This is a genomic window from Microbacterium petrolearium, assembly GCF_054782875.1.
Window position 1 is genome coordinate 1 of sequence record NZ_BAAGRQ010000016.1, and the last position, 44,975, is coordinate 44,975.

A 44,975-nucleotide genomic window follows, 5' to 3' on the forward strand; every position below is an offset into this window, starting at 1 on the left:
TCGTGATGACTCCATTCGAGTGAGAAGTAGAGAGCTTTCTCGAAGGATCACACGGTGACCGCGTCTACGTCAGGAACGACGAGCCAGACCACCGCGCGCTACACCACTATGCGGGACTCCACTGGCGACGGGTCTGCCATGAGTGTTGCTCTTCGCTCATGCTCGACCGTCACCGCCTCCGCCAGTGGACATGCCGCAGCGAACTCGCGGCCCCCAGCTTCGGCCGACCGCCGCTGGCGTAAGTTGGTCATGACCTTCGCGAACCCGTGGCAGGTCGTGCGAGCTTCGTCCCGTATCGCCTCCATAGCCATGCGCTACTCCTTCCCAGGTCTCCCGCAAGATGCGGACGGCCTTGCGACCATGAGGTGCGCCGGGGAGATCAGCGGAGCGAGGACGGATGGCGGACGGTGTGCCGACCGTCAGGCTCCACAACGAACCCGACGTGTCTGGTCCGGTCTACTGGCCTGCGGCGCATCCGTCGAGATGCACATGACGAACGTGGGCCATTCGTGGAGAGTCACGGTTCATGCGGCGAGTAGCGGTAGGAGAGGCCGAGGTGACCCGTCGACAGCACTCTCCGCGAACCTGGTGGGAAAGTTCGTTGGGACAATGACGTCGAGTCACCGAGCTGAGTCGTTGACAGAGATAGCGTGGCCTTGTCGATCTTCAGGAACCGTGTGTGGTGTTCGTCGGTACTGTGTCGGCGTGATGCCGTAGCGGCGGCGGAACCAGTGGGATGCGACGCGCGGGTCACTCCACCCGACTTCGCTCGCGGCACGCATCACGGAAATGTCTGTTTCTTCGATGAGCCGCGCGAATTCGGTCAACCGGAGTTCAGTGAGTAGGCGCATTGGGGCGGCGCCGGCGTGCTGTACGAACATACGGGTCAGGTGGGTCCGTGAAAGTGAGAGTTCTCGTGAGAGTGCTCCAACGGTCCACGGCTCTGCGATACGCCCGCGAAGCAACTGGATCGCTCGACCGATATAGCCGATAGATCCGGTGTCGGTCAGTCGTCCATTGATGGGCGTCCACGGTGTTGTGGGGGTGTCGGATCCTTCATCAAGAAAAGTTGGCAGTAGCAGCCGCATCCATCGTGCGAGAAGCTCGAGAGTGTGAGTCGCGACGACTTCGGGCGAATGGGTCCCGCTACGCAGGACGCTCATCTGTCGCCATAGCGGCTCGACCTGCCGCAGCGCAGCAATACCCGGTGCAAGGATGATCGCGCGGCCGTCCCACTCGAGGGGGTGCACTCCTGCGACCACTCGCTCTGCATCGGGGAGGAACCATGCCATCTGGGTGCGCCAGAACCGTTCGTCGGAGTAGACGGCCCAGAAGCGTACTGTGGGCGATGGCCGAACTCGGCACCACTTGCCGGTGCCGAGTGCCAGCGACATGCCTGGGTGCAGGACGTGCCTGCTCTCAGCGGTTTCGAAGACGCAAGAGCCCTCGACGACGTTGATCACCTTCGCATGCCGGAAAACGGTACGGCTTGAGGGGATCGTGCGCACCATCTCGATGGCCGCGATGTCACCTGGTATCTGAATCGCTGGGTAGGAGACCGTAACCCCGAGGGGCGGAGGGAGCGGCAGGTCGTGCTTGGTCTCGAATAAGTCCTCTCGCGTAGCCGCGAAGCTGCGCACGGCGCGCCATCAGCGGTCGGCGAGCACGAGCACTGCCAGGGCAGTTACGAGCTTGGTAGTCGGGAAGGCGTCCACGATAGTCTCACGATTCCCGGGGGTGGCCCGCTCGGGATTGCGGTAGCCGCCCCAGAAACCGATAGCCCGCTGGCCGTCGATATCGAGCGCGATCGACGCGCCCAGCTCTTGGCTGCTGGTGACCTTGCTCTCGAACAGTTCTCTGATGCCGACGACTGAATCGGTCGCGCCACCTTCTCTAGTCATGGCGTGCTCACTTTCTATTGGGCGATGAAGAGTTGCCCGTTGATATGTCCGCTCAGGTGGGGTGTGTTGGGTCAGTTCAGATAGGGGCGCAGCACGGTGAGGCAGTAGTCCCAGACCGTCTTCTCGTTCCCGGGGTCATCCCAGCCGAGAAAACATGAAGGCCACCACCTGAATTGCGGCACCAGGGGGGTTCCACATTCCCGATAGTGTCTCGCATCCTGCTGGACACTGCCCTGTTTCTGCGAGATGTTGGCTTCGAGCTTGCCGACATAGGCCACGCCGCGAATGTACGAGATGGGGAGTGGCCCGGTAATGCGCTGCGGCCGCTGAGGAGGGACGCCTCGGGCGGATCATCCTTCCTCCCTACGGCCGTCGACGCGCTGTGCGACCTCAGTAGGTCGCTTTTTCAGTCCGCCTCCGGAGCCGAACTCATCTCACTCCACGTTCTCCCTGAGCCACGGCATGGGATCGATGGGTCGGCCGTTGATGTGGACCTCGAAGTGCAGGCAGGATCCGAAGACGTAGCCGGTTGAGCCGACGTCGCCGAGATACTGGCCGGGAGCAACGCAGTCCCCGACTTCCACCGCGCGGGTCCCATTGTTCAGATGTGAGTAGAGGGTGCTGACCGTCTCTCCGTTGAGCAGGCTCTCGATCTGAATGCTCACGCCGTAGCCGCTGTTGCTCTCGGTTGAGAGCGAAACACAGCCTTCGACAGCCGCATAGATGGGCGTCCCGACTGACGCCGCGAGGTCTTGACCCATGTGCGAGCGACCCGGACGTGAGGCGCCGAACCCGTCGCTGAGGGAGTAGGTGCCGGATGTCAACGGCATGAGAACCTGTTGAGCTGTTGGCAGGTTTACAGCTGTCGAGAGGGGCCGGCCGGACGCGACAGCGGCTGTGATCGCCTGGGCGCGAGACGCGGCGATCTCCTCCTCCGTCGTTGCGGAGAAGTCTCCGCGAGGGAGGACCTCGACGCGGATGTCTTCTCCTGCGGTGTAGGACTGTGCGTCAACGGTGACCGCTGCCTCGACCTGCTCTGGTTCCGCGTCGGATGTTCCCGGAAGGGCAGCGCCGGTGATCATCACGCTAACGGCGAGGGCGGCTCCGATCGCCTTCGCTTGTGCCCACGGGCTCAGGGCGTGTGGGCGGCGGGGAGGTGTCGCAGACGCTACTGGTACATGGGCTTCAGGTCCGTGCCACGGGATGACGGGGGCTTGGCGGGTCGCGGTGGCTTCTTGCGACCTCGGGCGGCCTTGGCGACGGAGATCGCGACGAAGGAGGGGGCGATCAGGGGAGCCAGGGTCTGTCGACGACGTCGACGCCTTTACGGATGCGTGCTCGGGTAGCCCTGAAATGATGGTGATCCTTCCGGCGGAGCAGAATGCTCATCTCGATCGCAGACCCCGATCGTTACTGATTTGTAACGGTAGATAGTCTGATTCGCTCAGGTCAAATCGGGATGCGTCTTCACAGCATCTGCTTATAGAGCAGGTTCCGCCGCCGTAGAGGAGACTCAAAAGGTCGGCACGGTACCCTTGCAGGGATGATGTCCTCGACTCAAGTGCAACCCTCAAAGGTGCTCAGCGAGCAGCTTCTGATAACGAGGATCATTACGGCAGTCGGTTTGGCTCTCCTCCTGCTTCTGGGGGCAGCGGGTGCATCACATTCCGAGAGCGAGGGGGCTTCGTCTTCACTGCTCATGGCGAGCACACTCCTCGATCCGCACGTTGCTCCGGGAGACTCCGGGACTTCCGTCGACGAGTATCTGACAGGCGCCGCCGATGCCGGCACAGCGGGCGTCCTTGTCGGGGTCGCTCTGTGCGCTCTCGGCGTGCTGTGCGGACTCGTCCTCGTGATCTTCGCCCGGATGCTCTCGCGCCGACGGGGAGTCGTGTATCTCGCTCCTCGATGGGCTGCCCCCTCGCTCGTCCCGGCACGCATCATCGTTGCCCCGACCGGGGCACTGTCGTTGACACAGCTGGGTCTTTCCCGAACCTGACATTCGGCATGCCGTCTTGTGCGGACGGCACCTCGCACCCGGGTATCCGCCTGGGGCCTGTTCCATGCCGTTTGATCCTGTTTGGAGTACTTGATGAACCCTTCTGGAAAGCCGCGCGCCACTGGTCGCAGCGCGCGTCCGATCCTGATTACTGCAGTACTCGTTGTCGTCCTCGTGCTGGGAGCGATCATCTATGTGATGATCAACAACCAAGGCTCGACGACTCCGTCACCCGAGGCACCGGAGAGCCAGACGGACGAGCCCCCGGCTGTCGTCGACGCCAGCTCGCACATCCTCGACGACGGCGGGGAAGGTGCGGTCGAGGTCGTGGAGTTCCTCGATTTCGAGTGCGAGGCCTGCGGGATGTTCTACCCGATCGTGGAGGATCTTCGCGAGAAGTACGCCGGGGAGATCACCTACGTGGTGCGCTACTTCCCGCTTCCGGGCCACTACAACTCGACGAACGCGGCTCTCGCCGCAGAGGCCGCCGCCCAGCAGGATCGGCTGGAGGAGATGTACAACCGGCTGTTCGAGACGCAGGCGGAGTGGGGCGAGGCTCAGGAATCCCGCGCTGATCTCTTCCGTGGTTTCGCCGAGGAGATCGGCCTGGACATGGCCGCGTACGACGCCGCCATCGCAGATCCGGCCACGCTCGAACGAGTCGAGTTCGACTTCAACGCGGGGCAGGAGCTCGGCGTCAACAGCACGCCGACGTTCTTCCTCGAGGGCGAGCAGCTCCAGTTGCAGCAGCTGGACGACCTCGAGAACGCCATCGAAGCAGCGGTGAACGGTGAAGAGTGATGCGGACAAGACTGTCGCATAGGCGAGCGATCGTCGTCGGCAGCGGGCAAGCGGGACTCGCGGTTGCTGCTGCTCTGATCGCGAGAGGGCTAAGGCCACAGCAGGACTTCGTTGTCATCGACGGGGCGTCTCCAGGTCTGCGCAGCTGGACTTCTCGGTGGCATTCGATGGTGCTTCTCAGCGACGCCCGTCACAGCGCTCTGCCGAGCCTGCCCTTCCTGGGCGACCAACGGCGTCGGCCGCGTGTCGACGAGATGATCGAGTACCTGAGCTACGTCGAAGGCGATCTCGGCGTGAAGACCGTCTGGGGTGTGCGCGCGGCAGGCGTGGAGCGGCGCGGGTCCGGCTCGGTCCTGCACTTGTCGACCACGGAAGGCGAGGTGCAGACTCGCAACGTCGTGTGTGCGACCGGCGCATCCGCGCATCCGCGCATCCCGACATGGGTAGCGGATCTTCGGGTGCCCGGAGTCGTGTTGCATAGCAGCGAGTACTTGTATCCGCGTCAGGTACTTACGAGCGATGTGCTGATCGTCGGCGGCGGAAACAGCGGTGTTCAGTTGGCTCGCGAACTCGCGCCTTCGCACGCGGTGACCCTGGCTGTGCGCACGCCTCGCCGGCACCAGCCGGCAGCGCGCTACCTGCGCAGACAGTTCCTTGCTCGAGGTCCGCGACCGGAGCCGGTGTTCGAGGATAGCTACGAGCAGCTGCGTGACGCTGGGGTGAGGATCTGCCCTGCAGTGGCAAAGGCCGGGAAGAGCAGCGTCACCTTCGTCGACGGAACAGTGACGACTCCGAGCTCCGTGATCCTCGCCACCGGATTCGATCCCGGAGACGATTGGCTGCCGGACAGCGCCCGGATCGATCCTCCCCAGCGGGCCATGACCGGGATACCGGGCTTGTTCGTCGCCGGGATCCCCCAGTACGGCGGCAGGGGCTCCGACACCATCGCGGGGGTCTGGCGGGATGCCACGGCCATCGCCCGCCGCATCATCGAACGCCCGTGAAGAAAGCAGAACTCATGACATCCATCCGCCGCCGAAGGCTCTCGGCCTCTCGAACGTCGAGCAAGCGGCGCCGTGGTTTCGCCGCGTCCGCCAGCCTGTCTGCTCTGCTGGTCATCGGCGGAGCCGTTCTCGGCACGGCGAGTCCCGCCGCTGCTCACGATGAGCTGCTCTCCACCTACCCCGAGGCATCCGCGACCGTACCTGGCGCCCCGGCGGAGATCTCCCTCACCTTCACGGGCGAGCTACAGACGCTCGAGGGTGCCACGGTGATCGAGGTCATCGCAGAAGACGGCAGCAGCCTCGTCGACGGCGCTCCCGAGGTCCTCGAGGCGACGGTCACGCAGAACCTGTCCGACCAGCTGGTCGTCGGAGAGGTCACGGTGAGGTGGCGGGTGGTGTCCAGTGACGGACACCCGATCAGCGACGAGTACACGTTCACGGTGGAGACGACGGGGACGCCGACGAGCAGCCCCACGCCGACGAGCAGCCCATCCCCATCGGAGGAGAACACGGAGACCACGGCGCCGGCCGCGACGCCGACCGCCGAGTCCGGCTACGGCGACATCCACAGCCAACCGAGCACGGATCTCGATGCGCTTCCCATCCTGGTCGTCGCCGGGGGAGCGGCGCTCCTGGGCAGCGCAGCACTCCTGATGTTCATGGCCGGTCGCGATCGGCGCCGTCGGGATCGGGCGGCACAGCAGAAGAAGGAGACGGAGAATGCCGATGAGTCCTAACCGGCCAAGACACCTCGCGGTCGCCGCCATTGTGGCGGCGGGGATCGTGGTGATCGATCAGGCCACGAAGGCGGCCGCACTCGCGACGCTGAGCGAGGAGACGCGTGTCCCGCTCCTGGGCGACCTGTTCGGTCTCCAGCTCGCGTTCAATCCGGGTGCGATCCTCTCCCTCGGGTCTGGATTCACCGGTGTGCTCACCCTGGTCGGAGCGGGTGCGGTGGTCTGGCTGATCATCGCCGCGCTCCGTGCACGCACGGCTGGGCTCGCGGTGGCGTTCGGGTTCATCCTGGGCGGGGCGCTCGGAAACCTGATCGACCGGCTGTTCTCACCGCCCGGCTTCGGGGTCGGGCACGTCACCGACTTCCTCGCCTACGGGACCCTGTTCATCGGGAACCTCGCCGACGTCGCGCTCGGCATCGGCGTCATCCTCCTTCTCGGCATCACCTGGACCCGGCGGCGCAGGGTCGAGCTGGCTCCTTCGGCACGAGTGGAAGCAGGTGCCGCATGAGCGCGAAACAACGCACGCCGTCCACCTTCCAGCGCAACGCGCTCGCACCGGGGCTGCTCGCGGGAGCGGTGCTCTTCACCGCTCCGCTGTGGACCGGGGCCGGCCTGTTCCAGGTGGTGCTGTTCGTCACAGCGATCCTCGCGGCGATCGTGGCCTGGTTCGCGGGGCAGGCGCGCCAATGGTGGTGGATCCCGGTATTCGTCGCGGTCCTCGTGCTGTGGAACCCGGTCGTGCCCTTCCCGTTCACGGGGCCGGTCTGGGCGGCGGCGCAGCCGGCCGCAGCTATCGTCTTCCTGGTCGCGGGGGCACTGATCAAGGTGCGTCGCACATGATCCGCCGGATGATCGCCGCAGTCACAGCGCTGCTCCTGGGCGTCATCGCCTTGACGGGGTGCTCCGCGAACGACTCCCTGGCGCAGCAATACCAGGAGGGGAACGAGAAGGGGTACATCGCCGGAGACTTCCGCGTCGTGGAGATCGCGGCGGGGGAGCGGGGCGACCCGGTCGTCTTCGAGGGGGTCACCGAGACCGGGGAGACGGTCTCCAGCGACGACTACCGCGGCGAGGTGCTGGTGGTGAACTTCTGGTACGCCGCCTGCGGGCCGTGCATCGTCGAAGCGCCGCTGCTCGAGGAGGTGTGGCAGGAGTACCAGGATCAGGGCGTGTCGTTCCTCGGGGTGAACACCTACGATCAGTCCGCCACGGCGCTCTCGTTCGCTCGGGACAACAACGTCACCTACCCCAGCGTGATTGACGTCAACGACGGCAAGGTCAAGCTGGCATTCGCGCAGGTCACGCCGATCCAGGCGACTCCGACGACGCTCGTGGTCGACCGGGAGGGGCGGGTTGCCGCGCGCATCATTGGGCAGCTGCAGAGCGCATCCATCCTGTCGACCCTCGTCCGCGACGCCCTCGAGGAATCGCCGTGAACCCCGGCGATCTGGTCGCAGACGGGGCGCTGTGGGTCGCGATCCCGATCGCGGCCCTTGCGGGTCTGATCTCCTTCGTCTCTCCGTGCGTGCTGCCGCTGGTGCCCGGATACCTCGGATATCTGGGCGGCGCCTCGACCGCGACCGCTGTCGGGGGCGCCTCGACCCGCACGGCGACGGCGGAGCGCACGCGGCTGCTGCTGGGGGTGACGCTGTTCATCGCCGGGTTCACCGTCGTGTTCGTCACCGTGACGATCCTGGGCGGGACGTTCGGGTTGTTGCTGCTGCAGTACGCGAACGTCCTGACCCGTGTGTTCGGCGTCGTGGTGATCATCCTCGGCCTGGTGTTCATCGGGTTCTTCGGCGTCGCGCAGCGTACCCTCCGCCCGCGCATGCAGTCCCGTGCCGGGCTGCTCGGCGCGCCGCTGCTCGGGTTCGCGCTCGGCGTCGGGTGGACCCCGTGCATCGGCCCGACGCTCGCGGCGATCCTGTCGGTCTCCTGGAACCTCGGCGACCCCGCCCGTGCGGGCCTGCTGGGCCTGGCCTACTCGCTCGGCCTCGGCCTGCCCTTCCTTGTGCTTGCTCTCGGTTGGGGGTGGGCGTCCCGGTCGGTCGCGTTCCTGCGCCGCCACATCCGCACCCTGAATATCGTCGGCGGGGGAGTGCTCGTTCTCCTCGGCATCCTGATGGTGACCGGGCTGTGGACCGCGCTGATGTCCGCCCTCCAGCAGGTGGTGATCAATGTCCCCCTCCCGCTCTGAGACCGCCACCGACGCGCCCGTCGACCCCCTCCGGCCCGACGACCACGCCGACGGCGACGGCTCCGCCATCGCCCAGCCGGCGCTGGGGATCGTGGGCTGGGCGAGATGGGCGTGGCGTCAGCTGACCAGCATGCGCACCGCTCTGCTGCTCCTCCTCCTGCTGGCAGTCGCCGCGGTGCCCGGATCGCTGTTCCCGCAGCGCAGCGCCGACCCCAACGGGGTGATCCAGTGGCAGCGTGACAACCCCGAGGCCTATCCGATCGTGGATGCCATCGGGCTGTTCGACGTGTACCAGTCGCCGTGGTTCTCGGCGATCTACCTGCTGCTGTTCGCCTCGCTGATCGGATGCGTCACCCCGCGCACGAAGCACCACTACAAGGCCCTGCGATCCCAGCCGCCCCGCACGCCGGTGCGGCTGTCCCGGCTCGATGACTACGAGGAGCGCACCGTCCCGGCCGCCGACCCTGTGAGCCAGGCGCGAGAGGCCGTCGACGTCGCCGAGCGGCAGCTGCGCCGCGCCGGCTACCGGGTGCACCGCTACGACGGCCGCGGATGGCTCTCCGTGTCCGCCGAACGCGGATACCTGCGCGAGACCGGCAACCTCGTCTTCCACACGGCGCTGATCGGCGTGCTCGTCTCGGTCGGCCTGGGAGGCGGGTTCTCCTACACGGGCCAGCGTGTCGTCGTCGAGGGCACCACCTTCGTCAACGCCCTCAGCGACTACTCCTCGTTCGACGCCGGCCGGTTCATCGACGGGACCGGTCTCGCCCCGTACTCGCTCACCCTCGACGAGTTCCAGGTCACGTATCAGCGGCCCGGCACGCCGGGGGCCGGGCAGGCAGGGGACTTCTCCGCCGACGTCACCGTCCGCATCCCCGGTGAGGAGGATCGGACTGAGAGCGTGATCGTGAACTACCCCATCTCCGTCGCCGGCGACCGCATCCACTTGCTCGGCAACGGCTACGCCCCCACGATCACCGTGCGCGACGCGACCGGCGAGCTCGTGTACACCGAGTCGCAGCCGTTCCTCCCGCAGGACTCGAACATGACCTCCCTCGGGATCATCAAGATCCCCGACGGGCTGCCCGAGCAGGTGGGGCTGGTCGGGTTCTTCTACCCCACCGCGGGCGTGCTGGACTCCGGCGCCTACACCTCCATCTACGGCGACGTCGTCAACCCGCTGCTCACCTTCAACGTGTACAGCGGCGACCTCGGCATCGACGACGGAACCCCGCGATCGGTGTACACCCTCGAGACCGACGGCCTCACCCAGCACACCGGCGGTCAGACCGGAGTCGACTCCATCGAGCTGACGCCGGGGGAGACCGCGGAGCTGCCGAACGGGTGGGGCACCGTCACCTGGGAGATCGCGTCGCCCGAGGATCCGGTCAAGCGATTCGCGTCGCTGCAGATCCAGCGCGACCCGACCGCAGGGTGGGTGCTGGCCTTCTCGATCCTCGCGATGCTCGGCCTCTTCGCCGGGCTCTTCGTGCCCCGTCGCCGCGTCTGGGTCAAAGCCCACCCGGCCGACGACAGCGTCCGCCTCGAGTACGCAGGACTGGCCCGCGGCGAAGACCCCACCCTCCGCAAAGCCGTCGTCGACATCGCCGACACCCACACGGAGGCGCTCACCGGCGTCTCCGACCCATCCCCAGAGAAGGAGAGAACCGATGAACTGCCCCGTTGACGGCACGACGCTCCTGGTCACCGACCGTTCCGGCGTCGAGATCGACTACTGCCCGCAATGCCGTGGCGTGTGGCTGGACCGCGGTGAGCTCGACAAGATCATCGACCGCTCATCCGGCTACCAGGCCCCGGACTACCCCGAAGACGAGCATCGCCGCTCCCGGCATGACCGCGGCGGCAAGAGACGACGCGAGGGCTTCCTCGGCGATCTCTTCGACTTCTGAGCCCGCCGACCGATGACACGCCATGAACGACTGGATTTCCGACACACCGCCGACGCTGGAGGCGTTCCTCACGCCGATCCTGCCGCCGGTTCCGGTGCTGCCGGTGCTCGGTCTGCTCATGGCCGTGATGTACCTGGCCGGCGCCATCCGGCTCTGGCGTCAGGGACGGCGGTGGTCGGTCGCCCGCACGGTGTGCTTCCTCCTCGGATGCATCGTCCTGGTCGCCGTGACCGGCCTGGCGGTCGAGGGATACGGGTACCTGCTGTTCTCGGTCTTCATGTTCCAGCAGCTCACCCTGATGATGGCCATCCCGCCGCTGCTCGTGCTCGGCTCCCCAGGCACACTGCTGCTGCGCGCCACCCCGCATCGCGGCCTCGGGCGAGTGATCCTCCGCCTCGCCCTGGCCGGGCTGCGCAGCCGCATCGCACGATGGGCGCTGAGCCCCTGGATCGCGATGCCGCTGTTCCTGATGTCCTTCTACGGCTTCTACCTTGGAGGTCTCGCCGACCCGATCCTGCAGACCCCTGGCGGGCATCCGCTGCTCGAGATCGCCTTCCTGGCAGCCGGCGTGCTATTCACAATCCCGATCCTGTCCAACGACCCGCTCCCGGTGCGGATGACGTACCCCGGCCGGGCGATGGACCTGTTCGCCGAAGCAGCTCTGCACGCGTTCTTCGGCGTGTTCCTGATGATGAGCCCGACGCTGTTCGTCGAGACCTTCGCCGGCCCCACGACGGCGCTGGGCATCGATCCGCTGGACGATCAGTGGCTCGCCGGCGCCCTGGCCTGGTCCTACGGAGAAGGCCCCACCGTGGTCATGCTCCTCTACGTCATGCACCGGTGGTTCCGTGATGACACCGCCCGTGCCGCCAAAGCCGACAAGTACGCCGACGCCCACGGCGATCCCGAGCTCGACGCCTACAACGCCTATCTCGATGCCCTCCGCAAGAAGGACACCTGACCGATGCACCCGACCTTGACACCAGCCGCGGCCGTCGCCACGCCCGCCGGCGGGGCGTCGTCCTCCCCGCCGAGCGGGCTTCCGCTCTGGGCAGCGGTCCCCGCCGCGATCATCGGAGGACTCGCCCTGAGCCTCGCCTCGCCGCCAGTCGGATGGTGGCCGCTGGCGCTGCTCAGCGTGACTCTGGCGCTGATCACCCTCGTCGGCCGGAGCATCGGCGGGGCACTGCTGGTCGGCGCCGCCTTCGGGGGAGTGTTCTTCTTCACCCACCTGATCTGGGTGGGGGAGTTCCTCGGCCCCCTCCCGTGGATCGCCCTCGCCGGCCTCGAGACAATCCTGTTCAGCACCGGCGCCGTCCTGATCACGCTCGCCTACCGGTGGACGGCGCGGTTCCCGCACCGGGGCACGGCGCAGCTGGTCGCGATTCCCCTCCTGGTGGCCGGCCTCTGGGCGGGCAGGGAGGTCGTTCTCGGCTCGTGGCCGTACACCGGGTTCCCCTGGGCGCGCATCGGGATGACGCTCGTCGACGGCCCGCTGTCCGAGGTCGCATCCTGGACGGGCGTGACGGGACTCTCCTTCCTCTTCGTTGCGATGTGCGCCGGCGTCGTGCAATGGGCACGCGCCGGCGGGCCGCGGTTCCTGCGTGGCGGCGTCTCCGCCCTGGCCGTGATGGTCCTCCTGCTTCTCGTCCCGCAGTTCCCGACATCGCCCGCGGGCACGCTCGAGGTCGGGTGGGTGCAGGGCAACGGCCCGGCGGCCTACTTCGACACCCGAGAACGCGGCGACGTGCTCGCCGCACAGGCGGAGGCGACCGCTCCGCTGCTCGGACAGCCGATGGATCTGCTGGCCTGGCCGGAAGGGGGAGTGGACTCCGATCCGCTCGCCGACCCCGCCACCGCCGCCACGCTCGACCGCATCGTCCGCCAAGCCGACGCTCCGCTGCTGATGAACGCCGCGACCGCACGAGGAGCGGACGTCTTCAACTCGTCCCTGCTCTGGACCCCGGAACCCGACGAACGCCAGCGGCACGACAAGATCAATCCCGTCCCGTTCGGGGAGTACGTGCCGGATCGCTGGCTGTACGAGATGATCGTCCCCGACCTGGTCGGGCTGATCCAGCGCGAGTACACCCCCGGCACCCTCCCGCCCCTGGTCACCGTCGACGACGTCGGGGTCGGCCTGGCGATCTGCTTCGACGTGATCTACGACCAGGTCATCTGGGACGGCGCCCGCGCGGGCGCGCAGCTGTACGTCTTCCAGACCAACAACGCCGACTTCCGCGGCACCGCCGAGAACCTGCAGCAGCTCGCCTTCGCCCGCATGCGCGCGATCGAGACCGGCCGCGCCGTCGTCAACATCTCCACGACCGGCACCAGCCAGGTGATCGCCCCCGACGGTACGACCATCGCCAGCATCCCCATCGACACCGCCGCCGCGGCGATCACCACCGTCCCACTGCGCACCGGCCTCACACCCGCCACGATCCTCGGCCCCTGGATCAGCGCGCTGATCCCGCTCGGGGCCATCGGAGCCCTGACCGCACTCGGGATCCTCCACCGCATCCGCAACCACTCGTCCGTATGAAGGAGCTCACCATGCCCGGAACAGAAACGCTCTCCCTCGATGGCCTCTCACTGCTACTGGTGTGGACGGCCATCGCCACCTACGCGCTGGCGTTCGTCGCCTACACCGTCGATCTCGCACAGCGTTCCGCACGCCCCGCCCCGGTTCGGGAGCAGCAGCGCGCACCGGTCCTCGTCGGCGCCGTCGACCAGGCGTCTCCGAGCGCTCCGGCCCCGCCCGACCAGGCGCACCCGGACGACATCCATGCTCCGCCCTCGCAGCGTCCCCGGCTGCTGTGGGCGAGGATCGGCACCGCGCTCACCGTGCTCGCCTTCCTCTTCCAGCTCGGCGGAACCGTCGCCCGCGGCATCGCCGCAGAGCGGGTGCCGTGGGCCAACATGTACGAGTTCGCTCTCACCGGGACGGTCCTGATCGTCGCCGTCTACCTCCTCGCCCTCCGCTGGTACGACCTGCGCTTCCTCGGCGCGTTCCTGGTGGGCATGATCGTCCTGCTGCTGGGCGGCGCCACGCTCAGCTTCTACGTCGAAGTCGTCCCGCTGATGGATCCGCTCAAGAGCATCTGGCTCGTCATCCACGTCTTCGTCGCCTCCCTCGCCACCGCCCTGTTCGCCCTCGCCTGTGGCCTCTCCGTCACTCAGCTGCTGCAATCCCGCCGTGAACGCCGCACCAGCGTCTCGCCCGATTCCGCAGGGCGCCGAGGCGGGTTCCTGCGCACGCTGCCCGCCGGCGAAGTCCTCGAGACGCTCGCCTACCGGTTCGTGATCGTCGGCTTCATGTTCTGGACGTTCACCCTGATCGCCGGAGCGATCTGGGCCAACGACTCCTGGGGACGCTACTGGGGCTTCGACACCAAAGAGGTCTGGACCTTCGTGATCTGGGTGCTCTACGCCGGCTACATCCACGCCCGCGCCACCCGCGGCTGGCGCGGCAACCGCTCGGCCTGGCTGTGCATCGTCGGATTCGCCGCCGTGCTGTTCAACTTCACGGTCGTCAACGTGTACTTCCCGGGCCTGCACTCCTACTCCGGCCTCACTTGACCCCGCGCTCCGGCCGCGCCATCGCCGCGGCCGGAGTCGCCGACGCATGATCGCCTCGATGAAGGGAAATCCGCCATGCCGCCGATCGACCAGTGGGTCGTGTTCGAGCCCCTCGCAGGCTCGCCGGTCGCCATCGCCGCCCTGCTGCTCGCGGCGCTGTACCTGCGAGGAGCGATCCGGATGTGGCGGCGCCGCCGCCGCTGGGCAATCGCCCGCACGGCATCGTTCCTGATCGGGTGTGCCCTGATCTTCGCCGTCACGACGTTCGGCGTCAACCGCCTCGCGACGGAGTCCATCACAGCCCTGGTCTTCCAGCAGATCACCCTGCTGACCGTCGTCCCGCCCCTCCTGATCGCCGGGTCACCGGGGCGGCTGCTCCTGCACAGCACACCGCACACCGGCCTCGGACGTCTCGTGCTCCGCGCAGCACACGCCGGACTCCGCTCACCGTTCTGGAGCGCCGCGCTGCACCCCGTGGTCGCCATCGTCACCGCGATGGTGCTGTACCCGGTCCTCTACCTGACCGACGCCATCAGCGTCGTCATGCGCGTCCCCTTCGGCCACGACGCCCTGCTCTTCATCGTCCTCGTCCTCGGCGTCGTCGCGGCGACACCCCTGTGGTCGTCCGACCCGCTGCCGCGTGTCCCTTCCTTCGCCGCGCGATTCGTCGACATCGCCGTCGAGATCCAGATCCACGCCGTGTTCGGCCTGATCCTGCTCCGCACCAGCACACCCCTGTTCAGCGCGTACGCCAACCCCGCCGGCGGCCATGACCCCATCCTGGACCAGGCGATAGCCGGCGCCCTGGTATGGACCTACGCGGAACTGCCGCTGTTCGTGGTGCTCATCGTCTGCCTCTCCCGCTGGCGTGCCCGCGAGGTGCGCACCTCGCGACAGCGGCAGAAGGTCGAGGACGCCGAGCTCGACTCCTACAACGAGTACCTCGCGAGCCTCTCCCGTGGACGGAATCGGAGCTAGCTCCCGGTGCGTCGCAACACTCCCAACATCTCTACTCGCTCACCCACCCCTGGAGGAAGAATGCCCCGTACAACGCTCGCCTTCGCCGCCGCTCTTATCGCCGTAGGAGTCATCTCCTATGCCACGACCGGCTTCACCAGCTGGACGGCGCTGATCCCCGCCTTCCTCGGATTGCTCATCGAAATCTGCGGGCTCATCGCACTCAAGAACCGCAAGATCGGCCTCTCGATCGGACTCGTGATCGCCGTCATAGGAGTCCTCGGCACCAGCATGAACGTCCTGAAACTCGGCGAGCTCATCGCCGGTGAAGCCGAGCGCCCGATGGCCGTGGTGGCCAGCACCGTGACGTTCGTCCTGCTCATCGTCTACATCATCCTCGGGGTCCGAGCGTTCATCACCGCACGGCGAGAGGACGAGGCCAACGCAACGACTGACTGAGCATCCTGTCAGCTATTTCGCACGACGGAAAGAACGATGCCGACAGGGATGCTGACAGCAAGGATTACCAACAGCAGCCGATAGGCAACGGTCCAGAGCGGTCCTCGCGGATGCACTCTATCGCCGGGCTGACGGTCTACAAGAAAGGCCAGCAGCACGGCGACGAGAAGCGCCGCAGATCCGATCCAGACCGCCATCACGGTCCTCGCGAGCGCGCCCACCATCACCGCGAGACCCCCCAGATTCCAGAGGCCGAACTGAACCCACCCCAGGGGGACTCCGGTGACTCCTTGGCCGCATCGGCGTGCGGCGCCCATGCTGTACTGCGCAACGCCGACGACGAGCACGAGATACGCGGCCAGCCAGCTGCCTCGAGCAAGTGCCAGCGGGCCAGTGACGGCTGCGACGATCCCTCCGGCCAAGACGGCTGCACCGCCGACGGCGCGCATCGCCGTCGCTACGGCCGCGTCACTGAGCGACGCGCTCGACGCGAGCGGCCAAGCGTCTTGATCTCCGGGTCGACTCGTCATAGCTGGTTCCCGCGTGCGTCACCATCCTGAATGCGGTAGCGGAATCGGCTGACCGGGATGCTGGTCAGCATCAGCACGACCTCCTCTTAACGGTATTTCCCCGCGCGCAGTCACTCGCGATTGGGAGATCGTGTCGCTCTACGATCGCACGAGTCGTGCGATTGCTTGTGACGCTTCGGCTAGTTTCTGCTCGGCTTCGGGGCCGCCGTTCTTAGCCGCGTCGAGGACGCAGTGCTTCATGTGGTCGTCGAGCAGGCCGAGCGCCACCGACTCGAGCGCCTTGGTCACGGCGGAGATCTGGGTGAGGATGTCAATGCAATACCGCTCGTCCGCCACCATGCGGTCGATACCCCGCACCTGCCCTTCGAGTCGGCTCAGCCGATTGCGGTACTTCTCCTTCTCGGAGATGTAGCCGTGGTGCGCGTGCGTCTCGCGATGGTCGTCGGCTGCCGGAACAGTGATTTGAGTAGTCATGGGCGTATCTCCAGTATCTCGGGTCCCCGGTCTGGGTCGGGGACTAGACCATGTTCGCTGCGTACTTGGCGGGGTCGACGTCGAACTTCTGGTCGCAGCCGGGGCAACAGAAGTAGTAGCGCTCACCTTCGTAGTCGCGAAAGAGACCGGCCTCGATGGCCTTCTTCTTGCTGACAGGTGAGCCGACCATGACCGGGCAGGTGGTCATGTCCTCGTCGGCCGCGGCGGCTCCGCCGCAGCAACTGCTTCCAGCGAGCAGGTTCTCGGGCGTCTCTGTTGCGGCCTTTGAGGCGGTGGTACTGCAGCAGCTGGTTGCGGCAGGGGTGTCGTTCATGATGTTGTTCTCCCTCTTCGATCGGGGTTGCGGTTGATTGGTTCGGATTAGTGCTTGGCGATGCTCGTGAATCCGCGGAGGCGGAGGCTGTTGCCGACGACGAATACGCTGGAGAAGGCCATCGCAGCTCCGGCGAGCATGGGGTTGAGCATGCCGAGCGCTGCGACGGGAATCGCGGCGACGTTGTAGGCGAAGGCCCAGAACAGGTTCGTCTTGATCGTGCCGAGGGTCTTCCGTGACAGACGGATCGCGTCGACCGCGCTGCGGAGGTCACCGCGCACGAGGGTGATGTCGGATGCCTCGATGGCGACATCCGTGCCGGTGCCCATGGCGAGTCCCAGGTCGGCCTGAGCGAGCGCGGGGGCGTCGTTGACGCCGTCGCCGACCATCGCGACCGTCTTGCCCTCGCCCTGGAGTCGGGCGATGACGTCGACCTTGTCCTGCGGCAGCACCTCGGCGATCACCTGATCGATGCCGACCTCGGCGGCGATCTGGCGCGCGACCGCCTCATTGTCGCCGGTGAGCAGCACGGGGGTGAGCCCGATCTGCTTCAACTGCGAGATCGCCTCGGCGCTGGTCGGCTTCACCGTGTCGGCGACGACGAGAATGCCGCGGGCCTGTCCGTCCCAGCCGACGGCGACGACCGTCTTCCCCTCGCTCTCGGCGGCGGCCTTCGCATCGGCGACGGCAGGACTCAGCTGCTGTGACCAGTCGGCCAAGAGCGACTCGCGACCGACGAGCACGGCGGTTCCGTCCACGACGCCCTGAACGCCCTTGCCCGGAACATTCGCGAAGCCCTCGACCGCTGGCAGCTGCCCGACCTCGGCCGTCGCGCCCTTGGCGATGGCCTGCGCGATCGGATGCTCGGATGCCTCCTCGAGGGCACCCGCGAGCCGCAGCAGGTCGGTCCGCTCGACGCCTGGTTCGGCGACCGCGTCGACGAGGGTCATCTTGCCGGTGGTCACGGTGCCGGTCTTGTCGAGCACCACGGTGTCGACCTTGCGGGTGGACTCCAGCACCTCTGGTCCCTTGATGAGGATGCCCATCTGCGCGCCGCGTCCGGTGCCGACCAGCAGCGCGGTCGGGGTCGCCAGGCCCAGGGCACAGGGGCACGCGATCACGAGGACCGCGACCGCGGCGGTGAATGCGGCTGCAGGCGGGAAGCCCGCCCCGAGCCATGCGCCGAGAGCCGCGACAGCGATGACGATCACGATCGGCACAAAGACGCCGGAGATGCGGTCAGCAAGACGCTGCACCTCCGCCTTGCCCGTCTGCGCGTCCTCCACGAGCTTGGCCATCTGCGCCAGCTGCGTATCCGATCCCACGCGGGTGGCGCGAACGACCAGCCGGCCGCCGGCGTTCACGGTGGCACCGGTCACGGGATCCCCCTCCGCCACCTCCACGGGCACCGACTCGCCGGTCAGCATCGAGGCGTCCACCGCCGAGGTGCCGGAGACCACCACGCCATCGGTCGCGATCTTCTCGCCCGGTCTGACGACGAACTCATCCCCCACCTGCAGCTCGGCGGTCGGGATCTTCACCTCGACCCGAGATCCATCAGGGCCGTCGCGCAGCACCGAGACCTCCTTCGCCCCGAGCTCGAGCAGCGCGCGCAGCGCAGCACCGGCCTGACGCTTGGAGCGCTTCTCGAAGTAGCGCCCGGCGAGGATGAACATCGTCACCCCGGCACCGACCTCGAGATAGATGTTGGCCGCCCCATCCGACGGCGCGATCGTGAACTCGAAGGGGTGGGTCATGCCCGGCGTACCAGCGGTACCGAACAGCAATGCGTACAGCGACCAGAGCAGCGCGACGGAGGTACCCATCGAGATGAGCGTGTCCATCGTCGCGGTGCCGTGCTTGAGGTTCGCCCACGCCGCCCGGTGGAAGGGCCACGCCGCCCAGATGATGACGGGTGCGGCCAACGCCAGGCTGATCCACTGCCAGTACGTGAACTGGAAAGCAGGAACCATCGCCATCGCGATCACCGGCACCGTGAGCACGATCGACCCGATCAGACGCTGCCGCAGTGACACGAGCTCGAGATCCGGCGCATCCCCATCGCCATCGGCTCCCGCCGCCGGACCCGGGTTCTTCGGCTTCGGCAGGGCCGCCGTGTATCCCGCGCCCTCCACCTCCTTGATCAGCAGTTGCGGGTCGAAGCCCTCAGGAGCGATGACCTTGGCCTTCTCGGTCGCATAGTTGACCGTCGCCTGCACACCGTCGAGCTTGTTCAGCTTCCGCTCGATCCGGTTCGCGCAGGACGCACAGGTCATCCCGCCGATCTCCAGCTCGATGTCAGGTCCAGCCGTGGTGCTCATCCTTCGTTCCTCGATCCTCTTCAATCCCGCGATCCGGCGACCTCGCTCAGTGCGCCGGCTGCATCTCGCTCTCGACGACCCACTTGTGGTTCGTCATCCGCATGCCGTCGGCATCGAGATCGACCATGTACACCGTCTCGTCGGTGGAGTAGTCGATCGCCGCATCCGCACCCTTCATGCCCGTCATGTGCTCAGCCAGCAGCACCGCCTGCGCCCCATCGGCGAGCGGCGCCCGGCCAGGATTCTCCAGCTCTTCGTGAACGACCCAGCGATGGTCAGTCACCGGCTCACCACCCGTGGTCGGCGTGTAGCTCACCGCATAGGCAGTCGTGGTGAACGCCCCGGAGACCGTCGCCTCTGCGCCATCCATGCCCGGCATGTGATCAGCCGACAGGATCACCCTGCTGCCCACCGGATAAGTCGGATCGATCGCGTCCTGGATTCCCGCCGGCGCTGGTCCGCCATCAGCCGGATGATCGTGCGCGGAGTGCCCGGACCCAGCCGCGTGGTCGCCGCTATCGGCACCGTGCTCATTCATGTCACTCCTCTCCGTCCAGGACTGGACGAAACTGTCGGGAACGATGACGCCGGCGAGGCCGTAGGCCGCGCCGAACGCCACCACCAACCCGCCTCCGAAGAGCGCGAGCCTCCCTGCCGCATTCATCAGACGCGCGCCGCCTGGTAGCCGGCCTCCTCGACGGCGGCGATCACCTTCGCGTCATCGACCTCGCCATCGGCGGTCACGACCAGCTTTCCGGTCTGAGCGCTCACCTGGATATCGGTGACGCCCGCGATCTCGCCGACCTCCTCGCGCACCGACTTCTCGCAGTGCCCGCAGGTCATCCCGGTCACCTGGTACTCATTCGCAGCCATCGTCGATCCTTCCCAGTAAGGATACCCGGTAGGGGTATCTAAACGATGCCAACAAGGATACCCCTACCGGGTATTCCCAAGTCAAGACGAAGCGCCCTGGGTGTCAGCATCGCTGTCAGTGAGTTTGGGCTGAAGCAAAGCGGTGCGATCCTATGTGGGACCGTTCGGCGAGCACCGGACACAGCTGCCAGGCGACAACGGCGTGCTCATGGTGGTGGGTCGTAGACGGCCGTGACGGAGGATGGCTCCGTCTACTCCTCGTAGTGTCGGGCCAGGGCGTCCGCCCCGTGGAGCGGGCACAGTGTCACGGCGTCGCCGGTCAGCGCGAGTAGACGTTCGGCCGCGGAGAGTAGATCGACAAGTGCCTCGGGGTTGTTGAGCGAGTAGACCGAGGCGCGGCCTTCCGGTCGGGATTCCACCATGCCGGCGTCCTTCAGGCAGGCGAGGTGCTTCGAGACGGTGCTCTGCGAGAGCCCGAGGTGTTTGACCAGGTCGACGACGCGGTGCTCGCCCAGCTGCAGGTGCTGCAGGATCACCAGTCGGGAGGGATCGCTGAAGCTGTGGAACAACGACGCAGCCGGGATCACCGCGTCGGCTTCCGCGACAACCCCGCCGGACTGTTCCTTGAATGTCATCGTCATATCTCGATGTTATCCCGAAGTGGCGCCGGATGGGGGCCGTCCGTGGTTGCCAAGGCCAACCTGACTTTCCGGGGGATGCCGGATGCGCTATTATCGTCGTTGAGCGATGATATCGTTGAGATTCGTATTTTGTTCAGGTATCGAGATCCAAGAGAACGGAGTCCCCTCTGATGGGCGCAGGTCATGACCACGGACCGTCACTGGACCAAGCCGCCGGGCATCCAGGCGATTATCGCAAGAAGCTGGGGATCGCTTTCGGCATCACCGCGACGATCGTCGCCGCCCAGGCCGTCGGATCGGTGGTCACCGGCAGTCTCGCGCTGCTGACCGACACCGCGCATGCGATCACGGACGCGACCGGGCTGCTGGTCGCCCTGATCGCGGCGACCCTGATGCTCAGGCCGGCGACCTCGAAGCGGACCTGGGGGTTCCGGCGCATCGAGGTGCTCGCCGCGCTGGGGCAGGCGACGCTGCTGATCGTCGTCGGGTTTTACACCGCGATCGAGGGCGTGCGCCGCCTGTTCGAGCCGCCGGAGGTGCCCTCCACCGAACTGCTGATCTTCGGGATCATCGGGCTGGTCGCGAACATCATCGCCATCACGATCCTCTCCTCCAGCAGGGGCGCGAACTTCAACATGCGCGCGGCGTTCCTGGAGGTCCTCAACGACGCCCTCGGCTCACTCGGCGTGATCGTCGCGGCGATCGTGATCGCCACCACCGGGTTCCAGCAGGCGGACGCCATCGCCGGCCTGTTCATCGCGGCGCTGATCGTGCCGCGCGCGTTCAAGCTGATGCGCGAGACCACCAGCGTGCTGATGGAGTTCACGCCGAAGGGCCTCGATCTCGATCAGGTCCGCGCGCACATCCTGGAGCTCGACCACGTCACCGACGTCCACGACCTGCACGCCTCCACCGTGGCCACCGGGCTGCCGACGATCACCGCGCATGTGGTCGTCGAGGACGAGTGCTTCACCGACGGCCACGCCGCCGAGGTTCTGCACGACATCAGAGCCTGCGTCGCCGAGCACTTCGACGTCTCCGTCCGGCACTCGACCTTCCAGGTCGAGACCGCCCACCTCAGTGACGACGAGCCCGACTCCATCAGACATCCCTGACCGCAGCACCGCGCGATCGGCCGGGCGCGCCCGCCGACCGCCGCGGACGCCGGCACCATCGAAAGGCGACCATGGACCTGAGAGCGTCGGACGCGCTGGTCAGAGCACTCGAGAACGAGGGAGTGGAGCGGATCTTCGGGCTGCCGGGGGAGGAGAACCTGCACCTGGTCGAGTCCATCCGCCGCTCGGGCATCGAGCTGGTGCTGACGCGACACGAGCAGGCCGCGGCGTTCATGGCGGCGACGCACGGCCGCCTGACGGGACGCCCGGGGGTGTGCCTGACCACGCTCGGGCCGGGTGCGCTCAATCTGTCCACGGGCGCCGCTTACGCCCTGCTCGGGGGGATGCCGATGGTGATGATCACCGGGCAGAAGGGGATCCTCTCGGCCGCCCAGGCGCGGTTCCAGATCGTCGACACCGTCGCGGCGATGACACCGCTGACGAAGATGACCAGGCAGATCGCCTCGCCCGCGATGATCCCGACGATGATCCGTGAGGCGTTCCGCGTCGCCCAGGCCGAACGCCCCGGGCCGGTGCACCTCGAGCTCCCCGAGGACATCGCCGCGGCGCCGGTCGAGGAGATCCGCCTGATCCCGCCGCATCACACCGAGCAGCCGGTGGGATGCCCGGCCGCGATTGCGGCCGCCGCGGAGGTCGTCAGGGGCGCTGAGCGGCCCCTGATCATGCTCGGCGCGGATGCCGCCCGGCCGCGATGCTGTCACGCCCTGTCCGGTTTCGTCGCGCGGATGCAGATCCCGTACGTCACCACCCAGATGGGCAAGGGGACGGTCTCCGGGGCCACGGACCTGTACCTGGGGACCGCGGCGCTGACCGAGGACGACTACGTGCACGACGCGATCGAGCAGGCGGACGTGATCGTCACGATCGGCCACGACACGAGCGAGAAACCCCCGTTCGCGATGAGCGACCCGTCCAAGACGGTCATCCACATCGGATTCCGGCCCGCCGTCGTCGAGCAGGTGTACTTCCCGCAGCTGGAGGTGGTCGGCGACATCGAGCCCACCCTGCAGGCCCTCGGCGACCTCCTGGATGGCACCGTGCCCCACGCCCAGGCGCTGCTGCCGCTGCGGGAGGGGATCCTCGCGAAGATCGCCGAGCGTGCCACGGAGGACCGGTTCACGCCGCAGCGCATCGTGCACGAGGTGCGCCGGATCATGCCCCAGGACGGCATCGTCGCGCTCGACAACGGCATGTACAAGATCTGGTTCGCCCGCAACTACCGCACCACCGTGGCGAACACGCTGCTGCTGGACAACGCGCTGGCGACGATGGGCGCCGGGCTGCCCTCGGCCATGACCGCCGCGATGCTGTACCCGCAGCGCCGGGTGATGGCCGTCTGCGGCGACGGCGGGTTCATGATGAACAGCCAGGAGCTCGAGACCGCGGTGCGCCTCGGCCTGGACCTGGTCGTGATGATCATCGAGGACAGCGCCTACGGCATGATCCGCTGGAAGCAGGCGGCGGAGGAGCTGACCGACTACGGGATGACCTTCGGCAACCCGGACTTCGTCGCCTACGCGCAGGCGTACGGCGCGACCGGACACCGGGTCGACGACATCGCGGACCTCGGCGACGTGCTGGAGGGGGCCTTCTCAGCCCGTGGGGTGCACCTGGTCGTGGTGCCCATCGACTACACGGAGAACACCAGGGTGCTGATCGACGAGCTGCAGAACCGACGAACGGCGAACTGAGCACGGCGAGACGGGCACGATGCGAGAGAGCATCCCGACGGTAACGCAGGCGTCCCAGAACGCACACCGCTGAGCGGACATCCCTGACCGTGCCGGGGCCGGTGCCCGCCGGTGTCGCTGTGACCGTCACCACGCAGACAGGACCCGCCGAATCGCCCACCGACGAAGTGTCGTAGCCGGGTACGGCACCGCGTTGACCGCCGGCAGCGCCGTCCTCCTGACCGCCGCGATCCTCGCGCTGCTCACCCTCAGCGGCCGCACGACGACGGCCGCACGACAGGGCGGAGGGCTGACCCGGCGACGCTCGGTGACTGAGCAGGCAGCGGGACAGCGCCGGTGTGGGCGACTATCAGCCTCGGCGTGGCTGCGTGGACGCCGCGGAGTGCTCTCCGCGTCCGCTGCCCTGCACCCGCTGGATGCGGAGGCTGTTGTAGACGACGAGGACGGAGGACAGCGACATTGCGGCGGCGGCGATGAGTGGGTTGAGCAGGCCGGCGGCGGCGATGGGGATGGCAGCGACGTTGTAGCCGAACGCCCAGATCAGGTTGGTGCGGATCGTCCGGAGGGTTCTGCGGGAGATCGTGAGCGCGTCGGGGACGACCAGGAGATCCTCGCGGACCAGGATGATGTCGGCCGCTTTGAGCGCGATGTCAGTTCCGGCGACGAGGGCGAGGCCAAGGTCGGCAGTGGCCAGTGCGGTGGCGTCGTTGATCCCGTCGCCGACCATGGCCACGCGCCTTCCCTGCGCCTGCAGGTCGCGGATGACGTCTGCTTTCGTCGTGGGCATAACGCCGGCGTGCACCTGGTCGATGCTGAGCGTGTCGGCGATCTGTCTGCCCGCAGCTGGGGAGTCCCCAGTGAGCAGGACGGTGTGGAGCCCTTGGGAGCGAAGGGCGGTGATGGTCTCGGCGGCGTAGGGCTTGAGGGTGTCGGCGAGCTGGAACGCACCGATCAGCTCTCCGTCGCGAGCGACGAGCACGACCGTGCGCCCGTTCTCGGCTGCGGCGCCCAGGTCTGTGTCCGCCCGGGTGATGTCGATGCCGCGCGTGCGGAGCAGCTCGGCGTTGCCGATGAGCACGCGGGCCGCGGCGATGTCCGCCTCGGCGCCGAGGCCGGGGAGTGCGGTGAATGTCTCGAGGGGGAGCAGGTCGGTGACGTGACGGGTCGCGGCGTTCTCGATGGCGCGGGCGATGGCGTGCTCGGATCCTCGTTCCACGGAGGCGGCGATCCGCCACAGCTCGTGCTCGGGGACGCCGTAGGCGGTGGCGGATTCGACGGACATCCGGCCGGTGGTGAGCGTGCCGGTCTTGTCGAGGACGACCGTGTCGACGCGGCCGGATGCTTCGAGCGCGTCGTGGCCCTTGATGAGGATGCCCAGGGACGCGGCGCGACCGATGCCGACCATGAGCGCGGTCGGCGTGGCCAGCCCCAGGGCGCAGGGGCAGGCGATGATGAGCACGCTGATGCCGATCCCGAACGCCTGCTGCAGCGGTGTGCCGGCCAGCGCCCATGCGGTGGCGACGATCACGGCGAGGACGATGACGACGGGCACGAACCAGGTCACCACGCGGTCGACGAGAGTCTGGACGCGGGCCTTGCGAGCCTGCGCCTGGTCGGTCAGCGCGGCCATCTGGGCGAGCCGGGTGTGCGCGCCGACCGCGGTGGCGGTGATCTCGAGGCGTCCGTCGGTGCTGATGGTCCCGCCGGTGACGTCGTCGCCAGCGGCGACCGCGGCGGGGAGGGGCTCGCCGGTCATCATGCTGGCGTCGACGGCGGCGGTCCCACCGCGGACGATGCCGTCGGCGGGGATGGTCTCACCGGGGAGGACGATGAAGACGTCTCCGGTTCGGAGCGTGCCCGCGGGCTCGATGGTCTCGACGCTGTCGCGGAGGACGCGGACGTGGGTCGCGGCGAGGGCGTTGAGGGCGCCGAGGACGTCGCCGGCCTTGCGGCGCGAGCGGGTCTCGAAGTAGCGGCCGGCGAGCTGGAAGGTGGTCATCCCGGCGGCGACATCGAGGTAGATCGAGTTCGCCCCGGCGGGCGTGAGGCCGAAGCCCAGCCAGTACCCGCCCTGGTCGTCGCCGAGGCCGAACAGCAGCGTCGCCACGGCCCATCCGAACGAGGCGGCGATACCGAGGGACACGAGCGTATCCATGCTGACCATGCCGTGTCGGAGGTTGCGGAGCGTGGCCCGATGGAAGGGCCAGGCGGCCCAGGTCACGATCGGCAGCGCGAGCAGCACGCAGACCCATTCCCATCCCGGGAACCGCCAGCCCGGAACGAGGGCGAGCACGATCGTGAGGTCCATCAGCGGCACGGTGAGCAGCGCGGCGAGCACCAGGCGGCGACGCAGCGAGGTGATCCGGTTCTCGGTGGCGCGTGCGGACCAGGTGTCGTCGGCGCCTTCGCGGACATGCGCCCCGTATCCGGCGTTCTCAACCTGCTGGATGGCGCGCGGCGCCTCGGTCAGCGGCAGGCCGGTGATCACCGCGCGTTCGGTGGCGTAGTTGACGGTCGCGGTCACCCCCTCGAGCTTGTTCAGGGCCCGCTCGACGCGGCCGGCGCAGGCCGCGCACGTCATCCCGGAGACGTCGAGCTCGAGCGCCTCGACGACTGGTGCCGCAGTGGGGGTGAGGGTCATGGTGCGGGATCCTCCGGGCGGGGCTGCTCGGGTCGCGCGGTTGCCGTGTCGCGGTCGCTGAGACGTTGCAGCATCCGGTTGTAGACGTCGAACTCGTCATCGCGACCGGTGTCGAGATGACGGTCCTTGCGGCGGGCCTCCCGAGCGTCCTGCCGTCCCCACTGGATCGCGAGGATCGTGATCACGATCATCAGGGGAATCTCCCCGCCCGCCCACGCGACCCCGCCAGCGAAGTATTGCTGCGCGGGCAGGTCTGCCCAGGGGAGCGCGAGGTTGAGGTAGAAGTCCTCGGCGATGATGAAGTTCCCGGTCATCAGGATGACGCCGAAGAACGCGTGGAAGGGCATCGCGGCGAGCACGTAGCCGAGCTTGCCGATGTGCGGCAGCGGCCGGGGAGGACGGTCCACGCCGATCACGAGGCTGTAGTACAAGTAGCCGATGACGAGGAAGTGCACGTTCATCATCTGGTGCGCCCAGTGGAACCGCATCAGGGTGTCGAAGATGCCGGTGAAGTACAGCCCGTAGTACGAACCGACGAACAGCACGAACACCAGCAACGGGTTGTAGAGGAACTTCAGCACCGGCCAGTTGAGCACCCAGGTGAGCCAGTCATGCCAGCCGGCCGGGGCGCCGCGGACCGAGCGAGTCGCGCGCAGCAAGAGCGTGACCACACCGCCGAGGACGAGGAGGGCGGGGGCGAGCATGTTCAGCGACATATGCACGATCATGTGCACCCCGAAGTCGGGAGCAGAGTACTTCCCGAAGCCGGAGCTGGTCGCGAACACGACGACCGCCCACCCGGAGATCCACGCGATCGTGCGCCCGACCGGCCAGGAGTCGCCGCGTCGACGCAGCGCCCGCACGGCAAGGAGGTAGACCGTGACCGCCGTGGCCGCGAGACCGAGGAACAGCAGATTCGGGCGCCACTGCGTGAACAGAACCACGGGAGTCGGCGCATCGGGCACGTCGAACCCCATGAAGACCTTCGTGATGCTGGACGGGGCGAAATACTGCGGCGGCGGCTGCCGGGTCATCGCCACCGCGACCCCGAGCCATCCCGCGACCGCCAAGGCCATGACCGTCATCAGCACGGTGATGTGATGAGCGCGCAGGAGCGAGCGCCGCATCAGCGACCACGCCCACAGCACCGCCGCGACAACGACGATCAGACAGGTGGCCCCGGCGATGATCAGCCACCCCGTCAACGAGGCGGTCACGACGCCACCGGAGAGCTTGAACAGGGCGATGATCAGATCGGAGACCAGCAGCACCGGCAGGGCGACCACGGCGACGGCGAACAGCCGCCGCAGCGTGACCGGTGCGATACGCCGACCCGAGGCTACCCGCAGCGCCGCCACGACCACCGACCCGAAGAACACGTTCACAGCCAGCGTCTGGAACACCGCCGCGTCGCCGCCGAAATCATGATCCGGGCCGACGAGCACCTGGCCGGTCACAACCGGCGCGAGCACCGCCACGATCGCCGCCCACAGCGGGATCAGCATCGCGGTCCAGCGGTCGGCGAAGTACGCGCCGAAGAAAACGATCATCGCCGCACCGAGACTGATCGTCCAGGCCCGCGGCGCATCGCTGGTCTGATACAGGAACTCGAACGCTCCAGGGATCATCAGCCGCGCAAGAGGAGAACCGCTCGCATCAAGAGACTCGAACACCACCATGCCGGCCGCGCACACCGCCCAGACGGCAGAGGACACGCGCAACACCTTGATCTCGAACCCCTCCGGGATCGACCATGCCGATCGCGCGGCCGCGTCCCGAAGGAACAGGATGTGCACGAGCGCCCCGATCGCGATCATGCTGCTGGCCTGGCCCACGACGTTCAGCACCGACGTGACGACGGCGACATCCACGCCCGGATAACCCAGATGGATCTGGTCAAAGGGTCGTTCGCCAAGCAGAACCGAGACGGTCACCGGCACCGCGACCGCGAGGACCAGGAAGCCGACGAGGAGGAGAGCAGCAAGACCCCGACGGACGGACGGCTGGGGTCGAGAACGCTCCGGAGTCGCAGCGGCGCCCTCGACGGCGAGGTCAGACATCAGCGCCGACGGGAAAGGACCTCAGCTCGAAACCGGCATCCTCCACCGCCCGCTGCACGGCCGTGCGCGTCACGGGGCTGTCGCTGACCAGCTGCACGCGACCCGAGGCGCTCTCGACCTGCACGCGGGTGACTCCGCGGAGGGTCGTGAGCTCAGCCGTGATGGCACTCTCGCAGTGCGAGCAGGTCATCCCGTTCACCCAGAACTCAAGCTCCGCCACTGCGCACCCTTCCCGCGACAATCCACGCAACTCTACATCATGTAGTTGTGGAGATTACGGGGGTCGAGCCCCGCTTACTCACTGTCCTCACGCCCCGAACAATAGTCAGCTTATACTGACCGTACATCGGCTGGTGACCAATGAGGGAGGGGTGTGATGATCGCCGCGGCAATCGCTCTGGGCCTGTACTTGGCCTACCTGCTTGTCACGTTCGGGCTGCGCGCATGGCTGCTCTACCGAGGCACCGGCACCACCGGATTCAACGGCTTCACCGAACAGCCAGGATCAGCGGGCTGGTGGGGCGGAGTCCTGTTCGCCGTCGCCGTCCTGACCGGCCTCGCCGCACCGATCCTGCAGCTGACCGGCGCCATGCGACCAATCGCCGTCCTGGACAGCACTCCGGTGTTCATCGCGGGGATCGTCGTCACCCTCGTCGGAGCAGCGATCACCCTGGTCGCGCAGCAGGCGATGGGCCGGTCATGGCGCGTCGGCGTCGACCACGATGAGACCACCGAGCTCGTTCGAGACGGCATGTTCGCCATCGTCCGCAACCCGATCTTCACCGCCGTCATCCTCACCGCGATCGGCCTCGCCCTGATCGCCCCGAACCCGGTCGCCATCGCTGCCGCTGTCATCCTGATCCTCGCCATCGAACTGCAAGTGCGCGCCGTCGAAGAGCCCTACTTGATCGACACCCACGGCACCGCGTATCTCGACTACGCGCAAACGGTCGGCCGGTTCATCCCCGGCGTCGGCAAGATCGCCCGCACCTGACGCGAAGGCCTGCGGAAGGTCGCGTCCGGATGCTGGCCTCTCCGGTGTCAGATCCGGATCGGCTCCGGCAGCCGGCGGCGCGCCGCCGTCGGCCAGCGCCGGAGCGTGAGGCGCTCGGCTCTGACAGCCAGGCCGGGGTCGTCCGTCGCGGCCGCGAGCCGGGTCAGGGCGTTGGCGAGGTGCGCGGCTCCCGCCTGCCGTGCCGCGGCGTCATCCGCGACCAGCTCGATCAGCAGGCTCGTGGCGCGCTTGAGGCCGCGGCCCGCTCGCAGTGCTCGAGGGAGGCACAGGGCATTCAGCTCGGCGATGCGCATCGCCCAGCCATGGCGAAGACGCAGATGGGCGTACTCGTGCGCGATCACCGCCTGCAGCTGTGGCGCCGTCAGCAGATCCCGCATACCGGAGGACACCAGGATCTCCGCGGGTCTCCCCGGCGCGGCGCACGCCACAGGGGAGGGGGCGTCGAACCAAACCAAGGTGAACCCGCGGCGCTCCTCACGCGCGACCGCAATCGGGACCAGACGAGCGAGCGCCTGCTGGTGGGAGTGAGCCAGAGGCTCAGCCGACACGCCGACGAACGCGATCCCGGCACCGATCGCACCGACCCCGAGCCACGCGGCCATCGTGACCATGATCGCCTCGGCCGCAGTGGGTGCCGCTCCGGCGTTCAGAGCCGCGGCGATCGTCGTGACGACGGAGCCGAGGACCAGCACGCCACCGCCGAAGAACGCCCCGAACCACAGCGTCAGAGCGATCCGCGGATGCCGCACCTGCCAGTGCCCAACGGTCAGCACGCGCGGAGCGAGCATGAGGACCAAGACGGACGCGGCAAGAAGGGCGCCAGCGGTGATCACGGCGTCACCGACGCTTCCGCGAGGAACCCGACGTGATCGCCGCGCGAAGGAGCTCGACGTCCTCTGCCGCGAGGTTGCCCGCGAAGCTCAGCAGCGCCGCCTGGCGATCCTCGGCACCGTCCAAGGCGGTCATCATGGACACGCTGGCGTGCTCATTCTCGCTCTGCGCCGCATGGAAGCGAACCTTTCGGGGCGAGTCCCCGGAGCGGACGACCTGCCCTTTCTGATGCAACCGCTCCAGCGTCGTCATCACCGTGGTGTACGCGGGCGTGTGACCCGTGAACTGTTCCTGGATCTCCCGCGCGCTCACCGGCTGGGCGGAGCCCCAGAGGATGCGCATGATCTCCGACTCGAGCTCGCCGCGTTCACGCGTGCGTTCACCGGGCATCGATCGCCTCCTCGCGGAAACTCTACAAGATGTGGATATCCGGATCAGGCTCCAGGGGGTCACCCGTTCATCAACAGCAACATCGCCGCCATCCCCGCCGCCATCGTCGCATGACAGGCGACATGCAGCCGGTGATGGCGAGAGGCGATGAAGCGGTAAGCCCACCACCCGAATGCAGCGACGCTGAGAACCACGAAGCACGCGTTGATCGCGTCAGCCCACGCCGGGGTGCTCATCAGGGTGAGGCCGCCGTCCGCCACGGTCTCATGCCCTGTGGTCATGCCCGCCTCCGGTGCATGACTCATGCCCATTCCTGCCATCAGCAGCGGCATCGCCGCGAGCATCCAGACCATTGCCGCATTCAGTAGGACGTGCCCGACCAGGTCGACACGCTGCGCTGCCGTCTCCCCCCGGCGAATCGACGGCAGGAGCGCGATCGTCAGGACGGTGAACAGGCCAGCCTGCGCCCACAGGGCAAACTCGGACTCCATAGACCACGCCATCCAGATCATCGCGGCAGACATCAGTAGGTGGTTGAGGTCGATCAGGATCTCCCCGCCGAACCGAGCCTGCTTGCGTCGAATCCGCCCCAGCCGACCAGCCAGATCGAACGCACAGACTAAGCCCGTGAAGGCGAACGCGAGCGTGAGAATGAGATTCCAAGGGGAGCCGATCACACCGAAGAATCTACTACAAGATGTAGAGATAATCCGGCCTCGCGGAGAATGGCCATCCTTGTCGACACATTGTTCAGCTGGCGATGTATAGTCATTGCATGCTGACTATTGCTTCGCGCGTCGACGTCATGAACAGGCTGGGTCGGGCGATGGCCGACCCGACCCGGTCGCGGATCCTGCTCGAACTGCTGTCCGGACCTGGGTATCCCGCGCGTCTGTCGGAGACCCTGGGGCTGACCCGCACGAACGTGTCGAACCATCTAGCGTGTCTGCGCGGGTGTGGGATCGTCGTGGCGACGCCGGAGGGGCGGCAGACCCGGTACGAGATCGCCGACCCGCACCTCACCAAGGCCATCACCCTGCTGGTCGACACTGTGCTCGCCTATGACGACGGCGAGCCCTGCATGGACGAGCACTGCGACGTGCCGCTGTGCTGCGCGCCCGTCGACGAGGCAGCAGGGGAGGGGGACCGGTGAGCGAGGAGTGCTGCGGCCCGGACGAGCCTCGCAAGCCCGTGGCGACGGTGCGGCGGATCCCGCTGCGCACACTGCCGCCCTCGGGAGACGCCTGCTGCGGCCCCGAGCCTGATGCCGTGCAGCGGAAGGCTCCCGCCCGTCATGACGCTGGTGACGCGTGCTGCGGCCCGGATGAGGCGGCGCACGGCCACGATGACGAGCACGGCGAGGTCGAGCACGAGGTGCGGCCGCCTTGGTGGCGTGACCCGGCGCTGCTCCCGTCCGCCATCGCCGGCGTGACGCTCCTGGCCGGATACCTCTTCGAGTGGTCCGGAGTGCCGGTTCCGGCACTGGTGCTGCAGGGGATCGCGCTGCTCGCCGGCGCGTACACGTTCGTGCCCGGCGCGATCCGCCGACTGCTGCGCGGACGCCTCGGCGTCGGCCTGCTGATGACGATCGCGGCCGTCGGCGCGGTCGCCCTCGGCCACGTCGGGGAGGCGGCGACCCTGGCGTTCCTGTTCTCTCTGGCCGAGGCGCTCGAGGACCGGGCGATGGACCGGGCGAAGGAGGGGCTGCGGGCTCTGCTCGCGCTGATCCCGGACTCGGTGCGTGTCTCCCGCCTGGCCGGGGATGTCACGATCCCGGCCGCGGAGGTCCGGGAGCTCGATATCCTCGTCGTCGGCGCGGGGGAGCGGGTCGCCACCGACGGCGTCGTCGTCGAGGGCCGCTCGAGCCTGGACACCTCGGCGATCACGGGGGAGTCGATCCCGGTCGAGGTCGGCCCCGGCAGCGTGGTAGCCGCCGGATCCGTGAACGGCTCGGCCACCCTGCGGATCGAGGCCACCGCGGACGGCCGCGACAACTCGCTCACCCAGATCGTCGAGCTCGTCGAGCAGGCCCACGCCCGCAAGGGCGAACGCGCTCGCCTGGCCGACCGCATCGCCCGCCCCCTCGTGCCGATCGTGCTGATCGCCGCCGCGCTGGTCGCCGTCTTCGGATTCATCGTCGGCGACCCCGGCCTGTGGATCGAGCGGGCCCTGGTGGTGCTCGTCGCCGCCTCGCCCTGCGCGCTGGCCATCGCCGTGCCCGTGACGGTGATCAGCGCGATCGGGTCGGCGTCGAAGTTCGGCGTCGTGATCAAGTCCGGCGAAGCTTTCGAGCAGTTCGGCACGATCCGCACCGTCGCGCTCGACAAGACCGGCACCCTCACCCGCAACGAGCCCCAGGTCGTCGAGATCGAAGCCGCCGCCGGCCGCACGCGCGAAGACGTGCTCGCCCTCGCCGCAGCCCTCGAAGCGACCAGCACCCACCCGCTCGCCGCGGCGATCACCGCCGCCTCACCCGGCACCGCCCCAGGCGAGGACGTCGTCGAGGAAGCCGGCCACGGCATCATCGGCCGTGTCGGCGCCACGCGCCTGCGGGTCGGCAACGTGCGCTGGCTGAACCCCGGCCCGCTGCAGAGCAGGGCCGACGACATGGCCGGCGCAGGGATGACCGTCGTCGTGGTCGAAGCCGACGGCCAGATCGCCGGACTCATCGGCGTCCGCGACGAGCTGCGGCCGGAAGCGGCCGAGACCATCCGGATGCTGAACGCACAGGGCATCCGCACCGTCATGCTCACCGGCGACAACGAGCGCACCGCCCGCGCCCTCGCCGCACAGGCCGGTGTCACAGACGTGCGCGCCGAGCAGCTCCCGAAGGACAAGGCCGACGCCATCGCCGCGCTCGTCGCCGAAGGCCCCACCGCGATGGTCGGCGACGGCATCAACGACGCCCCGGCCCTGGCGACCGCCACGGTGGGGATCGCGATGGGCGTGAAGGGATCGGCGGCCGCGATCGAGTCCGCCGACATCGCCTTCACCGGCAATGACCTCCGACTCATCCCCGGCGCCCTCGCCCACGCCCGCCGCGGACGCCGCATCATGACCGTCAACATCGGCCTCGCGCTGGCGATCATCGTCGTGCTGTTCCCCCTCGCCCTCTTCGGCATCCTGGGACTTGCCGGGGTGGTGCTCGTCCACGAGGTCGCCGAGGTAGTTGTGATCCTCAACGGCGTCAGCGCCGCCCGGCGCCCCGCATCGACCCGACTGCAGCAGCCGGCCGAACTGCAGCCGGCGCTCACGCATGCATAGATCGCACCGAGGCGGCCTCGTTGCCAGCTGCACTACCGGCCACCTGAAAGCGGCATCCATCCTCTCCTTCGTGATCCGGGATGGCCTGGACGAACAACCCTGACCGCCCACCCTCTCGCCCGAAGGACACCCCCGCTGATGAGCACCCGGACGAAGCCCCGTTCTGCCCCGACCCCGCCGCCGAAGAAGCGCATGAGCACTCCGCTGAGGGCCACGATGATCTCGATCATCGTGGTGCTCGTGCTCGTGATCGCCGCGACCATCTACGTGATCGCTACCCGCCCGCAGGCCCCTGACCCGGCCGGAGCCGAAGGTGCGCTGCCGGGCACCCGGAACAACACGCACGTCCTGGACCAGGCCGGCCCGGATGCGCCGACACTGGTGGAATTCCTCGATTTCGAGTGCGAAGCCTGTGGAGCCGTGTACCCCGCAATCGAGCAGGTGCGGGAGCAGTACGACGGAAAGATCAACTATGCGTTCCGATACTTCCCGATCCCCAGCCATGTGAACTCGATGAACGCTGCCCTCGCCGTCGAGGCGGCGGCGCAGCAGGGCCAGGCTGAGGAGATGTACGACATGATGTTCCAGAGCCAGTCGGGATGGGGTGACCAACAGGTCGACCACTCCGACCTGTTCCGAACGTTCGCCGAGGGGATGGGGCTCGACATGGCCGCATACGACGCGGCCGTCGCGGACCCGGCCACCAGGGAGCGGATCGAGGAGGACTCGGTCGACGGCCAGTCGATGGGCGTCTCCGGCACGCCGACGTTCTTCCTCGACGGGGAGAGGCTCGAGCTGACCCAGCTCAGCGACCTTACCGACGCCCTCGACCGGGCCATCGGCGACTAGCTTTCCCCTCCTCCTCGGCCCCCGCCGACGTATGATTTCGGTGTGCCGAAAAATGCCCTTGTTGGGCGTGTTGCTGACGAGGCGACGATCCGCCGGTCGCCTCGTCGCTTGGCATGGCTGATCGGGCCGGCACTCGTCGCAGGGGTCGCCTACCTCGACCCTGGGAACGTCGCGAGCAACATGACCGCGGGCGCCCGATACGGCTACCTGCTCGTATGGGTCGTCGTCCTGGGCAACGTCATGGCGTGGCTGATCCAGTACCTCTCGGCCAAGCTCGGTGTCGTTACCGGTCAGAGCCTTCCAGAAGCGCTGGGCCACAGAATCCGGAGTCCGTGGGGGCGGCGCGCGTACTGGCTGCAGGCGGAGCTCGTCGCGATGGCTACCGATATCGCCGAGGTGATCGGCGGCGCCGTCGCCCTCTACCTGCTCTTCGGCGTGCCACTGCTCTGGGGAGGTCTCATCACAGGGGCGGTGTCGATGACACTGCTGATCGTGCAGTCGCGCGGTGGCGCCAAGCCATTCGAGTTCGTCATCATGGGACTCGTTGCGGTGATCGCGATCGGTTTCGGCTACGGAGTCTTCGTGGCACCCCCCGACGGCGCCGGAGTGGCCAGCGGTCTCATGATCCGGTTCGACGGCACGGATTCAGTCCTGCTGGCTGCATCGATCCTCGGGGCGACGATCATGCCCCACGCGATCTATGCTCACAGTGCGCTATCGCGAGACCGCTTCACTGCAGTCTCGGCGCAGAACGGAGCGAAAGCGGCCGCGACGGTGTCACGGGGGGTGCCCCTGGAGAACCTCCGCGGGATCTCGACCTCTCGACTGCTACGCGCCACCCGATGGGATGTCACGATCGCGATGCTGATCGCCGGCACGGTGAACCTCTGCATCCTGTTGCTGGCAGCGGCCAACCTTGCAGGTGTGAGCGGAACCGACACGCTCGAGGGCGCATACGCCGCCCTTCACGACGGCATCGGCCCGGCCGTCGCGACGCTCTTCGCGGTCGGCCTGCTCGCCAGCGGGCTGGCGAGCACATCGGTCGGAGCGTATGCGGGCGCGGAGATCATGCGTGGCCTCCTCCTCGTCCGAGTCCCGCTGCTCACCCGGCGACTGGTCACGCTCATCCCAGCTCTCGCGATCCTCGCCTTCGGCGTCGATCCGACACTCGCGCTGGTTCTGAGCCAGGTCGTGCTGTCCTTCGGCATCCCGTTCGCGTTGATTCCCCTCGTCGTCCTGACTGCGAACAGGGGATTGCTCGGCAGATTCCGCAATCACGGAATCACGACGGCGGCCGGGATCGCGGCATCGGCCTTCCTCGTCGTGCTGAATGCGCTGCTGCTGTGGCTCATCTTGACCGGTAGGTAAGGCGGGCTCTCTCTCATGAATCCGTCTTCGGCGTTCCGGCACATCCTCGGCGGTGTCGTCCTGGTGGCGTCAGTATGGGGGTCGGGATGCCTGCCCGCCGTAGCCGCCCAGGAGGTCTCGGTTTCACCTCCGCCCGTCGCAGCGACCGAGATCGTGGCCGAGACCCTCGCTGCCGACCCGCCCGTGGCGAGCATCGAGCCGCACACCGATCCGACAGCCACGACGGACAGGATTGCCGGCGGGTCAGAGGATCCGTCGACCGGGGGAGTGCTGGCGGCGATCATCGGAGGGAGCATCCTGCTCGGCGCCGCTGGCCTGATGATCCTGTCCGTCTGGTTGCGACGCTACGCAGCACGGATCGGACGCAAGCCCGAAGCGGATCCACCGGGCCGCTGATCCCCGATCCTGCCCTAGGCCGCCAGACGCCCGCGGCCTCAGTGGGAGGGGCGGTCTTCGTGGTCGATACCAGCGTGCTCTTTGCCACGCTCGAAGCCCAGGAGGCGAAGAGCGTTGGCCACGACGATGAGTGTCGAGCCCTCGTGGATGAGCACCACGGCACCGATGTTCAGCCCGATGAAGGTGGCGATCACCAGGAGGACGACGATCGCGAGGCTCGCGATGAGGTTCTGACGGATGATCCGGCTGGTCGCGCGGCTCAGACGCACGGCGAACGGGACGCGTCCCAGGTCGTCGCTCATGAGAGCGATGTCACAGGTCTCCAGTGCGACGGTGGAACCGGCAGCCCCCATCGCGATGCCGATGTCCGCGCGAGCCATCGCGGGCGCGTCATTCACGCCGTCCCCGACCATCGCGATGGGGCGATGCGTCTCGGCAAGACGAGTGATGTGCGCAACCTTGTCCTCCGGCAGCAGCTCACCGATTGCGGTGTCGACGCCGACCTCGCGGCCGACGGCATCCGCGACGCGCTGGTTGTCGCCGGAGATCATCACGAGCTGGCCGACGTTCGCGCTTCGCAACACGCGGAGCACCTGCGCGGACTCGGCGCGAGAGGTGTCCATCACGCCGACGACTCCCAGGAACCGATCACCGCGTCGGACGATCATCAACGTCTGGCCGGAGTCGCGCGCCTCCGTGTAAGCGATCTCGACTGACGAGGGGAGGGTGAGGCCCTGCTCGTCGAACATCCGCAGGTTGCCGACCTCGACGATCTCTCCGTCGACCGTGGCACGTACACCGCGGCCGACGACGGCGTTGAGGTCCGACGCCTCGACGCGCTCCGCCTCGGACACCTGACCTGCGAGGTCGCGGACGATCGCTGCTGCGAGCGGGTGATCGCTGAGAGACTCCACGGCGACCAGGATGGGGACGAGGAGGCTCCCGTCCACGCCGTCCACGGGAGTGACCGACGTCACCTGCGGGTTGCCCCAGGTGAGGGTACCGGTCTTGTCGAAGGCCATCGCCCTGACGCGCCCCAGGGTCTCCAGCGGAGCACCGCCCTTGACCAGCACGCCGGCGCGGGCCGCTCGGGCGACTCCAGCGAGAACGGCCGCCGGCGTCGCGATGGCCAGTGCGCACGGGCTCGCGGCCACGAGGACAGTCATTGCGAGATAGAAGGCATCCGTGAACGGCTGCGAGAACACGGACATCGCGACCACCAGGGTGGCGGCCACGCCGAGGATCACCGCGGGCACGTACCACCGCTGGAAACGGTTGATGAACTGCTGCGTCGGTGACGCAGCCTGGTCGGCCGTGCGGACCAGCTCGACGACTTTGCTCAGCGTCGAGTCCGCGGCTGTCGCCGACACCACGACCTCGAGCACCCCGGAGCCGTTCACCGTGCCGGCGAACACGCGATTCGAGGCCGGAAGGGTATCGACGGTGCGCATCGCCCGCTCGCGATCCGCGACCGGCTCCTTCTCGATGGGCATCGACTCACCGGTGACCGCCGACTGGTCGACGGCCGAGATCCCGGCGATCACGAACCCGTCCGACGGGATCCTCGAGTTCGGGCGCACCATCACGACATCACCCACCACGATCTGCTCCACCGGAACCTCGACGGGATCGTCGTCCCCGCGGCGTACCAGGGCGGTCCGTGGTGCGAGCTCAGCCAGCGCTTCGATCGACTTGCTGGCGCGGCTCATCGCGTATTCCTCGAGAGCGTGGCCGAGGCTGAAGAGGAACAGCAGCACTGCGCCCTCCGCCCACTTCCCGATCAGGGCGGCGCCGATTGCGGCGACGATCATGAGGAAGTCGACCTCGAACTTGCCCCGCAATGTCGATGCGACCGCCGTGCGGACAGTGAAGAAGCCACCGAAGAAGTAAGTGGCGATGAACAGGACCAAGGGCAGACCCATCAGCGGCAAGCCGACCGCATACTCTGCGATCATCCCCGCGGCGTAGGTGATGCCCGCCACGATGGCGAACCACAGCTCCCATCGGGCGGAGCCGTGCGCGTGCTCCTCTATGACGGCAGGAGATTTCGTGGCAGTCGAGGTAGTCATACCTCAACAATACATCACAAGAACATGATACTATGATGTATGTGAATGATAATCGTGCTCATGAGAGAGGAACTCGCCTATGAGCAGTTCGGTGGAACCAGCGTCCGCTCCGCTGTCAGCGGGGGATGCCGTGCGGCTAGCTGAGATCATGCGGGCGCTGGCATCACCAGTCCGGCTCCGCATCCTGAGTGTGCTGCGCATCCATCCCAGCACGGTGACCGATCTCGGCATGCAGCTCGGCATCGGACAGACGACGCTCTCCAACCACCTACGGCTTCTCCGGAATCTCAGCGTGGTCCGCGGCGATCGTGACGGACGGCACATTCACTATGTGCTGTTCGATGATCATGTCGCAGATCTTCTCGACGAAGCCATCGGACACCTCCGCCACCTTCCCGGCGATCGTTGACCGCTTGACATTAGCCGAACACGGCGGCGGGCCATTGGGTGGGTGTGCTAATTCTCATTAGTCGGTCGTCATTGCACGTCTTTTGAGGAATGGATCTCAGCCGAGTTCGCCTGTGATCACCACGCGGGTGACCGCGGGGTCCTGCAGTGCGTCGCAACCGGCGTCGATTTCATCCACAGCGATTTCCTTCGAGATGGGCTCGTCGAGTCGGAAGCGGCCCTGCAGGTACAGGTTTGCGTGAAGCGGGATGTCGTGCTTGGGCGTTGTAGAGCCCATGTCGACGCCCCGGGATGCACATTTGTTTGCCGATGAGGCCGATCCTCTGCATCGGCACTGTAGCGGTGGGGTCCAGGAGGGCGGCCCAGCATAGGCCTTCGCCCGGGCGAGCTATGCCTACGACCTCCTGGGTGACGGCGGGGATTCCGACGGGATCGAACGCGCCAACCGCACCGCGTTCAGTGATCCGCTGCACCTCGGCGGCCGGATCGGTGGTGGTCGAATTGATGGTGTGTGTGGCCCAGAATAGCTTGGCCTTCTCGAGCTTGTTGTCGGCGACATCGACGGCGATGAGCGTGGCTGCGCGGGCGACCACGGTTCCATTCATCGCGTTTAAGCGCACACTACCGACCGGCTCTTCGCTGCCCAGCGCACAAGGCTCGGTCTCCAAAGCGATGCCGCTCAGATGCCCTGACGAGTCACCACAGGTTCGCTCTGCTGCGGTCGCCCGATGACGGGGCGCGGCGTGCCCAGCCCTCGTACCCGCTCGCCGACGGCCTGCGCCACCTTCCTTGTACCGGCTACCGTGGCGTCCCGCGCAGCCCGGTGCAGTCTCTCCTGCCCGTGACTGATCGCGTCCGCGACACGTTGGCTGCTGTGTCGCATCAGTTCCGATGCGGGCATCCACGTCAGCCGCGACCGGTCCTTCACCTGGGCGGCGATGCGCTCCCGACGCGCCGCCAACGCCGGGTCCGACAAGCGAGCCAGCGCGTCCGAATCCATTTGCGCCGTCTCCACATGCTCCGCCTCCGCCTTTCGTTCCGACGCCACAGTCACTACCGTGTCCCTGCCATCGCGCTCCAGTGGGATGTACCGCTCGTCGTCACCGGTGTTCATGATTCCTCCTTCTCCGCGGTGGTTTCGGACCGCTTCGCGACTGATTTCATCCACCGTCCGACGGTCGTCGGATGGACACCGAGCTCAAGCGCGATCTGTCTGTTCGACAGACCCTGCATGCTCAATCGGATCGCGTCTTCAGGCCTGCCCATATCCGCGCGGGCCCGGCTCGGCGTAGATGATGCCGCGTGCGTGTTCTCTGCCGCGACTGCTGTCCTCACTGTTCCGGACATCAACGCTTGAACCGGCATACGCTCGGACCTTCCTTCCTGCACCAGGGTCGTGGCCGGGTCGACATCGGCATCCTCACCGACGGTCGGCATGGCGCGGCGGTAGCGGCCCAGCTCCACAGTCAAGTGCGTGGCCGCAAGCAGTACGATCGGTGGCACCGATGCCACGAGCGCCGCCACTATGCCGGGCACGGTTTCGTCGGCGGCGACCAGCGCGTGCGTGATATTCGCCGTGATCGACACTAGCGCCGCCCCGCCCAACAGCAGCCATGGATACCGGGTCGCCGCCCGCCCATACGGCGACAAAGCGACCACCGACATCGTCGCGATGACGATTACCCCGTCCACGATCAACGGCCATACCCACGCGAGCCCCACCGCGGTGCCCGCGCGGGACGCGAGGTCCGCGAGCGCGGTGAACGATAGCCAGAACGCTCCCACTCCCAGCAGCACCGTGCCGATGATGGACGCGCCCACCACCCATGCGCCCATCCGCCGTTCCACGGACGTGCTCGTTGACGTCGTCACAGCGCTGGAACCGACACGTCAATGCTCGTCGTCGATCGAACGGGTGCCGCCCCGCCCAACTCGACTGTCCGGGCCTGCGACGTCTTGCGTTCAGCGCCAGGGCCGGAGCGGTCAAGCCCTGGTGGGTAACCGTCGCCGATGCCCGCATCCGGCAACTTGTCGAGGATATCCAATGCCACGCGACGCACCCGCTCGCCGGTCTCGCGCACCACGTCCACCGGTTCCTTGTCCGCCACCGACTGCGCCCACGTCGCGACGTAGGGAATCGTGTAGTCGCTGGTGTCCATGCCGTATGCCGCGCCGATCATCATCGCGACCGACTCCGCCTCCACCTCTCGGATGCCGCGATGATGGGTGACGGCCTCAACCGGATCGTGCATACGGACGTGCCCGAGTTCGTGCGCCAGCGTCTTCACCCGCGCTGCATCGTCCATGTCCGCGCGAACCGCGACAACCTTCGTGTCGTAGATCGTCACGCCATTCGCTCCCCAGATGGAAGACGCATCCGCCGCGTCCTGCAACTCGAATCCCTCCGTCGCGACCTGCGCGGCGAGCCCCGCCCACAGCCCAGCCGGCGCCTCTCCCTCCAGCAGCCGCGGCATTGGCCGCTCCGGGATCTCCGACCCGCTGGTCTGCGTCACATCCCACACGTACGCAGGCTTCACGTTGACGATCTTCGAACGCACCACCTCGCCCGCGGCAGGCTTCTCCCGAGCCTGCAATCGGCGCCACGACATCGGATCGGAAGGATCTTTCGACGCGAACCGCCCCATCACCGGGGCGTAGATCATGTACCCGGACTGGCCCTTGTCCACCGACCGGTCAAGTTGCTTCCACTGGTTGAACCCCGCTACGTACGTCGGCACCGGCGTCGACACTCGCCCCTGCTCGTATGCGTCAGCATGCTGGGCGTAGATCAGCAGGGTGTTCCGAAAACTCCGCGATCTGAACCGGGCTGCGAACTCGATTGCCCGCTTCCAATCCTCACCCGTCGTCAGCCCCGCGACGGCAGTCTCGAGCTTCTCCGCCATCTCGTCGAGCTTGGTTTCACGCGCCGCCTGTACTTCGGCCGGGGAACGTCTCATTCGGGCCACCCAGACCACCGCCTTCACGTCCGCACCGACCACGCTCGGATCGGCTATTCGTGAGGACAGGTGCGCGCGTCACACCCCACAAGTCCGTGCCGGAGGTAGCCACGCGTGCGCGTCACTCCCTAGCCGCCAGCGCAGGTGTGCCGGACAGGTCCTCGAGAACGCACCGCTGGCTCCGTGGGCCATGGGCCATCACGCCTACTTGCCACCGTGCACGGCCCATCCTGGTCGCCGTCGCGCGCAGATTTCATTCCCCGAGTTGCGGGCTGCCGCTGCCGCCGCTTCTGCACGGATAGTCAGGCGGTCACCGCTGACGCGGTGGCAGCACTGGTTGGGCAATCCTGCGGATTGCCTTTCGGCTGCTTGATTGTGCGGGACCATTCCCTTCTGCGCAAGGCACGCAAAAACTCTCCCCGATAGTCGATCTCCTTCCCCTGGTGTCGGGAGGAGATTTTTTGACTCTTCGGCCTTGCGCATTCATTCCTGGCCCCTTTTCTCGGCATGTGCCGAAAGGCAATGGCACGGAGGGAACAGCCACACCACCCGGTGTGACCGCCCTCCGGGATTCAGGAAAGGAACCGAAAGCCATGACCATCATCGACACCACCCCGACCCAGGCCGCAGACCTCACCCCCGCCGAGGAGGCCGTGCAGGGGCCGGAAGTTCGCCGGATCAGCCCCCACACCCTCGTCGTGGAGGACAACATCCGTTCACAGGTCGACCTCGACCGGGCATTCGTCAACTCGATCAAGCTCCACGGCGTGATCGTGCCCATCCTCGCCCACCCCGACCAGAACGGGAACATCATCGTCCGCGACGGACAGCGCCGCACCCTCGCCGCCCGCGAGGCCGACGCCGAGGACGTTCCCGTCTACGTCGTGGACGCCTCCGACGAGAAGCGCATCCGCATCATCCAGCAGTACATCACCAACGAACACCGCGCAGGACTCACCGACACCGACCGGGCCGAGGCATGGCGGCAGTTGGCGCTGGACGGGATGAGCGTCACCGCCATCGCCAAACAGACCGGCACCAAGCGCACCACCGTCAAGACCGGCCTCGCCGTCGCCGAAAGCGACATCGCCAAGACCGCCGTCACCCAGCACGCCCTCACCCTCGACCAAGCACTCATCCTCACAGAGTTCGAGGACGACCCCGACGCGCTGGCCGAACTCACCAGCATCGCCGCACACGACCCGGAATCGTTCGACCACTACGCCCAGCGGCACCTGGACGACAAGGCCACCAAGGAAGAAATCGCGGCCCTGCGCGCCCAGTACGAAGCAGACGGATACACCGTCATGGACTACCCGGCATGGGGCGACGAGGACGTGGCTTTCCTCCACGACCTGCTCACCGCCGACGGCGAGCGCGTCACCGAAGAGAACTACGCAGGCAAAGACGGGCACGCCATCGCTATCGGGGAGCGGTGGGGGAGCATCGACATCGCTCACGTCGTCGTGAACTGGCGCGAGCACGGCCTGACCTCCATCCGACACAACCAGCCCAACACCCGATCCGGGTCGATGACCGAGGAGGAGAAGGCCGAACGCCGCCGCGTCGTCGCCAACAACAAGGCATGGGTCAGCGCGGAAAAGGTGCGCCGCGCATGGGTGACCAAGTTGCTCGGACGCAAACGCCTGCCCTCCCAGGCACTTGCATTCGCGGCAACCGTGATCGCAGACAACCGGCACGAGGTCGCGCGCGCCGCAAGCGACGGGCACGACATGGCAGCGACCCTCCTCAGCCTCGACGGCCAGCGCCACTACGGACAGCCGCACCCCATCGCCGCGATGACCCAGGCCACCCCGACCAAGGCAGGACACGCCCTGCTCGCCGTCGCACTCGGCGCTCTGGAAGCGGCAACCAACAAGAACAGCTGGCGCAACCCCAACGAGTCCACCCGCCAGTACATCGACCAGCTCGCCGCATGGGGATACACCCTCTCCGACGTCGAAACCCTCATCACCGACCCCGACAGCGCCACCCGCGCCGAGGACACCCCCGACGACGAGACCCCCGTCGAGGAAACGGATGCCGAGGAGACGAGCGACGAGGAGCCGGAGGCCGACACCGGCGAGGAGAACGGCACGGACGACGTCGACGCCCCCGAGGCAAGCGACACGGACGAGGACGCCTCGACCGACGCCGGGGCCGAGGTCGCGGACGCGGCCTGACCTGCCGTCAACAACCACAGGGGCCGGTCATCGCATCGCCGGTGACCGGCCCCACCCCCTCTTTCCGTTTCACGACCTCACACGAGCAGACATCATGAGCACCAAGATTCTCGACCGCATCACCGCCGACCCCGACCAGCAGGAACGCTACGCACGCATCGCGCTGGCCTGCCTGACTACCCCCGGCGAACCGAACACGCCCGCCGTTCACCTCACCGGCACCAACGGCCCCGCCGTGGTCCAGCACACCCTCGACACCCTCCCGCCCGCCATCGCTGAGCGGACCGTCATCGACGCCCTCGACAGCGCCGCAGACGGCACACACCGGGTACTCATCCCCACCGACCCGGAATGGCCGGCAGGGCTCGACGACCTCGGCCCGGAACGACCCGTCGCCCTCTGGACATCCGGAGACCTCGACCTCCTCACCGACACCCCCGCCCGTGCCGTGACGATCACCGGAGCCAGAGCCGCCACGAGCTACGGCGACCACATCGCCGCCGAACTCGCCCACGACCTCACCCGAACCGGGCACAGCATCGTCACCGGAGGCGCGTACGGGATCGACGCCGCCGCCACGCGCGCAACCCTCGCCGCATCCGGGCACCCCATCGTCGTCCTCGCATCCGGCATCGACCGCCCCTACCCGGCAGGCAACACCGGCCTGCTACATCAGGTCACCGAGCACGGCCTCGTGCTCACCGAGACCCCGCCGAGTCTTGCACCGACCCGCTCCCGGTTCGTTGCACGCACCCGCATCCTCGCAGCGCTCGCCGCTGCAACCGTGATCGTAGAGGCCGGAGCACGCTCGGGCGCACCCCAGGTCGCGCACACCGCGCACCGCCTCGCGCGCACGGTGGGAGCAGTGCCCGGCCCGATCACGAGCGTTATCTGGGTGCTGTCAAGGGGGTGAAGCAAGATTGTGCGGGAGCGGCATGTAATCGACGTCAGTTACTGGCAGGCGAGCTCGTACCCGCTGTGCTTGGCGATGGGGCGG

47 protein-coding genes are annotated in these 44,975 nt (G+C 67.4%); 25 read left to right on the forward strand and 22 right to left on the reverse strand.

Going from position 1 to position 44,975, the window contains the following annotated elements:
* Window positions 1-620: 620 nt before the first annotated feature.
* The 4 genes from ACYVJ0_RS11530 to ACYVJ0_RS11545 form a co-directional block, all read right to left on the reverse strand.
* Window positions 621-1,511, reverse strand: coding sequence for a helix-turn-helix domain-containing protein (locus ACYVJ0_RS11530; protein ID WP_460817955.1), 891 nt, complete (start codon window positions 1,509-1,511; stop codon window positions 621-623).
* Between the two features lie 138 nt (window positions 1,512-1,649).
* Entirely contained in the window at window positions 1,650-1,901 is a 252-nt protein-coding gene (locus tag ACYVJ0_RS11535; RefSeq protein WP_292733728.1) for a serine hydrolase, read from the reverse strand.
* Window positions 1,902-1,972: 71 nt separating this feature from the next.
* Window positions 1,973-2,179: a hypothetical protein gene (locus ACYVJ0_RS11540; protein WP_292733725.1), complete on the reverse strand. Its 207-nt coding sequence runs from the start codon at window positions 2,177-2,179 to the stop codon at window positions 1,973-1,975.
* 156 nt (window positions 2,180-2,335) lie between these two features.
* On the reverse strand, window positions 2,336-2,983 hold the full coding sequence (locus ACYVJ0_RS11545; protein WP_292733722.1) for a M23 family metallopeptidase: 648 nt from the start codon (window positions 2,981-2,983) through the stop codon (window positions 2,336-2,338).
* Between the two features lie 1,115 nt (window positions 2,984-4,098).
* Between ACYVJ0_RS11545 and ACYVJ0_RS11550 the strand changes: the two genes are divergently transcribed.
* The 14 genes from ACYVJ0_RS11550 to ACYVJ0_RS11615 all read left to right on the forward strand — a co-directional run bounded on the left by ACYVJ0_RS11550 (window position 4,099) and on the right by ACYVJ0_RS11615 (window position 15,547).
* On the forward strand, window positions 4,099-4,701 hold the full coding sequence (locus ACYVJ0_RS11550) for a DsbA family protein (RefSeq protein ID WP_460817957.1): 603 nt from the start codon (window positions 4,099-4,101) through the stop codon (window positions 4,699-4,701).
* Window positions 4,701-5,705 carry a flavin-containing monooxygenase gene (locus tag ACYVJ0_RS11555; protein ID WP_460817959.1) on the forward strand — a complete coding sequence of 335 codons (1,005 nt, stop codon included), beginning with the start codon at window positions 4,701-4,703 and terminating at the stop codon, window positions 5,703-5,705. Before ACYVJ0_RS11550 ends, ACYVJ0_RS11555 begins: the two co-directional genes overlap by 1 nt.
* A gap of 14 nt (window positions 5,706-5,719) precedes the next feature.
* On the forward strand, window positions 5,720-6,442 hold the full coding sequence (locus ACYVJ0_RS11560) for a copper resistance CopC family protein (protein WP_460817960.1): 723 nt from the start codon (window positions 5,720-5,722) through the stop codon (window positions 6,440-6,442).
* 46 nt (window positions 6,443-6,488) lie between these two features.
* A complete protein-coding gene (locus ACYVJ0_RS11565; RefSeq protein WP_460817962.1) occupies window positions 6,489-6,950 on the forward strand; it encodes a signal peptidase II in 462 nt (153 codons plus the stop codon).
* The gene (locus ACYVJ0_RS11570) at window positions 6,947-7,282 is read left to right on the forward strand and encodes a DUF6804 family protein (RefSeq protein WP_460817964.1); all 336 of its coding nucleotides are present in this window, start codon (window positions 6,947-6,949) and stop codon (window positions 7,280-7,282) included. The genes ACYVJ0_RS11565 and ACYVJ0_RS11570 overlap by 4 nt, the downstream gene beginning before the upstream one ends.
* A gap of 8 nt (window positions 7,283-7,290) precedes the next feature.
* A complete protein-coding gene (locus ACYVJ0_RS11575; protein ID WP_460817966.1) occupies window positions 7,291-7,878 on the forward strand; it encodes a TlpA family protein disulfide reductase in 588 nt (195 codons plus the stop codon).
* Window positions 7,875-8,639 (forward strand): cytochrome c biogenesis CcdA family protein, encoded by a 765-nt coding sequence (locus ACYVJ0_RS11580; protein ID WP_460817968.1) that lies wholly within the window; start codon window positions 7,875-7,877, stop codon window positions 8,637-8,639. The genes ACYVJ0_RS11575 and ACYVJ0_RS11580 overlap by 4 nt, the downstream gene beginning before the upstream one ends.
* Window positions 8,620-10,326 carry a cytochrome c biogenesis protein ResB gene (gene resB / locus ACYVJ0_RS11585; RefSeq protein WP_460817970.1) on the forward strand — a complete coding sequence of 569 codons (1,707 nt, stop codon included), beginning with the start codon at window positions 8,620-8,622 and terminating at the stop codon, window positions 10,324-10,326. The genes ACYVJ0_RS11580 and resB overlap by 20 nt, the downstream gene beginning before the upstream one ends.
* Entirely contained in the window at window positions 10,310-10,549 is a 240-nt protein-coding gene (locus ACYVJ0_RS11590) for a TFIIB-type zinc ribbon-containing protein (protein ID WP_071644158.1), read from the forward strand. Before resB ends, ACYVJ0_RS11590 begins: the two co-directional genes overlap by 17 nt.
* 22 nt (window positions 10,550-10,571) lie before the next feature.
* Window positions 10,572-11,510 carry a cytochrome c oxidase assembly protein gene (locus tag ACYVJ0_RS11595; protein WP_292735329.1) on the forward strand — a complete coding sequence of 313 codons (939 nt, stop codon included), beginning with the start codon at window positions 10,572-10,574 and terminating at the stop codon, window positions 11,508-11,510.
* Window positions 11,511-11,513: 3 nt separating this feature from the next.
* Complete coding sequence (gene lnt / locus ACYVJ0_RS11600) at window positions 11,514-13,094, forward strand: apolipoprotein N-acyltransferase (protein ID WP_292735331.1); 1,581 nt, start codon at window positions 11,514-11,516, stop codon at window positions 13,092-13,094.
* A gap of 11 nt (window positions 13,095-13,105) precedes the next feature.
* Window positions 13,106-14,131 (forward strand): c-type cytochrome biogenesis protein CcsB, encoded by a 1,026-nt coding sequence (gene ccsB, locus ACYVJ0_RS11605; RefSeq protein ID WP_292735334.1) that lies wholly within the window; start codon window positions 13,106-13,108, stop codon window positions 14,129-14,131.
* A 75-nt stretch (window positions 14,132-14,206) separates the two neighbouring features.
* Window positions 14,207-15,109 (forward strand): cytochrome c oxidase assembly protein, encoded by a 903-nt coding sequence (locus tag ACYVJ0_RS11610; protein ID WP_292735337.1) that lies wholly within the window; start codon window positions 14,207-14,209, stop codon window positions 15,107-15,109.
* Window positions 15,110-15,169: 60 nt separating this feature from the next.
* Window positions 15,170-15,547, forward strand: coding sequence for a hypothetical protein (locus ACYVJ0_RS11615; protein ID WP_292735340.1), 378 nt, complete (start codon window positions 15,170-15,172; stop codon window positions 15,545-15,547).
* A gap of 8 nt (window positions 15,548-15,555) precedes the next feature.
* Here the strand turns inward: ACYVJ0_RS11615 and ACYVJ0_RS11620 are convergent, their stop codons facing one another.
* The 7 genes from ACYVJ0_RS11620 to ACYVJ0_RS11650 all read right to left on the reverse strand — a co-directional run bounded on the left by ACYVJ0_RS11620 (window position 15,556) and on the right by ACYVJ0_RS11650 (window position 20,714).
* Complete coding sequence (locus ACYVJ0_RS11620; RefSeq protein ID WP_363385823.1) at window positions 15,556-15,996, reverse strand: hypothetical protein; 441 nt, start codon at window positions 15,994-15,996, stop codon at window positions 15,556-15,558.
* A gap of 219 nt (window positions 15,997-16,215) precedes the next feature.
* Window positions 16,216-16,551 carry a metal-sensitive transcriptional regulator gene (locus ACYVJ0_RS11625; RefSeq protein WP_292735346.1) on the reverse strand — a complete coding sequence of 112 codons (336 nt, stop codon included), beginning with the start codon at window positions 16,549-16,551 and terminating at the stop codon, window positions 16,216-16,218.
* Between the two features lie 43 nt (window positions 16,552-16,594).
* Window positions 16,595-16,885: a YHS domain-containing protein gene (locus tag ACYVJ0_RS11630; RefSeq protein WP_349675957.1), complete on the reverse strand. Its 291-nt coding sequence runs from the start codon at window positions 16,883-16,885 to the stop codon at window positions 16,595-16,597.
* Window positions 16,886-16,932: 47 nt separating this feature from the next.
* Window positions 16,933-19,206 carry a heavy metal translocating P-type ATPase gene (locus ACYVJ0_RS11635; protein ID WP_292735349.1) on the reverse strand — a complete coding sequence of 758 codons (2,274 nt, stop codon included), beginning with the start codon at window positions 19,204-19,206 and terminating at the stop codon, window positions 16,933-16,935.
* Between the two features lie 46 nt (window positions 19,207-19,252).
* Window positions 19,253-19,828, reverse strand: coding sequence for a YdhK family protein (locus ACYVJ0_RS11640; RefSeq protein WP_363385818.1), 576 nt, complete (start codon window positions 19,826-19,828; stop codon window positions 19,253-19,255).
* A gap of 41 nt (window positions 19,829-19,869) precedes the next feature.
* A complete protein-coding gene (locus tag ACYVJ0_RS11645; RefSeq protein WP_292735354.1) occupies window positions 19,870-20,079 on the reverse strand; it encodes a heavy-metal-associated domain-containing protein in 210 nt (69 codons plus the stop codon).
* 251 nt (window positions 20,080-20,330) lie between these two features.
* Window positions 20,331-20,714 (reverse strand): ArsR/SmtB family transcription factor, encoded by a 384-nt coding sequence (locus tag ACYVJ0_RS11650; RefSeq protein ID WP_292735414.1) that lies wholly within the window; start codon window positions 20,712-20,714, stop codon window positions 20,331-20,333.
* A gap of 176 nt (window positions 20,715-20,890) precedes the next feature.
* Here ACYVJ0_RS11650 and ACYVJ0_RS11655 point away from each other — a divergent pair, with 176 nt between their 5' ends.
* Window positions 20,891-21,835: a cation diffusion facilitator family transporter gene (locus tag ACYVJ0_RS11655; protein WP_292735357.1), complete on the forward strand. Its 945-nt coding sequence runs from the start codon at window positions 20,891-20,893 to the stop codon at window positions 21,833-21,835.
* A gap of 71 nt (window positions 21,836-21,906) precedes the next feature.
* Window positions 21,907-23,547, forward strand: coding sequence for an acetolactate synthase large subunit (locus ACYVJ0_RS11660; protein WP_292735360.1), 1,641 nt, complete (start codon window positions 21,907-21,909; stop codon window positions 23,545-23,547).
* Window positions 23,548-23,896: 349 nt separating this feature from the next.
* On the opposite strand, the gene ACYVJ0_RS11665 is transcribed toward ACYVJ0_RS11660, so the two are convergent.
* The 3 genes from ACYVJ0_RS11665 to ACYVJ0_RS11675 are packed head-to-tail and all read right to left on the reverse strand — an operon-like array spanning window position 23,897 to window position 28,468.
* Window positions 23,897-26,188 (reverse strand): heavy metal translocating P-type ATPase, encoded by a 2,292-nt coding sequence (locus ACYVJ0_RS11665; protein WP_292735363.1) that lies wholly within the window; start codon window positions 26,186-26,188, stop codon window positions 23,897-23,899.
* A complete protein-coding gene (locus ACYVJ0_RS11670; protein ID WP_292735365.1) occupies window positions 26,185-28,248 on the reverse strand; it encodes a cytochrome c oxidase assembly protein in 2,064 nt (687 codons plus the stop codon). Before ACYVJ0_RS11670 ends, ACYVJ0_RS11665 begins: the two co-directional genes overlap by 4 nt.
* Complete coding sequence (locus ACYVJ0_RS11675) at window positions 28,241-28,468, reverse strand: heavy-metal-associated domain-containing protein (protein WP_292735368.1); 228 nt, start codon at window positions 28,466-28,468, stop codon at window positions 28,241-28,243. Before ACYVJ0_RS11675 ends, ACYVJ0_RS11670 begins: the two co-directional genes overlap by 8 nt.
* A 156-nt stretch (window positions 28,469-28,624) precedes the next feature.
* Here ACYVJ0_RS11675 and ACYVJ0_RS11680 point away from each other — a divergent pair, with 156 nt between their 5' ends.
* A complete protein-coding gene (locus ACYVJ0_RS11680) occupies window positions 28,625-29,242 on the forward strand; it encodes a methyltransferase family protein (RefSeq protein ID WP_292735371.1) in 618 nt (205 codons plus the stop codon).
* A 47-nt stretch (window positions 29,243-29,289) separates the two neighbouring features.
* Here ACYVJ0_RS11680 and ACYVJ0_RS11685 read toward each other — a convergent pair whose 3' ends face one another.
* Genes ACYVJ0_RS11685 through ACYVJ0_RS11695 form a run of 3 tightly spaced genes read right to left on the reverse strand, consistent with a single transcriptional unit; the run spans window position 29,290 to window position 31,161 of the window.
* Window positions 29,290-30,096: a M48 family metalloprotease gene (locus ACYVJ0_RS11685; protein ID WP_292735374.1), complete on the reverse strand. Its 807-nt coding sequence runs from the start codon at window positions 30,094-30,096 to the stop codon at window positions 29,290-29,292.
* 4 nt (window positions 30,097-30,100) lie between these two features.
* On the reverse strand, window positions 30,101-30,484 hold the full coding sequence (locus tag ACYVJ0_RS11690) for a BlaI/MecI/CopY family transcriptional regulator (RefSeq protein WP_292735377.1): 384 nt from the start codon (window positions 30,482-30,484) through the stop codon (window positions 30,101-30,103).
* A 59-nt stretch (window positions 30,485-30,543) separates the two neighbouring features.
* Window positions 30,544-31,161, reverse strand: coding sequence for a DUF5134 domain-containing protein (locus ACYVJ0_RS11695; protein WP_292735380.1), 618 nt, complete (start codon window positions 31,159-31,161; stop codon window positions 30,544-30,546).
* A gap of 98 nt (window positions 31,162-31,259) precedes the next feature.
* On the opposite strand from ACYVJ0_RS11695, the gene cmtR reads away from it, so the two are divergent.
* The 5 genes from cmtR (at window position 31,260) to ACYVJ0_RS11720 (ending at window position 36,361) form a co-directional block, all read left to right on the forward strand.
* The gene (gene cmtR, locus ACYVJ0_RS11700) at window positions 31,260-31,637 is read left to right on the forward strand and encodes a Cd(II)/Pb(II)-sensing metalloregulatory transcriptional regulator CmtR (RefSeq protein ID WP_292735383.1); all 378 of its coding nucleotides are present in this window, start codon (window positions 31,260-31,262) and stop codon (window positions 31,635-31,637) included.
* 116 nt (window positions 31,638-31,753) lie between these two features.
* The gene (locus tag ACYVJ0_RS11705) at window positions 31,754-33,748 is read left to right on the forward strand and encodes a heavy metal translocating P-type ATPase (RefSeq protein ID WP_414683165.1); all 1,995 of its coding nucleotides are present in this window, start codon (window positions 31,754-31,756) and stop codon (window positions 33,746-33,748) included.
* Between the two features lie 192 nt (window positions 33,749-33,940).
* The gene (locus tag ACYVJ0_RS11710; RefSeq protein ID WP_292735386.1) at window positions 33,941-34,597 is read left to right on the forward strand and encodes a DsbA family protein; all 657 of its coding nucleotides are present in this window, start codon (window positions 33,941-33,943) and stop codon (window positions 34,595-34,597) included.
* An 87-nt stretch (window positions 34,598-34,684) separates the two neighbouring features.
* Entirely contained in the window at window positions 34,685-35,965 is a 1,281-nt protein-coding gene (locus ACYVJ0_RS11715; RefSeq protein ID WP_292735420.1) for an Nramp family divalent metal transporter, read from the forward strand.
* Window positions 35,966-35,980: 15 nt separating this feature from the next.
* Window positions 35,981-36,361: a hypothetical protein gene (locus tag ACYVJ0_RS11720; protein WP_292735389.1), complete on the forward strand. Its 381-nt coding sequence runs from the start codon at window positions 35,981-35,983 to the stop codon at window positions 36,359-36,361.
* 38 nt (window positions 36,362-36,399) lie between these two features.
* Here ACYVJ0_RS11720 and ACYVJ0_RS11725 read toward each other — a convergent pair whose 3' ends face one another.
* Window positions 36,400-38,430, reverse strand: a complete 2,031-nt coding sequence (locus tag ACYVJ0_RS11725) for a heavy metal translocating P-type ATPase (protein WP_292735392.1) — start codon at window positions 38,428-38,430, stop codon at window positions 36,400-36,402.
* Window positions 38,431-38,509: 79 nt separating this feature from the next.
* Here ACYVJ0_RS11725 and ACYVJ0_RS11730 point away from each other — a divergent pair, with 79 nt between their 5' ends.
* A complete protein-coding gene (locus ACYVJ0_RS11730; protein ID WP_292735394.1) occupies window positions 38,510-38,839 on the forward strand; it encodes an ArsR/SmtB family transcription factor in 330 nt (109 codons plus the stop codon).
* 169 nt (window positions 38,840-39,008) lie between these two features.
* On the opposite strand, the gene ACYVJ0_RS11735 is transcribed toward ACYVJ0_RS11730, so the two are convergent.
* From ACYVJ0_RS11735 to ACYVJ0_RS11750, 4 genes are read right to left on the reverse strand one after another with little or no spacing between them, the layout of a single operon-like run.
* Window positions 39,009-39,506: a zinc-binding dehydrogenase gene (locus tag ACYVJ0_RS11735; protein WP_460817977.1), complete on the reverse strand. Its 498-nt coding sequence runs from the start codon at window positions 39,504-39,506 to the stop codon at window positions 39,009-39,011.
* A gap of 11 nt (window positions 39,507-39,517) precedes the next feature.
* Complete coding sequence (locus tag ACYVJ0_RS11740; protein WP_292735397.1) at window positions 39,518-39,952, reverse strand: hypothetical protein; 435 nt, start codon at window positions 39,950-39,952, stop codon at window positions 39,518-39,520.
* Window positions 39,949-40,686, reverse strand: coding sequence for a DUF2637 domain-containing protein (locus tag ACYVJ0_RS11745; protein ID WP_460817979.1), 738 nt, complete (start codon window positions 40,684-40,686; stop codon window positions 39,949-39,951). Before ACYVJ0_RS11745 ends, ACYVJ0_RS11740 begins: the two co-directional genes overlap by 4 nt.
* Window positions 40,687-40,706: 20 nt before the next feature.
* Window positions 40,707-41,837, reverse strand: coding sequence for an ArdC-like ssDNA-binding domain-containing protein (locus ACYVJ0_RS11750; RefSeq protein ID WP_460817980.1), 1,131 nt, complete (start codon window positions 41,835-41,837; stop codon window positions 40,707-40,709).
* Between the two features lie 551 nt (window positions 41,838-42,388).
* Between ACYVJ0_RS11750 and ACYVJ0_RS11755 the strand changes: the two genes are divergently transcribed.
* Entirely contained in the window at window positions 42,389-43,978 is a 1,590-nt protein-coding gene (locus ACYVJ0_RS11755) for a ParB/RepB/Spo0J family partition protein (protein WP_460817982.1), read from the forward strand.
* Between the two features lie 94 nt (window positions 43,979-44,072).
* Window positions 44,073-44,891: a DNA-processing protein DprA gene (locus ACYVJ0_RS11760; RefSeq protein ID WP_460817984.1), complete on the forward strand. Its 819-nt coding sequence runs from the start codon at window positions 44,073-44,075 to the stop codon at window positions 44,889-44,891.
* Window positions 44,892-44,975 lie beyond the last annotated feature (84 nt).

Excerpts from the sequence above, each read along its gene's own strand:
- ACYVJ0_RS11530 (WP_460817955.1), bottom strand. The coding sequence starts at position 1,511 with ATGGTGCGCACGATCCCCTCAAGCCGTACCGTTTTCCGGCATGCGAAG.
- ACYVJ0_RS11535 (WP_292733728.1), bottom strand. The coding sequence starts at position 1,901 with ATGACTAGAGAAGGTGGCGCGACCGATTCAGTCGTCGGCATCAGAGAA.
- ACYVJ0_RS11545 (WP_292733722.1), bottom strand. The coding sequence starts at position 2,983 with ATGATCACCGGCGCTGCCCTTCCGGGAACATCCGACGCGGAACCAGAG.
- ACYVJ0_RS11550 (WP_460817957.1), top strand. The coding sequence starts at position 4,099 with ATGATCAACAACCAAGGCTCGACGACTCCGTCACCCGAGGCACCGGAG.
- ACYVJ0_RS11555 (WP_460817959.1), top strand. The coding sequence starts at position 4,701 with ATGCGGACAAGACTGTCGCATAGGCGAGCGATCGTCGTCGGCAGCGGG.
- ACYVJ0_RS11560 (WP_460817960.1), top strand. The coding sequence starts at position 5,720 with ATGACATCCATCCGCCGCCGAAGGCTCTCGGCCTCTCGAACGTCGAGC.
- ACYVJ0_RS11570 (WP_460817964.1), top strand. The coding sequence starts at position 6,947 with ATGAGCGCGAAACAACGCACGCCGTCCACCTTCCAGCGCAACGCGCTC.
- ACYVJ0_RS11575 (WP_460817966.1), top strand. The coding sequence starts at position 7,291 with ATGATCGCCGCAGTCACAGCGCTGCTCCTGGGCGTCATCGCCTTGACG.
- resB (WP_460817970.1), top strand. The coding sequence starts at position 8,620 with ATGTCCCCCTCCCGCTCTGAGACCGCCACCGACGCGCCCGTCGACCCC.
- ACYVJ0_RS11590 (WP_071644158.1), top strand. The coding sequence starts at position 10,310 with ATGAACTGCCCCGTTGACGGCACGACGCTCCTGGTCACCGACCGTTCC.
- ACYVJ0_RS11595 (WP_292735329.1), top strand. The coding sequence starts at position 10,572 with ATGAACGACTGGATTTCCGACACACCGCCGACGCTGGAGGCGTTCCTC.
- lnt (WP_292735331.1), top strand. The coding sequence starts at position 11,514 with ATGCACCCGACCTTGACACCAGCCGCGGCCGTCGCCACGCCCGCCGGC.
- ccsB (WP_292735334.1), top strand. The coding sequence starts at position 13,106 with ATGCCCGGAACAGAAACGCTCTCCCTCGATGGCCTCTCACTGCTACTG.
- ACYVJ0_RS11610 (WP_292735337.1), top strand. The coding sequence starts at position 14,207 with ATGCCGCCGATCGACCAGTGGGTCGTGTTCGAGCCCCTCGCAGGCTCG.
- ACYVJ0_RS11615 (WP_292735340.1), top strand. The coding sequence starts at position 15,170 with ATGCCCCGTACAACGCTCGCCTTCGCCGCCGCTCTTATCGCCGTAGGA.
- ACYVJ0_RS11620 (WP_363385823.1), bottom strand. The coding sequence starts at position 15,996 with ATGCGCGCCGTCGGCGGTGCAGCCGTCTTGGCCGGAGGGATCGTCGCA.
- ACYVJ0_RS11625 (WP_292735346.1), bottom strand. The coding sequence starts at position 16,551 with ATGACTACTCAAATCACTGTTCCGGCAGCCGACGACCATCGCGAGACG.
- ACYVJ0_RS11630 (WP_349675957.1), bottom strand. The coding sequence starts at position 16,885 with ATGAACGACACCCCTGCCGCAACCAGCTGCTGCAGTACCACCGCCTCA.
- ACYVJ0_RS11635 (WP_292735349.1), bottom strand. The coding sequence starts at position 19,206 with ATGAGCACCACGGCTGGACCTGACATCGAGCTGGAGATCGGCGGGATG.
- ACYVJ0_RS11645 (WP_292735354.1), bottom strand. The coding sequence starts at position 20,079 with ATGGCTGCGAATGAGTACCAGGTGACCGGGATGACCTGCGGGCACTGC.
- ACYVJ0_RS11650 (WP_292735414.1), bottom strand. The coding sequence starts at position 20,714 with ATGACATTCAAGGAACAGTCCGGCGGGGTTGTCGCGGAAGCCGACGCG.
- ACYVJ0_RS11655 (WP_292735357.1), top strand. The coding sequence starts at position 20,891 with ATGGGCGCAGGTCATGACCACGGACCGTCACTGGACCAAGCCGCCGGG.
- ACYVJ0_RS11660 (WP_292735360.1), top strand. The coding sequence starts at position 21,907 with ATGGACCTGAGAGCGTCGGACGCGCTGGTCAGAGCACTCGAGAACGAG.
- ACYVJ0_RS11665 (WP_292735363.1), bottom strand. The coding sequence starts at position 26,188 with ATGACCCTCACCCCCACTGCGGCACCAGTCGTCGAGGCGCTCGAGCTC.
- ACYVJ0_RS11670 (WP_292735365.1), bottom strand. The coding sequence starts at position 28,248 with ATGTCTGACCTCGCCGTCGAGGGCGCCGCTGCGACTCCGGAGCGTTCT.
- ACYVJ0_RS11680 (WP_292735371.1), top strand. The coding sequence starts at position 28,625 with ATGATCGCCGCGGCAATCGCTCTGGGCCTGTACTTGGCCTACCTGCTT.
- ACYVJ0_RS11690 (WP_292735377.1), bottom strand. The coding sequence starts at position 30,484 with ATGCCCGGTGAACGCACGCGTGAACGCGGCGAGCTCGAGTCGGAGATC.
- cmtR (WP_292735383.1), top strand. The coding sequence starts at position 31,260 with ATGCTGACTATTGCTTCGCGCGTCGACGTCATGAACAGGCTGGGTCGG.
- ACYVJ0_RS11710 (WP_292735386.1), top strand. The coding sequence starts at position 33,941 with ATGAGCACTCCGCTGAGGGCCACGATGATCTCGATCATCGTGGTGCTC.
- ACYVJ0_RS11720 (WP_292735389.1), top strand. The coding sequence starts at position 35,981 with ATGAATCCGTCTTCGGCGTTCCGGCACATCCTCGGCGGTGTCGTCCTG.
- ACYVJ0_RS11725 (WP_292735392.1), bottom strand. The coding sequence starts at position 38,430 with ATGACTACCTCGACTGCCACGAAATCTCCTGCCGTCATAGAGGAGCAC.
- ACYVJ0_RS11730 (WP_292735394.1), top strand. The coding sequence starts at position 38,510 with ATGAGCAGTTCGGTGGAACCAGCGTCCGCTCCGCTGTCAGCGGGGGAT.
- ACYVJ0_RS11740 (WP_292735397.1), bottom strand. The coding sequence starts at position 39,952 with ATGAACACCGGTGACGACGAGCGGTACATCCCACTGGAGCGCGATGGC.
- ACYVJ0_RS11755 (WP_460817982.1), top strand. The coding sequence starts at position 42,389 with ATGACCATCATCGACACCACCCCGACCCAGGCCGCAGACCTCACCCCC.
- ACYVJ0_RS11760 (WP_460817984.1), top strand. The coding sequence starts at position 44,073 with ATGAGCACCAAGATTCTCGACCGCATCACCGCCGACCCCGACCAGCAG.